50 protein-coding genes (2 of these 50 running past the window's edge) are annotated in these 57,671 nt (G+C 65.6%); 34 read left to right on the top strand and 16 right to left on the bottom strand.

From position 1 onward, the window contains the following. Positions 1-314 carry the 3' portion of a winged helix-turn-helix transcriptional regulator gene (locus tag ACQP1T_RS35330; protein WP_433757314.1) on the top strand. Its footprint begins 43 nt before the window's first position, so only the last 314 of its 357 coding nucleotides appear in the window; its start codon lies beyond the left edge, outside the window; the stop codon is at positions 312-314. Here the strand turns inward: ACQP1T_RS35330 and ACQP1T_RS35325 are convergent, their stop codons facing one another. Both ACQP1T_RS35325 and ACQP1T_RS35320 read right to left on the bottom strand, forming a co-directional pair. Continuing rightward, positions 315-1,340: an SDR family oxidoreductase gene (locus ACQP1T_RS35325; protein ID WP_433757313.1), complete on the bottom strand. Its 1,026-nt coding sequence runs from the start codon at positions 1,338-1,340 to the stop codon at positions 315-317. It abuts the gene before it with no gap. A gap of 73 nt (positions 1,341-1,413) precedes the next feature. Further along, positions 1,414-2,217 (bottom strand): enoyl-CoA hydratase-related protein, encoded by an 804-nt coding sequence (locus ACQP1T_RS35320; RefSeq protein ID WP_433757312.1) that lies wholly within the window; start codon positions 2,215-2,217, stop codon positions 1,414-1,416. A 164-nt stretch (positions 2,218-2,381) separates the two neighbouring features. Here ACQP1T_RS35320 and ACQP1T_RS35315 point away from each other — a divergent pair, with 164 nt between their 5' ends. Further along, on the top strand, positions 2,382-3,623 hold the full coding sequence (locus ACQP1T_RS35315) for a TetR/AcrR family transcriptional regulator (protein ID WP_433757311.1): 1,242 nt from the start codon (positions 2,382-2,384) through the stop codon (positions 3,621-3,623). A gap of 3 nt (positions 3,624-3,626) precedes the next feature. Here the strand turns inward: ACQP1T_RS35315 and ACQP1T_RS35310 are convergent, their stop codons facing one another. Then, on the bottom strand, positions 3,627-5,147 hold the full coding sequence (locus ACQP1T_RS35310; RefSeq protein ID WP_433762487.1) for an aldehyde dehydrogenase family protein: 1,521 nt from the start codon (positions 5,145-5,147) through the stop codon (positions 3,627-3,629). 398 nt (positions 5,148-5,545) lie between these two features. On the opposite strand from ACQP1T_RS35310, the gene ACQP1T_RS35305 reads away from it, so the two are divergent. From ACQP1T_RS35305 to ACQP1T_RS35295, 3 genes are read left to right on the top strand one after another with little or no spacing between them, the layout of a single operon-like run. Further along, on the top strand, positions 5,546-6,550 hold the full coding sequence (locus tag ACQP1T_RS35305; RefSeq protein ID WP_433757310.1) for an ATP-binding cassette domain-containing protein: 1,005 nt from the start codon (positions 5,546-5,548) through the stop codon (positions 6,548-6,550). 35 nt (positions 6,551-6,585) lie between these two features. Continuing rightward, positions 6,586-7,368 (top strand): ABC transporter permease, encoded by a 783-nt coding sequence (locus ACQP1T_RS35300; protein WP_433762486.1) that lies wholly within the window; start codon positions 6,586-6,588, stop codon positions 7,366-7,368. Beyond that, positions 7,365-8,219 (top strand): ABC transporter permease, encoded by an 855-nt coding sequence (locus ACQP1T_RS35295; RefSeq protein WP_433757309.1) that lies wholly within the window; start codon positions 7,365-7,367, stop codon positions 8,217-8,219. Before ACQP1T_RS35300 ends, ACQP1T_RS35295 begins: the two co-directional genes overlap by 4 nt. 6 nt (positions 8,220-8,225) lie before the next feature. Here ACQP1T_RS35295 and ACQP1T_RS35290 read toward each other — a convergent pair whose 3' ends face one another. Next, the gene (locus ACQP1T_RS35290) at positions 8,226-9,419 is read right to left on the bottom strand and encodes a lycopene cyclase family protein (protein ID WP_433757308.1); all 1,194 of its coding nucleotides are present in this window, start codon (positions 9,417-9,419) and stop codon (positions 8,226-8,228) included. Between the two features lie 147 nt (positions 9,420-9,566). Beyond that, positions 9,567-10,043: a hotdog fold domain-containing protein gene (locus ACQP1T_RS35285; protein WP_433757307.1), complete on the bottom strand. Its 477-nt coding sequence runs from the start codon at positions 10,041-10,043 to the stop codon at positions 9,567-9,569. A 683-nt stretch (positions 10,044-10,726) separates the two neighbouring features. Here ACQP1T_RS35285 and rpsJ point away from each other — a divergent pair. The 11 genes from rpsJ to rpsQ are packed head-to-tail and all read left to right on the top strand — an operon-like array spanning position 10,727 to position 15,994. After that, positions 10,727-11,032, top strand: coding sequence for a 30S ribosomal protein S10 (rpsJ, locus tag ACQP1T_RS35280; RefSeq protein ID WP_003938093.1), 306 nt, complete (start codon positions 10,727-10,729; stop codon positions 11,030-11,032). Positions 11,033-11,046: 14 nt separating this feature from the next. Next, complete coding sequence (gene rplC, locus ACQP1T_RS35275) at positions 11,047-11,712, top strand: 50S ribosomal protein L3 (protein ID WP_040686545.1); 666 nt, start codon at positions 11,047-11,049, stop codon at positions 11,710-11,712. Further along, complete coding sequence (gene rplD / locus ACQP1T_RS35270; RefSeq protein ID WP_040686546.1) at positions 11,709-12,383, top strand: 50S ribosomal protein L4; 675 nt, start codon at positions 11,709-11,711, stop codon at positions 12,381-12,383. Before rplC ends, rplD begins: the two co-directional genes overlap by 4 nt. After that, a complete protein-coding gene (rplW, locus tag ACQP1T_RS35265; protein ID WP_040686547.1) occupies positions 12,380-12,685 on the top strand; it encodes a 50S ribosomal protein L23 in 306 nt (101 codons plus the stop codon). The genes rplD and rplW overlap by 4 nt, the downstream gene beginning before the upstream one ends. 33 nt (positions 12,686-12,718) lie before the next feature. Continuing rightward, entirely contained in the window at positions 12,719-13,555 is an 837-nt protein-coding gene (gene rplB / locus ACQP1T_RS35260) for a 50S ribosomal protein L2 (RefSeq protein ID WP_433757306.1), read from the top strand. A 15-nt stretch (positions 13,556-13,570) separates the two neighbouring features. After that, entirely contained in the window at positions 13,571-13,852 is a 282-nt protein-coding gene (gene rpsS / locus ACQP1T_RS35255) for a 30S ribosomal protein S19 (protein ID WP_040686549.1), read from the top strand. Next, positions 13,849-14,247, top strand: coding sequence for a 50S ribosomal protein L22 (gene rplV / locus ACQP1T_RS35250; RefSeq protein ID WP_062983231.1), 399 nt, complete (start codon positions 13,849-13,851; stop codon positions 14,245-14,247). Before rpsS ends, rplV begins: the two co-directional genes overlap by 4 nt. Next, entirely contained in the window at positions 14,248-15,057 is an 810-nt protein-coding gene (gene rpsC, locus ACQP1T_RS35245; protein ID WP_040686551.1) for a 30S ribosomal protein S3, read from the top strand. Between the two features lie 3 nt (positions 15,058-15,060). After that, entirely contained in the window at positions 15,061-15,477 is a 417-nt protein-coding gene (rplP, locus tag ACQP1T_RS35240; RefSeq protein WP_014349059.1) for a 50S ribosomal protein L16, read from the top strand. After that, positions 15,477-15,716, top strand: coding sequence for a 50S ribosomal protein L29 (gene rpmC / locus ACQP1T_RS35235; protein WP_040686552.1), 240 nt, complete (start codon positions 15,477-15,479; stop codon positions 15,714-15,716). The genes rplP and rpmC overlap by 1 nt, the downstream gene beginning before the upstream one ends. Then, on the top strand, positions 15,713-15,994 hold the full coding sequence (gene rpsQ, locus ACQP1T_RS35230) for a 30S ribosomal protein S17 (RefSeq protein WP_040686553.1): 282 nt from the start codon (positions 15,713-15,715) through the stop codon (positions 15,992-15,994). Before rpmC ends, rpsQ begins: the two co-directional genes overlap by 4 nt. A 115-nt stretch (positions 15,995-16,109) precedes the next feature. Here rpsQ and ACQP1T_RS35225 read toward each other — a convergent pair whose 3' ends face one another. Beyond that, positions 16,110-16,583 carry a hypothetical protein gene (locus ACQP1T_RS35225; protein WP_433757305.1) on the bottom strand — a complete coding sequence of 158 codons (474 nt, stop codon included), beginning with the start codon at positions 16,581-16,583 and terminating at the stop codon, positions 16,110-16,112. Positions 16,584-16,713: 130 nt separating this feature from the next. On the opposite strand from ACQP1T_RS35225, the gene ACQP1T_RS35220 reads away from it, so the two are divergent. The 5 genes from ACQP1T_RS35220 to ACQP1T_RS35200 all read left to right on the top strand — a co-directional run bounded on the left by ACQP1T_RS35220 (position 16,714) and on the right by ACQP1T_RS35200 (position 22,079). Then, positions 16,714-17,925 (top strand): helix-turn-helix domain-containing protein, encoded by a 1,212-nt coding sequence (locus ACQP1T_RS35220; protein ID WP_433757304.1) that lies wholly within the window; start codon positions 16,714-16,716, stop codon positions 17,923-17,925. Positions 17,926-17,929: 4 nt separating this feature from the next. Further along, positions 17,930-18,391 carry an NUDIX domain-containing protein gene (locus ACQP1T_RS35215; protein ID WP_433757303.1) on the top strand — a complete coding sequence of 154 codons (462 nt, stop codon included), beginning with the start codon at positions 17,930-17,932 and terminating at the stop codon, positions 18,389-18,391. A gap of 673 nt (positions 18,392-19,064) precedes the next feature. Beyond that, positions 19,065-19,511, top strand: coding sequence for an EXLDI protein (locus ACQP1T_RS35210; RefSeq protein ID WP_433757302.1), 447 nt, complete (start codon positions 19,065-19,067; stop codon positions 19,509-19,511). A gap of 41 nt (positions 19,512-19,552) precedes the next feature. Then, the gene (locus ACQP1T_RS35205; RefSeq protein WP_433757301.1) at positions 19,553-21,724 is read left to right on the top strand and encodes an MMPL family transporter; all 2,172 of its coding nucleotides are present in this window, start codon (positions 19,553-19,555) and stop codon (positions 21,722-21,724) included. A gap of 175 nt (positions 21,725-21,899) precedes the next feature. Further along, positions 21,900-22,079, top strand: a complete 180-nt coding sequence (locus ACQP1T_RS35200) for a hypothetical protein (RefSeq protein ID WP_433757300.1) — start codon at positions 21,900-21,902, stop codon at positions 22,077-22,079. A gap of 787 nt (positions 22,080-22,866) precedes the next feature. Here ACQP1T_RS35200 and ACQP1T_RS35195 read toward each other — a convergent pair. The 6 genes from ACQP1T_RS35195 to ACQP1T_RS35170 form a co-directional block, all read right to left on the bottom strand. Continuing rightward, the gene (locus ACQP1T_RS35195; protein WP_433757299.1) at positions 22,867-23,460 is read right to left on the bottom strand and encodes a hypothetical protein; all 594 of its coding nucleotides are present in this window, start codon (positions 23,458-23,460) and stop codon (positions 22,867-22,869) included. 1,160 nt (positions 23,461-24,620) lie between these two features. Further along, positions 24,621-27,542 carry a hypothetical protein gene (locus ACQP1T_RS35190; RefSeq protein ID WP_433757298.1) on the bottom strand — a complete coding sequence of 974 codons (2,922 nt, stop codon included), beginning with the start codon at positions 27,540-27,542 and terminating at the stop codon, positions 24,621-24,623. A 311-nt stretch (positions 27,543-27,853) separates the two neighbouring features. Further along, complete coding sequence (locus ACQP1T_RS35185) at positions 27,854-28,597, bottom strand: lysostaphin resistance A-like protein (RefSeq protein WP_433757297.1); 744 nt, start codon at positions 28,595-28,597, stop codon at positions 27,854-27,856. A gap of 88 nt (positions 28,598-28,685) precedes the next feature. Next, positions 28,686-29,636, bottom strand: a complete 951-nt coding sequence (locus ACQP1T_RS35180; protein WP_433757296.1) for an RluA family pseudouridine synthase — start codon at positions 29,634-29,636, stop codon at positions 28,686-28,688. 51 nt (positions 29,637-29,687) lie between these two features. After that, a complete protein-coding gene (locus ACQP1T_RS35175) occupies positions 29,688-30,122 on the bottom strand; it encodes a TIGR03667 family PPOX class F420-dependent oxidoreductase (protein ID WP_433757295.1) in 435 nt (144 codons plus the stop codon). A 61-nt stretch (positions 30,123-30,183) separates the two neighbouring features. Continuing rightward, the gene (locus ACQP1T_RS35170; protein ID WP_433757294.1) at positions 30,184-30,378 is read right to left on the bottom strand and encodes a hypothetical protein; all 195 of its coding nucleotides are present in this window, start codon (positions 30,376-30,378) and stop codon (positions 30,184-30,186) included. A 633-nt stretch (positions 30,379-31,011) separates the two neighbouring features. Between ACQP1T_RS35170 and ACQP1T_RS35165 the strand changes: the two genes are divergently transcribed. Next, complete coding sequence (locus ACQP1T_RS35165; RefSeq protein ID WP_433757293.1) at positions 31,012-31,923, top strand: sulfotransferase domain-containing protein; 912 nt, start codon at positions 31,012-31,014, stop codon at positions 31,921-31,923. A 29-nt stretch (positions 31,924-31,952) separates the two neighbouring features. Here ACQP1T_RS35165 and ACQP1T_RS35160 read toward each other — a convergent pair whose 3' ends face one another. From ACQP1T_RS35160 to ACQP1T_RS35150, 3 genes are all read right to left on the bottom strand, one after another. Further along, positions 31,953-32,261: a hypothetical protein gene (locus ACQP1T_RS35160; RefSeq protein ID WP_433757292.1), complete on the bottom strand. Its 309-nt coding sequence runs from the start codon at positions 32,259-32,261 to the stop codon at positions 31,953-31,955. Continuing rightward, complete coding sequence (locus ACQP1T_RS35155) at positions 32,252-32,953, bottom strand: siderophore-interacting protein (RefSeq protein WP_433757291.1); 702 nt, start codon at positions 32,951-32,953, stop codon at positions 32,252-32,254. Before ACQP1T_RS35155 ends, ACQP1T_RS35160 begins: the two co-directional genes overlap by 10 nt. Positions 32,954-33,074: 121 nt before the next feature. Continuing rightward, complete coding sequence (locus ACQP1T_RS35150) at positions 33,075-33,566, bottom strand: hypothetical protein (RefSeq protein WP_433757290.1); 492 nt, start codon at positions 33,564-33,566, stop codon at positions 33,075-33,077. A gap of 141 nt (positions 33,567-33,707) precedes the next feature. Here ACQP1T_RS35150 and ACQP1T_RS35145 point away from each other — a divergent pair, with 141 nt between their 5' ends. The 12 genes from ACQP1T_RS35145 (at position 33,708) to ACQP1T_RS35090 (ending at position 57,460) form a co-directional block, all read left to right on the top strand. Then, positions 33,708-34,994, top strand: a complete 1,287-nt coding sequence (locus ACQP1T_RS35145; protein WP_433757289.1) for a SidA/IucD/PvdA family monooxygenase — start codon at positions 33,708-33,710, stop codon at positions 34,992-34,994. Between the two features lie 41 nt (positions 34,995-35,035). Further along, positions 35,036-35,971, top strand: a complete 936-nt coding sequence (locus ACQP1T_RS35140) for a methionyl-tRNA formyltransferase (RefSeq protein ID WP_433757288.1) — start codon at positions 35,036-35,038, stop codon at positions 35,969-35,971. Between the two features lie 177 nt (positions 35,972-36,148). Then, entirely contained in the window at positions 36,149-36,940 is a 792-nt protein-coding gene (locus tag ACQP1T_RS35135; protein ID WP_433757287.1) for a thioesterase II family protein, read from the top strand. Beyond that, positions 36,937-38,253, top strand: coding sequence for a polyketide synthase (locus tag ACQP1T_RS35130; RefSeq protein ID WP_433757286.1), 1,317 nt, complete (start codon positions 36,937-36,939; stop codon positions 38,251-38,253). Before ACQP1T_RS35135 ends, ACQP1T_RS35130 begins: the two co-directional genes overlap by 4 nt. After that, positions 38,246-41,326, top strand: a complete 3,081-nt coding sequence (nbtC, locus tag ACQP1T_RS35125; protein WP_433757285.1) for a nocobactin polyketide synthase NbtC — start codon at positions 38,246-38,248, stop codon at positions 41,324-41,326. Before ACQP1T_RS35130 ends, nbtC begins: the two co-directional genes overlap by 8 nt. Before the next feature lie 14 nt (positions 41,327-41,340). Then, positions 41,341-47,361: an amino acid adenylation domain-containing protein gene (locus tag ACQP1T_RS35120; protein WP_433757284.1), complete on the top strand. Its 6,021-nt coding sequence runs from the start codon at positions 41,341-41,343 to the stop codon at positions 47,359-47,361. Positions 47,362-47,434: 73 nt separating this feature from the next. Next, positions 47,435-52,027 carry an amino acid adenylation domain-containing protein gene (locus ACQP1T_RS35115; protein ID WP_433757283.1) on the top strand — a complete coding sequence of 1,531 codons (4,593 nt, stop codon included), beginning with the start codon at positions 47,435-47,437 and terminating at the stop codon, positions 52,025-52,027. Then, the gene (locus ACQP1T_RS35110; protein WP_433757282.1) at positions 52,024-52,980 is read left to right on the top strand and encodes an ATP-binding cassette domain-containing protein; all 957 of its coding nucleotides are present in this window, start codon (positions 52,024-52,026) and stop codon (positions 52,978-52,980) included. The genes ACQP1T_RS35115 and ACQP1T_RS35110 overlap by 4 nt, the downstream gene beginning before the upstream one ends. Beyond that, positions 52,977-53,741, top strand: a complete 765-nt coding sequence (locus ACQP1T_RS35105; RefSeq protein WP_433757281.1) for an ABC transporter permease — start codon at positions 52,977-52,979, stop codon at positions 53,739-53,741. The genes ACQP1T_RS35110 and ACQP1T_RS35105 overlap by 4 nt, the downstream gene beginning before the upstream one ends. Then, the gene (locus tag ACQP1T_RS35100) at positions 53,738-54,502 is read left to right on the top strand and encodes an ABC transporter permease (RefSeq protein WP_433757280.1); all 765 of its coding nucleotides are present in this window, start codon (positions 53,738-53,740) and stop codon (positions 54,500-54,502) included. The genes ACQP1T_RS35105 and ACQP1T_RS35100 overlap by 4 nt, the downstream gene beginning before the upstream one ends. An 85-nt stretch (positions 54,503-54,587) precedes the next feature. Next, positions 54,588-56,357 carry an MFS transporter gene (locus tag ACQP1T_RS35095; protein ID WP_433757279.1) on the top strand — a complete coding sequence of 590 codons (1,770 nt, stop codon included), beginning with the start codon at positions 54,588-54,590 and terminating at the stop codon, positions 56,355-56,357. Positions 56,358-56,401: 44 nt separating this feature from the next. After that, on the top strand, positions 56,402-57,460 hold the full coding sequence (locus ACQP1T_RS35090; RefSeq protein ID WP_433757278.1) for an MAB_1171c family putative transporter: 1,059 nt from the start codon (positions 56,402-56,404) through the stop codon (positions 57,458-57,460). A gap of 2 nt (positions 57,461-57,462) precedes the next feature. On the opposite strand, the gene ACQP1T_RS35085 is transcribed toward ACQP1T_RS35090, so the two are convergent. Beyond that, positions 57,463-57,671: the final stretch of an ABC transporter substrate-binding protein gene (locus ACQP1T_RS35085; protein WP_433757277.1), read on the bottom strand. 775 nt of this gene lie beyond the right edge of the window; 209 of the gene's 984 nt are visible here — the last part of the coding sequence; its start codon lies beyond the right edge, outside the window; the stop codon is at positions 57,463-57,465.

The following is a 57,671-nucleotide window of genomic DNA, read 5'->3' as shown; positions in this document are numbered from 1 at the left end:
TCTTCGATCGGCTCGGTGAACGCTGGACCGGGCTCGTGCTGCTGGCCCTGAAGCCGGGAACGCTGCGCTTCTCGGAGCTGCGCAGGCAGGTGCAGGGCATCACGCAGAAGATGCTCACCCAGACGCTGCGCGGTCTGGAACGCGACGGCATGGTGTCGCGCACGGTCTATCCGACCGTGCCGGTCACCGTCGAATACACGCTGACACCGCTCGGTCACAGTCTCAGCGACGCCGTCGATGTGCTGCGGGACTGGGCCATCGAGCACATCGACGAAATCGACGCGGCCAGAGCCGAATACGAGCAGGCGGGCTGATCAGACCCAGTTCTCGATCCAGTACTTCCAGATCAGCGGGGCATAAGCGGCCAGCGGCGGCACCTTGATATCGGTGCCGGCGAGTGCGGCGGTGGCGTTGCGGCAGTCGAACCAGCAGCTGAATTCGCTGTGCTCCAACACATCCTGGGGGACGCCGACGCGGGGGAGCAGCCAGTTCGCGCCGGGGACGCGAAGCATCATCTCGAGGGTGCGCTTGGGCATCACCTCCACCAGATGCGGTGCACCGGCTTCGTCGGCGAACAGATTCAGCGCCTCGGCGGCGCTCTGTCGACGCGGATCGGTCAGGTGGTAGGTGGTGTGATCGGCGTCGGGTTGGTGGGCGATGTGGGCCAGTGCGCGAGCCACGAAATCGACCGGCACCATATTGGTTTCCCCCAGTTTCGGCACCAGCACCGGCAGAATCCTCGGCAGCTGCGCGGCCATCCGCAGCAGCCGGAAGAAGTAGTACGGACCCTCGATTCGATCGATCTCACCGGTGCGCGAATGTCCGATCACGATCGATGGCCGATAGATCCGCCAACCCAACCCGGATTCGCGCACGATCTTCTCGGCCTCGAATTTCGCCCGCTGCATCGGCGAACTCAGCGCCTGACCCTCGTCGAACATGTCCTCGGTGAACAAACCGTCGAACCCGCCCGCCACATCCACCGTCGAGACATGATGCAGCAGAGTGGCTTCCAGCTCCCGCACGACATCGACGACATGTCTGGTGCCGCCGCCGCGTTCGGCGAGGTCATAGCTCGACGCCAGATGGAAGACATGCTCGATCGAGCCCCGATGTTCGGCGATCCAGCCCGGATCGATGCCGAGCCCGGGCGCGCCCATATCCCCGCGCACCGCCCGCACCCGCTCGCCCCCCATCCACTCCCGAGCACAGCAGGCATACCGATCCGCCGAATCAACCCCAGGCCGGACCAGCACATGCACATCTCGTTCCCGTTTCAGCAGCTCGGGAATGAGAAATCGACCGATAAACCCAGTTGCTCCAGTAACCAGGTAAGCCATAGCCGATCAACATAGTCGCTCGTGCGGGCGCACTTGTGTCCGGGATCACGGTGCGCCCGATGCGTCCGCGCGATCAGTCGGCGAAGACCGGCTTGCGCTTGGTGAGCATGGCGGTGGCGCCCTCGAAGAAGTCGGGAGATTGGAGCAGTTCGCTCTGGCCGGACTTTTCGGCGGCGAGGGTGGAGTCAAGTGCCGAGAGGGTTGCGGCGTTGAGTGCCTTCTTGGTGAGTTCGAGGGCGCGGCGCGGGCCCGCGGCGATCTTGGCGGCCGCGGCCTCGACCTTGGCGTCGAGTTCGTCCGCCGGAACCACGGCGGTGAACAGCCCGGCTGCCTTGGCCGCTGGTGCGGGGAGTCGCTCGCCGAGCAGTGCCATTTCCGCGGCCAGCGGGCGTCCGGCCGCGGCGGCGACCATGGATGCGGCGCCGCCGTCGGGCATCAAGCCGATGTTGATGAAGGCGAGCAGCAGGTAGGAATCCTCGGCGGCGTAGACCAGATCGGCGGCCAGCGCGATGCCGACGCCGACACCCGCGGCCGCCCCCTTGACCCGCGCGATGACCGGGATCGGCGCGTCCACAATGGCTTTCACGAGCCGGTTGGCCGCGTCCATCACCATGTCCGAGGTGATCCCGCGCTGCGCCTCGGAGGCGGTTGCGGCAAGATCGGCGCCGGTGCAGAAGTCGCCGCCCTCGCCGGTCAATACGATCACCCGCACCGAACGGTCCTCGGCGGCGGCGAGGAAGGTGTCACCGAGGGCGACCATCGTGTCGTAGTCGATGGCGTTCTTGCGCTTGGGCTTGGTGAGCGTGACCCGGAGCACCTTGCCGTCGCGGACGGCACTGAAACCCGCGGATGTGGTCGCGGCGTCGGGGTTGCTCATTTGGTGCTCCTGGTCTGGAATCCGGCGGGCTGGTTTTTCGAGCCATCTGCAAGCAATCGCTAGTGGGAACCATGAATGGTGGTTAACTTTGCGAATTGTGGTTAACTTAGGATGACTTGTCCGGCGCTGTCAACCAGCAGCGCCGTACCGGAACGGAGAGCTAGATGGTCGCGGATCGCAGCGAGGTCGGTCTCGCTTCCGCGCGGCCTGACACAGGTGCGAGCAGGACGGGTGCCGAGCCTGCCCAGTCGGTGCGGCGTCGCCCGAAGGATCGCAAGGTCCAGATCATCCGGGCCGCCGCGCGCGCGTTCAGCGAACGTGGCTATTACCCGGTCGGCGTCGACGAGATCGCCGCAGAGGTCGGTATCTCGGGGCCCGCGCTGTATCGCCACTTCGCGAACAAGTACGCCCTGCTGGTCGCGGCCGCCGAGGAAGGCGCCTTGCACCTGCTGAAGGTCGCGCGCGCCGCGGACGATCCGAATCTGGCGCCGGAACCCAGGCTCGACGCCCTGATCAAGGCGATCAGCGAACACACCATCGATATCCGTCGCGAGGCTGGACTGTACCGCTGGGAGCGGCGCTATCTCGAGGCCGACGACCGCGCCCGGATCAGAAAGGTCTACGACGCGCTCAACGCGACCCTTGCCGAACCGATCGGACAGCTGCGGCCCACCGCGCCGCCCGCCGACGTGGCAATGCTCGCCGCCGGGGTGCTCAGCGCCATCGCGAGCATCTCCTCGCATCGCACCACGCTCGCCACCGCCCGGCTGATGCCGCTGCTGCGCGAGATGAGCTGGTCGATCCTGCGCGCCGAACTGCCGCCAGCACCGACCGAGCCCGAGCCCGCACCGGCCACCCGCGGCCTGCCGGTCACCTCGAAACGCGAACAGTTGCTCACCGAGGCGATCCGGATCTTCGGCCGCCAGGGCTATCACGAGGCCAGCATCGAGGAAATCGGCGCGGCCGTCGGCATCAATGCCTCCAGCGTCTACCGGTACTTCACCAGCAAGGCCGACCTGCTCGCCGCCGCGTTCCACCGCACCGGCGACCGGGTGGCGATCGCGATCACCGAGGCGCTGGCCGAGGCCACCAGCCGTCCGGACGCGGTCCGGCGCATCGCCTACCGCCAGGCCCGGCTCACCTTCTCGATGCCGGAGATCATGCCGGTCTACTACGCCGAATTCAGCAATCTGCCGCAGACCGAACAGCACAAGCTGCGCGCCATCCAGCGCCAGAACGTGCTGGAGTGGGCCAACCTGCTCGACGGCGATCCGGTGGAAGCGCGCTTCCGCGTGCACGCCGCCATCGCTCAGGTCATCGACGTGGGCCGGTTGACCAAATTCGACCCACGCCCCGAGCAACTGGCCCGAGTCTGCGCCCTGATGGAGGCCGTTCTGCTCGGCTGAGCGTCAGCGACCGTGGCGCATCCGGAAGATGGCCCTGGCGGTGCGCAGATGCCGAGGATGCCGGTCGAAGGTGGACAGGTTCACCGGCGCTCGATACCGCTTGCGCGCGATCGCCAGCGTCCGGCTGAACTCGCGCAGTCCCTGATCGCCGTGATGGTGTCCCTGCCCGTATTCGCCGACCCCGCCGAAGGGCAGGGCCGGAATTCCGGCGTACGTGGTCGAAGAATTGATGGTCACAACGCCGACCCGCAGCTGCTCGGCGAAGGATTCGATGCCGTGCACATCCCGGGTGAACACCGACACCGCGACACCATTGCCGACCGCATTGATCCGCTGCGCCGCCTCGGCCATATTCGCGACCTTGTTGACGATCAGCAGCGGCCCGATGCCCTCGCCGGTGATCGCGACGCTCTCCTCCGGCACGTCGGTCAAGACGATCGGTTCGATATAGGGATCGCGAATCGAATCCAGTCCGCCGACCACCGCGCGCCCGCCCCTGGCCACTGCGTCGCGCACCTGCTTGCGCACCACGTCGACCTGAGATTCCAGAATCATCGGACCGTAGGACGCGCGCTTATCCGCGCCGGGCCGTAGCCGCCGCGCCTGGTCGATCACCAGTTCCAGGAATCGGTCGTAGACGGAGTTGGCGACATAGGCCCGCTGGATGCCGGTGGAGTTCTGGCCGGCATTGCCCATCGCGCCGAATACCGCGGCCTCGGCGGCCTCGTCGAGTTTGGCGTCGACGTGAACGACCATGGTGCCCTTGCCGTTCCGCTCGACCACCACCGGTGTCAAGGTCTGCGCGCACAGCTTGATCACCTCACGCGAGCCCGCATCCGAACCGGCGTAGGCGATTTTGTCCACCTTGGCCCGACACAGTGCCGCGGTGGTGGCGTGATCCCCGGTAACGACCTGCAGCACAGGCTGATTCGGCGCCAGCCTGTTCCAGCTGTCGGCCAGCCATACCCCGACACCGGTGGTGAGCTCATCGGGTTTGAACACCACGGCATTGCCCGCGGCCATCGCGTAGGCGATCGAGCCCATCGGGGTGAACACCGGGTTGTTCCACGGCCCGAGCACGCCGACCACACCGAGCGGCAGATAGCCGACCGAGGCGTGCTGATTGCGGGTCAGCCAGGTGGAACCGAGCTTGCGCCGATCCAGCACGCGCGCGGCATTGCGGGCCGCCCAATCCAGATTCTCGACGGCGAGCATCACCTCGATTGCCGCGTCCGCCTCCGGTTTTCCGGTTTCCTCGCACAGGATTTCCACCAATTCACCTGCGCGCCTGGCGATACTGCGTTTCCAATCCAGTAGCCAGCGTTTACGGGCGCTGAATCCCAGTTCCGCCCACCACTTTTCGGCGGAGCGTGCGGCGCGCACGGTGCGGTTGATTTCGCCCGCGCCCATCACGGCGTAGTTGCCGACGATTTCGCCGGTACGCGGGTCATAGGACGTCAGCACGTTCGGTCGGCCTGATCCTCCCGTATGCGCTGCCAGTCTCGGCTGCGCGGCCTCGGCCATGGTCACCTCTCGCAGGGTCGATCCACCGCAGCCGCTGAACGCTTGGCGAATCAGCGCTGCCGCAAACGAGTGAGTGCGTGTTCCCCCGTCTAGCAGACTATGGTCGCCGCGACGGCCGGACAAGGTGGCGCCACCGCCCCTACGCTGCCCCTAGAGGGCCGCCACCAGCGACGTTCTCCGGTCGGGCGGAGCAGCGGAAAGAAATGTGAGTAAGGACACACTTAGGCCGCAGTCCACTGGGTATGGCTCGGTCTGCCCTGCGGAGTAGCCCCTGCCGGTAACATCACGCTTGGCGGCAGGGATCACCAACCGGGACGAATTCATGCCCGCGCTCTTGGCGACCCGCGGTCGCCGCCCAGGCCCCGCGAACGCCGCCGATCAGACACAGTGGAGAGTTGATGCCGAGCTTGAACCAAGCGGATTCGCATACCAGCGAGCCACCACCCATCGATGGTGGTGACGCCGCGGTCGCGGTTGCGGATGTCCGGAAGTCATTCGGCGATGTGCACGCGCTGCAGGGCATCAGCTTCACCGCCGCGCGGGCCAGCGTGCTCGGCATCCTCGGGCCCAACGGTGCGGGCAAGACCACCATGGTCAAAGTGCTGTCGACCCTGCTGCGCCCGGACTCCGGCACCGCCGTGGTCGCGGGCCACGATGTGCTGAAAGATCCGGCGGGTGTGCGCCGCTCGATCATGATGACCGGCCAGTACGCCGCGCTCGACGAGAACCTCTCCGGCCGGGAGAACCTGGAATTGTTCGGCCGACTGATGGGCCTCGGCAAATCGGCCGCCCGCAAGCGCGCCGACACCCTGCTGGAGGAGTTCGACCTGGTGCACGCGGGCCGTCGCGCGGTACGCCATTATTCCGGCGGTATGCGTCGTCGGGTCGATATCGCGTGTGGGCTGGTGGTGCGTCCGGAGGTGGTATTCCTCGACGAGCCGACCACCGGTCTGGATCCGCGCAGTCGGCAGGGCGTGTGGGATCTGGTGACCGCGCTGAAGAATCAGGGCATCACGGTGCTGCTCACCACGCAGTACCTCGAGGAAGCCGATGTGCTCAGCGACAACATCATCGTTATCGATAAGGGCACGGTAATCGCCGAGGGCACCGCCGACGAACTCAAGGAGAAGACCGGCGGCAGCTACTGCGAGGTAGTGCCACTGGCTCCGGCGCAGCTCGGCAAGGCCGCCACCGCACTCGGTGATCTGGTGCCCGCCGCCGTGCTCGCCGACCTCGACGGCGGCGACCGGATCTCGATCCCCGCACCCGACGGCGCGGCCACGCTGTCGGAGGCATTGCGCAGGCTCGACGCCGCCGGGATCCAATTGGCCGATATCGCGCTGCGCAGGCCCTCGCTCGACGATGTCTTCCTCTCCATCACCGGCCATTCGGGCGGCCACTAGTGAGTTCGACAACCGTTGAGCAGGCCGATTCGGCACTGCTCTTCGCCGAGCTGCCCACGGCCAAGCTCTCTTATTTCGCGCAGTGGCGGGCGCTGGCCGGACGCATTGTGCGGACGATGGCCGTCAAGGGCGAACTGATCGTCGCGATGATCACCCCGCTGGTGTTCACACTTGGCTTCTATCTGCCACTGCGGTTCGTCATGAAGTTCCAGGGCATCGACTACGCCCAGTTCGTCATGCCGATCATCGTGCTGCAGACCATGGCGTTCACGATGATGTCGAATGCGCAGCTGTCCGCATACGAGGCGCTGACCGGTCTGAGCACGCGACTACAGACGATGCCGATCGGCGCGCTGGTGCCATTGAGCGCGCGCATCGGCGCGGGCCTGGTGCGTTCGCTGACCGCGCTGACCGCGGCGATCATCTTCGGCTACATGATCGGCTTCCGGTTCGTCGCCGGACCCGGTCAGGCCGTGCTGTTCTGCGTGTTCTCGATCGCGGTCGGTACCGTGCTCGCGCTCGGCGCGGACGCGCTCGGCAGCCTGACCAAGAGTCCGGAATCGCTGAGTCAGGCATTGACGCTGCCCACCTTGATCTTCGGCATGCTGTCCTGCGGATTCGTCCCGGAACGCAGTTTTCCGATGTGGATCCGACCGTTCGTGCGCAATCAGCCGATCTCCCAGTTCTCCTTCGCGATGCGCGATATGGCCCATGACGGGGTGAGCTGGGATGTGCTGTGGGTGCCGCTGACCTGGCTGGGCGGTATGGCGATCGTCTTCACTCCGTTGGCGATCTGGGCGAGTGTGAGGCGGTCATGAGTTCGGTCGAGACCTTGGAGCGCACCGAGGTGGACGCATTCGACCCGCTGCCGCGGGTGGCCACGCCATCCGAGCGCGCGCTGTCGACCTGGATCGCGCACAGCCTGATCCAGTGCAAGCGGCTGCTGCTGGTGTGGGCGCGCGATCCCGCGACCACCATCCAGACGCTGATCTATCCGGCGCTCACGCTTTTCATGTTCCGCGTGGTGCTCGGCAATTCGATAACCGCGGCGACCGGTAAACCGAGCATCTATGGACAGGTCGCGCTGATCACATTGGTCGCGGCGATGTCCGGTGCGGTGGTCAGCGCGCTCGGCTTCAAGGGCGAGAAGTTCACCGGACTGCTGGGTCGGTTCTGGACTATGCCGGTGCACCGAGCGGCCGGACTGACCGGCAGGCTGTTCGCCGAGGCGGTCCGGGTGCTGGTCACCACGCTGTTCGTGATCGCGGTGGGTATCGCCCTCGGCTTCCGCTTCGGGCAGGGTCCGCTGGCGGCCATCGCGTTGATCGGCATTCCGGTGCTGTTCGGGGTCGGCTTCGCGGTGCTGGTCACGGCGCTGGCGACGATCACCGAGGGCGTCATGCTGGTGAGCATTATCGGCATCGTCAATACCCTGCTGATGTTCTTCAATTCCGGGTTCGTGCCGGTGATCGCCTATCCGACCTGGTTGCAGGGCGTGGTCGCGAATCAGCCGATGAGCTGTGCCATCGACGCGATGAAGGGACTGTCCTACGGCGGTGTCGTCGCCGAACCCCTGCTGAAGACCGTCGCCTGGGTGCTCGGGCTCATCGTCGTGTTCGCGTATCCCGCGATCCGCGGCTACCAGCGCGCCGCCGAAACCGGCGCCTGATCTTCGTCAGCCGATCGGCTTCTCATCGCGCTCGGCTGCGGCGAAATCGAAACCGACCCAGCGGTTTCGATTCGTCCAGCCGACCAGGTCGTAACGCCAGCGGAACGGCCAAGTGCGAGCGACGGTATTGAACAGGACCGCGCCGAGGGCGGTGTAGTCGTCATGGGCGGAGAGCAGGGCGCGCTGACCGCGGGGTGACGCGCTGAAAAATGCGTCGAACATCGAGATGGACTGTTCCGTCGTCAGGCGGCCCATGCCCCAGAGGCCGCGCATGCGCATCCAGTACACCAGGCGGGCTTGCCGCGGCCAGAGTTCGGCAATGGGGTCGCGGCCCTGACGGAGGGCGGCGACGGCGATGTCGACCAGGTTCAACGAGTCGGCGACGCTGTAGCCGGTGCAGGGATGCATCATGCCGCCGCGCGAGCCGAACGGAATCGCTTGGGCGGTGCCCTTTTTCGGCGGTGGCTGGTCCAGTGGGTAGTGCGCGGCCTCGGTGGGCTCGGCGCCGGTGAGCCGAATGCCATGTGCGGCAAGACGGTTCAGGGTGCGCCTGCGCAATTCGTGCTGTGGCATACCGCCACGCAGGCCGAGGCTGGTCTCCTCGAAGATCACCGTGCCGTCGCCGAGCGGGACGGCATAGAGGAACGACGGCGGCGCATCGGGTCCCGCACCGTTCTCCGGCCGCCAATCGAGCAGTAGCCCTTCGCCCTCGGTCACCATGGGCGCGGCGGTTTCGGCGTCGACGAAGATGCCGTGCGCGCTGGCGGCGCGGCGCTGTCCGAGTGTCGGCAGGCCGCGGGTGTCGAAAACCGTTGCGGCCCTGAGGATCGTGCCGTCCGCGAGCTCCACTTCGTTGGCGTCGACGCGAGTTGCCCGCCCGGCGACGACGGTGGCCTCGTCGAGCGAGAGTGCATCGCGCAGTCCGGTCTTCGAGAGCACGCAGTACGGGCGGTCGATCCGATGTTCGACCTTCGTCCAGACCGTCGGCTTCGGAATGCGCGCGGCAATGGCGCTGGATGGCAACCACTCCGGCAGCTCATCGATCCAGCAGGAGAACGTGGGCGGCCACAAGCGGTCTGGCCGCGGATCGACGGCGGCCACGCGGAACCCGGCCCGCATCGCCCGATGCGCCAGCGCCCGACCGGTCGGTCCGAGCCCGACCACGCAGAGGTCGAATTCCCGGACCGCACTGTCACCCATGCTTCGCATTCAAACCGCTCCGTCCGTTCGCCCGCAACATTGCTCCCGGCCGATGCGGCGAACCGCACACCCCCTGCCGGTCGTGTGGTGGGTGTGTACGTCGCTGCGCACGGACCGTCACCTGCCTCGGGACTCTGGCGCGCTCACCTACTTGGGGGTGATCCAGGTGGTGATGTCGGCGTGTACCACCTCGAGGCCGTGCTTGTCGTAGATGGCGACCGGGACGGTCAGCTCCTGCCCCTCGGTGATCTGGCTGAAGTCGGGCACCTCGGCCAGCTTCGCCACCGCGCGCAAACCGGTCTCGGCCTTGGCCAGGTACTGCACATTCATGGCCTTGGGAATCCAGCGGTGGCTATCGGGCACCGTGGCCTCGCTCAGCATGCCCATTGCCACCTCGGCCAGATTGCAGGCCGCGATCGCGTGGAAGGTGCCCAGGTGGTTGTGGATACCGAACCACTTCGGCGAGGTCACCTCGCACAGTCCCGGCTCCAACCGCACGACGCTCGGCAGCACCGTCCCGAAGTAGGGCACCCGGGCCACCATGCCGAGCGAGAACAGAGTGTGCCCCAGCCGGTTGTCCGGCAGCTTGTTCCAGATCCGATGGGTCGCGGTCGGTTTCGTCATGGCCCTATCTTACTCGAAAGTAAGTTCCTCAGTAGTGGGGCATGGCAGGGTTCCGGGCCATGTGGGGGTTCTCTGTGCCCGACGGTGACGCGCGATGAGGAAGTGGGGCGTCGGATTCGGCGTCGTCGTAGTCCTGATCAGCAACCGCCGGTAGTGCGGCGCGCCCGGGATTCGCACCCTGACCTGCTGAGGAAGCGTTGGTAGGGGGCGGATTTGAAGTCGCCAACTCGGTCGGGCATACTGTTCGGGTTGCCTTGCACCGGGTCATGCCGTTCGGCGGTTGTGGCGGGTGGTGAGGCGAGCAACACCCAATCGTGTACCTCGCTGGACATCCAGCGTGGGTGCGTCCGGGACAACGTTCCAGGCCAGGTGAAGTTTCGAACCGGGGCCGAGGAATGAGCGGCTGCGTCGAATTCCGATCGAAGATCGGGGCGACACGCCCGACCGCGTGGACCGGAGAACCATGACAGATGAACAGCGGCGAGGATCGGGCGGTGCCCGGTCGCGGTCTCACTGTGTTGGATCTTGTTCGAGCGGGGCCCTGCGTAATTTCGCAGGCCGCCTGCTCCGGGCCTGATCCACTCGGGCTGGGACGTCTTCGTGTGTTCGGGCTGTGCAATTGAAGGTGGTACGGAAGCCGGCTTCCGGACCACGAACGATAAGCGGAGAAAAGGACACTTAGCGTGGCGGGACAGAAGATCCGCATCAGGCTCAAGGCCTATGACCACGAAGCGATCGACGCGTCCGCGCGCAAGATCGTGGAGACGGTGACCCGCACCGGGGCCCGTGTGGTCGGGCCGGTGCCGTTGCCGACCGAAAAGAACGTGTACTGCGTCATCCGTTCGCCGCACAAGTACAAGGACTCGCGCGAGCACTTCGAGATGCGGACGCACAAGCGGCTGATCGACATCCTCGACCCGACGCCGAAGACGGTTGATGCCCTCATGCGCATCGATCTCCCGGCCAGCGTCGACGTCAACATTCAGTGACGGGGACTCGAATCATGACTGACAACAAGAACAGGCCAGCGGCGGGCATCCTGGGCACCAAGCTCGGTATGACCCAGGTGTTCGACGACAAGAACCGCGTCGTCCCCGTGACCGTCATCAAGGCCGGACCGAACGTCGTTACCCAGATCCGCACCGTGGAGCGCGACGGCTACAGCGCCGTCCAGGTCGCCTTCGGCGCCATCGACCCGCGCAAGGTGAACAAGCCGGTTTCCGGTCAGTTCGCCAAGGCCGGTGTCACTCCGCGCCGCCACGTCGCCGAGATCCGGGTCGCGGACGCCTCCACCTTCGAGGTCGGCCAGGAGATCAACGCCGATGTCTTCGAAGAGGGCGCCTACGTCGACGTCACCGGCACCAGCAAGGGCAAGGGTTTCGCGGGCACCATGAAGCGCCACGGCTTCCGTGGTCAGGGCGCCTCGCACGGCGCCCAGGCGGTGCACCGTCGTCCCGGTTCCATCGGTGGCTGCGCCACCCCCGGCCGCGTGTTCAAGGGCATGCGCATGTCGGGTCGTATGGGTAACGACCGCGTCACCACGCAGAACCTCTCGGTTCACAAGGTGGACGCCGAGAACGGTCTGCTGCTGATCAAGGGCGCGATCCCGGGTCGCAAGGGCAGCGTCGTGACCGTCAAGAGCGCAGTGAAGGGTGGTGCGCACGCATGACCAGCGTCGAGAAGAAGACCAACCTGACCCTCCCGGTCAAGGAACTCGGCGGCAAGACCAACGGCACCGTCGAGCTCCCCGCGGAGATCTTCGATGCCACCGCGAACATCTCGCTGATGCACCAGGTCGTCGTCGCGCAGCTCGCCGCCGCACGCCAGGGCACGCACGCGACGAAGACGCGCGGCGAGGTCTCCGGTGGTGGCAAGAAGCCGTACCGCCAGAAGGGCACCGGCCGCGCCCGCCAGGGTTCGACCCGTGCGCCGCAGTTCACCGGTGGTGGCACCGTGCACGGTCCGCAGCCGCGTGACTACAGCCAGCGCACCCCCAAGAAGATGATCCGCGCCGCGCTGCGTGGCGCCCTCTCGGATCGTGCGCGCAACGAGCGCATCCACGTGATCACCGAACTGGTCTCGGGTCAGACCCCGTCGACCAAGACCGCGAAGTCGTTCCTGTCCGAGCTGTCGGACCGGAAGAAGTTCCTGCTCGTCCTCGGACGTGAGGACATCGCGGGCTGGAAGAGCGTGCAGAACCTGGAGTTCGTGCACCCGATCGCGCCGGATCAGCTCAACACCTACGACGTGCTCGAGAGCGACGAAGTGGTGTTCAGCGTCGAGGCCTTGAACGCCTTCGTGCACGGCCCCGCCGAATCCGCACAGGAGGAGAGCAAGTGACCACGATCGCCGACCCCCGCGACATTCTGCTGGCGCCGGTCATCTCGGAGAAGTCCTACGGACTGATCGAGGAAGGTACCTACACCTTCATCGTGCACCCGGATTCCAACAAGACGCAGATCAAGATCGCCGTCGAGAAGGTCTTCGGTGTGAAGGTGACCAGCGTCAACACCGCCAACCGTCAGGGCAAGCGCAAGCGGACCCGCTTCGGTTACGGCAAGCGCAAGGACACCAAGCGCGCGCTCGTGACCATCTCGGCCGACAGCAAGCCCATCGAGATCTTCGGAGGCCCGGTCGCGTAAGCGCCTGGGAATCCAGAAAGCAGAGAAGAACTCATGGCAATCCGTAAGTACAAGCCGACTACGCCGGGCCGTCGTGGCTCCAGCGTCTCGGACTTCGCTGAGATCACTCGGTCGACTCCCGAGAAGTCGCTGATCCGCCCGCTGCACAGCAAGGGTGGCCGCAACGCCCACGGTCGCATCACCACCCGGCACCGCGGTGGCGGCCACAAGCGTGCCTACCGTCTGATCGACTTCCGTCGCCTGGACAAGGACGGCATCCCGGCCAAGGTCGCGCACATCGAGTACGACCCGAACCGCACCGCCAACATCGCGCTGCTGCACTACCGCGACGGCGAGAAGCGCTACATCATCGCCCCCAAGGGCGTGACGCAGGGCACCCCGATCGAGTCCGGCCCGACGGCCGACATCAAGCCGGGTAACAACCTGCCGCTGCGCAATATCCCGACCGGTACCACCATCCACGCGGTGGAGCTGCGTCCGGGCGGCGGCGCCAAGCTGGCCCGCTCGGCCGGTATGAGCATCCAGCTGCTCGGTAAGGAAGGCCCCTACGCCACGCTGCGTATGCCCTCCGGTGAAATCCGTCGCGTCGACGTGCGCTGCCGCGCCACCGTCGGCGAGGTCGGCAACGCCGAACAGTCGAACATCAACTGGGGTAAGGCCGGGCGCATGCGCTGGAAGGGTCGCCGCCCCACGGTCCGTGGTGTCGTGATGAACCCGGTCGACCACCCGCATGGTGGTGGTGAAGGCAAGACCTCCGGTGGTCGCCACCCGGTCTCGCCGTGGGGTCAGCCGGAAGGCCGCACCCGCAAGCCCAACCGTCCGAGCGACAAGCTCATCGTCCGCCGTCGCAAGACCGGCAAGAAGCGCTGAAGGAGGAGGTAAGAAATGCCACGCAGCCTCAAGAAGGGCCCGTTCGTCGACGACCACCTCCTCGCGAAGGTGGACGTACAGAACGAAAAGGGCAGCAAGCAGGTCATCAAGACCTGGTCCCGCCGTTCGACCATCATCCCCGATTTCATCGGTCACACCTTCGCCGTCCACGACGGCCGCAAGCATGTGCCGGTGTTCGTCTCGGAGTCCATGGTCGGCCACAAGCTGGGTGAGTTCGCGCCCACCCGGACGTTCAAGAGCCACGTCAAGGAAGATCGGAAGAGCAAGCGGCGATGACCACTGAGACTCAGAATCCGACTGCGCGCGCGACCGCCAAGCACGTTCGCGTCACCCCGATGAAGGCTCGCCGTGTCGTGGACCTGGTCCGCGGCAAGCGGGTCGAGGACGCCCTCGCGATCCTGAAGTTCGCGCCACAGGCCGCGAGCGAGCCGGTCGCCAAGGTCGTCGCCAGTGCCGCGGCCAACGCCGAGAACAACCTCGGCCTGAACCCGGCCACACTGGTCATCTCGACCGCCTACGTCGACGAGGGCGCGACCATGAAGCGTTTCCAGCCGCGGGCCCAGGGCCGCGCGTTCCGGATTCGCAAGCGCACCAGCCACATCACCATCGAGGTCGAGAGCGTGCCCACCGCCGGTGCTGCTCGCAGCCGCCGGAAGGGAGGGGCAAAGTAAATGGGACAGAAAATCAATCCCCATGGCTTCCGCCTCGGTATCACCACCGACTGGAAGTCGCGTTGGTACGCGGACAAGCAGTACGCGGACTACGTGAAGGAAGACGTCGCCATCCGCAAGCTCCTCGCCACCGGCATGGAGCGGGCGGGCATCTCCAAGGTGGAGATCGAGCGCACCCGTGACCGGGTTCGCGTCGACATCCACACCGCGCGTCCCGGCATCGTCATCGGTCGCCGCGGCGCCGAAGCCGATCGCATTCGCGCCGAACTGGAGAAGCTCACCAAGAAGCAGGTGCAGCTGAACATCCTCGAGGTCAAGAACCCCGAGTCGGATGCGCAGCTCGTTGCCCAGGGTGTCGCCGAGCAGCTGTCCAACCGTGTGGCGTTCCGTCGCGCGATGCGCAAGGCCATCCAGTCGGCCATGCGTTCGCCGAACGTCAAGGGCATCCGGGTGCAGTGCTCGGGCCGCCTCGGCGGCGCCGAAATGTCGCGCTCGGAGTTCTACCGTGAGGGTCGCGTCCCGCTGCACACGCTGCGCGCGGACATCGACTACGGCCTCTACGAGGCCAAGACCACCTTCGGTCGCATCGGCGTGAAGGTCTGGATCTACAAGGGCGACATCGTCGGTGGCAAGCGTGAGGTCACGGCCGCGGCCGCGCCCGCAGCTGGTGACCGCCGCGAGCGCCGGGAGCGGCCGAGCCGCCCGCGTCGGTCCGGTTCCGCAGGCACCACCGCGACCAGCACCGAGGCCGGACGCGCCGGCGCTGCTACCGCGGTTGCCGACGCCCCGGCAGAAACACAGGAGGGCTGACGCATGTTGATGCCACGGAAGGTCAAGCACCGGAAGCAGCATCACCCGAGCCGCAGCGGCATGGCCAAGGGCGGCACTTCGGTCGCGTTCGGTGAATTCGGCATCCAGGCTCTCGAGCCCGCCTACGTCACCAACCGGCAGATCGAGTCCGCGCGTATCGCGATGACCCGCCACATCAAGCGTGGCGGCAAGATCTGGATCAACATCTACCCGGATCGCCCGCTCACCAAGAAGCCCGCCGAAACCCGCATGGGTTCCGGTAAGGGTTCGCCGGAGTGGTGGGTCGCGAACGTCAAGCCCGGACGCGTGATGTTCGAAATGAGTTACCCCAACGAGGAGATCGCTCGTGAGGCGCTGCGCCGCGCGATGCACAAGCTCCCCATGAAGTGCAGGATCGTGACCAGGGAGGAGCAGTTCTGATGGCTACCGGTACACCGGCCGCAGAGCTCCGCGAGCTCAACGAAGAGGAGCTCGTCGCCCGCCTGCGCGAGTCGAAGGAAGAGCTGTTCAATCTGCGCTTCCAGATGGCGACGGGTCAGTTGGACAACAACCGTCGCCTGCGCGTCGTGCGTCACGAGATCGCGCGCATCTACACGGTCATGCGCGAGCGTGAGCTCGGCCTGGCCTCGGCACCCGCTGGTAAGGGAGATGCGGCATGAGTGAAGAGAAAGTGACCCCCGAGGTCAAGCGCGGCACCCGTAAGGTCCGCATCGGTTACGTGGTCTCGGACAAGATGAACAAGACCATCGTGGTCGAGCTGGAAGACCGCACGCGGCACAAGCTCTACGGCAAGATCATTCGCTCCACCACCAAGGTGAAGGCGCATGACGAGAACGAGATCGCCGGTGTCGGCGACCGCGTCCAGCTGATGGAGACCCGCCCGCTGTCGGCCACCAAGCACTGGCGCCTCGTCGAGGTGCTGGAGAAGGCCAAGTAACCGTAGCGACTGCTTGCAGGTCGCTCGAAACGGTCAGCTTTATCCGGCTGTAAAGCAAAGGCCCGCTTCCCATTTGGGAAGCGGGCCCTTTTCATTTCGGCAAGAATCGGATTATTTACCCGGCCCGCGGTGGAACCGGTCGATAACTTCGATCGGATATCGATGCCAGCGTGGCGCTGATGACAGTCGACAGCATCGGCAGCAGTTGATCGCGGTTCGGTGGATTGATCCAGTGCGCGCCTTCGCGGGTCCAGCGCCCGAGGCCGGTCGGGATCATCAGCGCGCTGCCTACTACCGGCACACAAATGTTTTTGCGCGCCAACAGTTCCCGGACTTGATTGCCGGGGGAGTAGTCCACGGCCGCGAGGAAGGTCCAGCGAATCTGCCGCGCCAGCAATGGACCGAGTGTGCCCTGCTGTACCAAGGAAACCCGGACCTTTTCCGCCAATAGCTTGGGCATGTGGATGATGCCCAAATGGTTCGTCACCGGCAGCATGACGTAACCGCCACGTTCCTCGGCTGGGAGATGAAACTGTCGGCGGTAGTAGTCCGCCCAATCGACGACGCTCTCGAGTTCCTCGGTGTCCACGGTGGCCTTGTCCCGTTCAGCACTGATGTCGTTGGTTTTGCAAGTAGCCTGAGGCCGAATCAGATGTATGCCCGGAATATCTTTCCGGGATCGTTGCCCAGCCGAGTCGGAAGATTGTGTTGTGCGCGGAATGACCCAGAACCTCACCATCGGTGAGCGGGTGTCTTGGTATCGACGGCGTCGCGGTATGTCCCAAGACGTGCTAGCCGGACTTGTCGGGCGGACAGACGATTGGATGAGCAAGGTCGAGAACAATCGGATTCCGCTGGACCGTTTATCGGCGATCCGCCTACTCGCAGACGCATTGGATGTTTCACTGGGGGATTTGATCGGTGATCCGAGTCTGTTGGAATGGACCACCGACAGCGGGACTTCGACCATTCCGGCACTCCGGGCCGCGTTGATGGACTACAGCCATTTGATGCCCGCGCCGGTGCCGCCCGCTCGTGATCCGGACACGTTTCGACTCCCGGCACTCGAACGGGAGCTGTCTGGTGTCTTCGATGCCTATCAGGGCGCCAGGTTCGGATTTGTCGCGGGTCGATTGCCCGGCCTGTTGTCCGCCGCGCTGGCGGTCGCCCAGCGCGATGCGGACGAATCCGGGTATCGGCTGTTGGCGCTGTGCTATCAGGTGGCGGCCTCGGTGTTGACCAAACTCGGTGAAACCGATTTGGCTTGGAATGCCGCGGAACGAGGTCTCGCTGCGGCTCAGCGGACCGATGACCTCGCGATTGTCGGTTCCCTGATGCGATCCGTCGCTTTCACGGTGATGTCGACCGGCCGTGTGCAACCCGCTGTCGACCTGGTCGAAGCCGGGGCGGCCTACCTGCAGCCGTACCTGCGTGAGGGCAGGGACGACATGTTGTCGGTGTACGGAACATTGCTGCTGGTCGGCTCGATGGCGGCCGCGCGTAGCAATCGTCGTGACACCGTGCAGGAGTTTCTGGCCGAGGCGGAGTCGGCCGCGACGAAGTTGGGCGGTGATCGGAACTGCCTGTGGACGGCGTTCGGACCCACCAATGTCGCGATCCATCGAGTCAATACCGCGATGGAACTCGGAGATGTGCAGATCGCGCTGCGATTGGGTCCTGGTCTTGATACCTCCGCCCTCCCGGTGGAGCGGCGGATTCGGCACCAACTCGAGCTTGCTCGCGCATTCAATCTGGCGGGCCGCCAACAGGATTCGGTATCGGCGCTGCTCGACGCCGAGCAGGCGGCCCCAGAACAAGTTCGCCACCATTACCTCAGCCGACAACTCGTACTCACCTGGATGCGCAACGCGCACGGCAGTCCTTCGTTCGTCTTGCAAGCCTTGGCCCGACGAATGCAGGTCGTGAGGTGAATCAATGACCGACGAGGACAATCTGTTTGCGCGCGCACGTCTGGCGGCGGGAGCGCTTTTCGTGCGCGGCGACGAGATTTTATTGGTGCACAAGATTTACGGCAATGGTTGGGATATTCCCGGCGGTTATGTCGAGCCCGGGGAGTCGCCGGGTGCGGCCTGCCGTCGCGAGATCAGTGAAGAGCTCGGAATCGACCGTGCGCCAAAGCAATTGCTTGTTCACGATTGGGCGCCGAGCGAAACCGATGGCGACAAAATTCTCTATGTTTTCGATTGCGGCGATCTCGGATCCGATGAGCCGGCAATCACTCTTCAGGAGGCCGAACTCGACCGTTGGGCCTGGGTTCCCTTGGCAAAACTCGATGACTATTTGATTCCGCGACTCGCTCGCCGACTACGTCAAGCGCATATCGCGCGCTCCGTGAGCCGCACCGTCTACCTCGAACACGGTGAGCCCGCGCCGTAGTGACCGATGTGATCCGGCCGCTTGGTTGCGCGCTGGTATCGGCGAGAGTTTTTGTGTAGGTGCGCAATTCGCGAGTTCGGTGCGCAGGGGTGGCTCGGCGTGGTCGTTTGGCGTGGCGGGCTCGTCTACGGCGCGCTGCGGCGGTCCATTCGACGTATGTGCTGCCCCGTACTGGGCGCTGTCACCATAGCGATGCGCTTCGGCGTCGGTCCGCTCTCGCTGGGCGTGAGTGGGCGCATTGCTGGAGGCTTTGTGCCCCAATACTTGTCGCATCCGTCGGCCTGTTGAGCCGGATCGTTCCTGTGCGATGAGGCGATCGGCTGGCACGGCATCGCAATGAAGCTCGGCATCGGCAGGTTCCGCTGCGGTGTCGCTATCGACGCGAGCGGATCTCGAAAGGCTTCGTGGCGGCAACGGTGCTCGGAGTCCGGCTGTCGCTGCTGGTCGAGGCGATGCAGCGCGCCGACCGGGAGGGGTAGCTCGCGAGGTTGATCCGAAGCCGCTCGACGCAGGTCTTGCGTTATACGTATACATCTACTTATAGTGATTTCCGACGGTCGCCGGCGGGTCAGGTGACCGGAAGCAACAGATCAACTCGCCGCGGCGGACCGAATCGGGTCCGCTGGCGTCGATCCCATGCTGTATTGCATATCTATTTATGAGACGGGGAATCATGAACGCTGATTCACAAACACCGGCCGACAGCGCTTCGGAGGTGGTCACGATCAATATCGACAAGAGCGCATCGGAGATGCGCGACGTGCTGCTCAAGACCGGGCCCGGTGGCCTGCACAGGCAGCGCTTCGTCGGGCGCAAGCTCGGTGCGGCGCGGGAATTCACCAAGTCGGGAATCGCGGTGATCCGGGTCTACCTGAGCCGCAAGGGCAAATACGTTGTGCACAGGCAGCAAGCCGACTGGATGGACTTCGCATTCACGAACTGGACCAGGGATCTGAAGGACTGGCGCGAGATGTTCGACGTCGACGACCAGACCTGGGGCGACTACACGGTGGACATCGTCGACTCGGTCGAGGAACTCGCCGGACGGATTCCGGCCCGCATCTACCGCGAACTCGTCGACATCGAGGCGAGTCCGAAGATCGACGAACTCGACATCTGAGACCGGTCCGCTCGCTCGGACCTCGAAAGGAACTCTCCCACATGTTCGCTCGACTGGGCGCGCTCGTTGTGCACAACCCGTGGAAGGTGATCGGTCTCTGGCTGTTCATCGTGATCGCGGTGGTTGCCTCGGCGCCGCAACTGAAATCGACCACCGACCAATCCGAATTCCTGCCATCGCATTACGAGTCGATTCAGGCAATGCAATTGCAGCAGAAGGCATTTCCGCAGCAGCAGGCGCCCGCCGCGCTACTGGTCTTCGTCCGGTCGGACGGCGCACCGCTATCCGAGGCCGATTCGGCGAGCGTGACGGCGATCGCGTCGAAGCTCGATGACGCGAGAATCAAAGACGTCATCGGCATCCAGGCCGTTCCAGCGTCGGAGAACCGCTTGGTGCAGATCGCCGCCGTGCAGATGACGAAGGTGACCAATGCGGGCGACACCATGCAGAGCGATGCGGTCAAGAAACTGCGGACTGCATTGCGAGATCAGGTGCAGGGCACGGATCTGAAGGCGGGCGTCACCGGTCAGGCGGCGCAGATGCTGGATCAGACCGAATCCGGCGAAAAGGGTATGGCCATAATCGGTATCGCGACGGTGGTGCTGATTCTGGTTCTGCTGCTGATCATCTTCCGCAGTCCGGTGATCGCGCTGCTGCCGATCGTCGTGATCGGTGCGATCTCGGGCACCGTCGGCGGTCTGATCGCGATGGTCAGCAAGGCCTTCGATCTGAAGGTCGACAGTTCGGTGAATTCCATTCTGCTGGTTGTGCTGTTCGGTGTCGGCACCGACTACATCCTGTTCCTGATGTTCCGGTACCGGGAGCGCCTGCGCGCCGGTGAGGATCCGAAGACCGCGATGGTCAGTGCGGTCACCAAGGTCGGCGAGGCGATCACCTCGGCGGCGGGTGCGGTGATCATCGCATTCATGGCGCTGGTCCTGTCGACACTCGGCATGTTCCGTGCGCTCGGTCCGGCGCTGGCGATCGCGGTCGCGGTGGCGCTGGTGGCCGGACTCACGCTGGTGCCCGCCGTGGTTTCGCTGTTGGGCACCAAAGTGTTCTGGCCGTCCAAGGCGTGGCAGCAGGAGCCGAAGGGTGCGCGCTTCGGTGCGATCGGCGCGGCGATGGGGCGGCGGCCCGGTGCGTTCGCGGCCGTGTCCGGCGGTGTGCTGGTCGCCCTCGGCGTGTTGGCGTTCGGCTTCCACCCGACATTCGATCTGAGTTCGGGCTCGACCTCGGATTCCTCCGAATCGACGGTCTACAACAAGGAATTGCTCAAGGGCATGCCCGCCGGTTCGACCCAGCCGTCCGAGGTGCTGTTGCGTTCGGATACCGGCGCACCGCTCGACGATGACCAGCTCACCGCCTACCGTGCCGTGCTCGCCGCGGTGCCGGGCGTGAATCAGGTTGGGACGCCGACGGTATCGAGTGATCGACTGGCCGCCGACTTCCAGGTGACCCTCGATGGTGCACCCGAATCGGATGCCGCGCTCGATACGGTTCGCGGTCCGCTGCGCGATGCCGCGCATTCGGCGGCACCCGCGGGCACTACCGCTGCGGTGGGTGGCATCTCGTCGGTGTACGTCGACTTCCAGGATGCGATGGTGCACGACTACAAGATCGTGTTCCCGGTGGCGGCGATCCTCATCATGATCGTGCTCGCGCTGCTGCTGCGCAGTCTGGTAGCGCCGTGGTATCTGATGGCCTCGGTCTTCCTCGGCTTCGCCGCGACGCTCGGTGCAGCGGTGCTGGTTTTCCAGCACTTCCAGGGCAATTCCGGACTGATCTTCACCCTGCCGGTGATCATGTACCTGTTCGTGGTGGCACTCGGCACCGACTACAACATTCTGATGGTCGCTCGCCTACGTGAGGAGGCGCGAGCCGGAAACGAGCCGAAACAGGCCGCGGCCCTCGCGGTCCGCCACACCGGCCCGACCGTCGCCGCTGCCGGTGTGATCCTGGCGGGCACCTTCGCCTCGATGATGCTGGCAGGCAACAATGTCCTGTCGCAGATGGGCTTCGCGATCTCGGTCGGCATCGCCATCGCCGCATTCGTCATGGCCATGTTCTTCACCCCAGCCGCAACGGCGTTGATCGGGCACCGCGCCTGGTGGCCAGGACACGGAGACCGCGATTCGAAGGGTGAACCCGGAAGGAAGTCCCAGGATGCGCGCCCGGATCAGTACGCCTACTCGGATACGTACTACAACTAAGGGCAGCGACTTCCAGAGAACGCCGGTAAGCCCAGCCACTGTGTGACAAGGCTGTCCGACTTGGAATATCCAAGTCGGACAGCCTTTCTCGTTGCCCTCAACGCTCGTGTCGCATACCTAGTGACTACCTCGCACATGGTGCAACCTATGTGAGGTAGTCACTGGGTTTGCGTGAGTGGGGTACGTCGAACGCCGCGCCGCGTCCGCGCGGTCGCTGCTGCCGCTGCCGCGTGGCGTTGCTGGCGCGCCCGTGCTGATGCTGCCGCCGCGCCGGGATCAGGATGCCTATTCGGATGCGTACAACAACTACGGGCAGCGGCTTCCGAGGAACGCCGGTAGCCCACCCGTCGAGTGACAAGAGCCGCCTGACTTGGAATTTCCAAGTCGGGCGGCCTTTCTCGTTGCCTTCGATGCTCGTGTCGCATACTTAGTGACTACCTCGCACATGGTGCAACCTATGTGAGGCAGTCACTAGGTATGCGTGAGCGGGGATCACCGAACGCCGCCCCGCGCTGTCGTTGCCCGCCGCCGTGCTACTGCTTCCGCCACGTCGCGTTGCTTCCCCGCCGTGCTGCTGCCACGCCGTGCTGCTGCCACGCCGTGCTGCTGCCACGCCGTGCTGCTGCCACGCCGTGCTGCTGCCACGCCGCGCTGCTGCCACGCCGCGCTGCTGCCACGCCGCGCTGCTGTTTCTGCCACGCGGCGTCGCGCTGCTTACGGCCGCAGCGGCAAGGTCTGGCTAGCCGCTGGTTGTAGGGCGGCGGACACGCCTGGCGAATTCCAGGACCTGGGTTTGCGGTGAGCGGGATCACCGAACGCTGCGCCGTGTCTGTCTGCTGCCAGGAGAATAGGACCACTTCGGAGCCGGTTTTGCCATGAGGATGGGATCACCCGTTTGGCACTGATGGGACCATCTGACTAGCGGTTTTGCCAGTTATGGGACCACCGGGCGTGGCTTGCGGGTTTCCGGTTGTCATCGATCAGGCGGGACGAACTCGACAGGTATCGGAATTGACTGCTCATTGACGGTCTCCATATTTCGCTCGCGCCGACAGCACCGGCACCGGACTGGAGATTCCGGCATCACGCAGCACATTGCCGTCGTAAATCAAATCGACCGTCGCTGGTGCTAGTGGACATACTCACGAATGGACCAATACGCGGCTTGCAGGCATCGGCACTCGATAGGCGGCCACCGGCACCCAAAGCAGCAGGAGGACACCCGAAACGTATGCGGCGGCAGCCAAAGGCTGATACATCGCTAGATAGCCGACCCCGGACACTGCCAGCGCAGCCGCGAGAACCATGCCTAGATACGCGACAACATCGCGACGCCGCAGCGACGCGCCTGCTGCCAACGCAGCCAGCGCAAACATCTTCAACCCATCCAGTCGGGTGGTCAGCTCGAACAACACCGGAGTCGCTGTGGCCGACAGCGCCACCTCGACTCCGAACTGCGTCAAAGAGGCGCCCACTGCTGCCAAACCTCCCGTTGTGGCAATGGCTTTGGCGACGCCTGTCAATCGACCACGCAGCCCGATAACGACGACCGCCAGCAGCACGCCCGCGAGTCCATGCACGAAGAACGACTGCATTGCGAACCCGCCAGGCTGAGCCTCGTAAGCGGCCGCGATCTCGGTGTTCGTCGCACTTACCGGAACGCTAGCCGGACCGAACGTCAGCCCGATGACCCACGCTGCCGAGTAGCAGATTGCGGCGATGAATGTAAAACGCACGATACCTCCGTGAGCATTGATCCCATTTGAGAGCATCGCTCTCAAATGGGATCATCTACCAAGATTTGCCTCGCCGCAACAGGGGCGCTGGTCCGCAGCGAGGCCTGTTGACCATGAACGTTGGTAACAGCGTGTCGAACCGACAAGGCGAACTGAATCGTCGGGATTGGGGCCGCTTGCAGTCTTGTGGACGATGGTCTCCATCCTGTCGAAGCGTTACCCGGCCCGAGGTTCGGGAGAAGGCTGTGCGTCTGGCCCTCGAGCGCCCTGGATGAGTACGGATCCCCGTATGCCGCAGCTCGAGCGATCGCCCCGATGGTTGATGTTCATTGCGAGACCTTGGTGCGCCGTGAGGCGCTGGTATCGGAGGAGGTGTGAGACCTTCTCGCTGGGCTGTCGCAGCAGTCGGTAGGTGTCGTGCTGTCGCTGCCGCCCTCGTGCTATTGCTTCCACCGCATCGCATCGCATCGCATCGCATCGCACCGCACCGCACCGTGCCGCGCTGTGCTGCTGCCGCAGCGGCGAGGTCTGGCTAATTCTGGTTGTGTCGGGTCGGCGGATTCGCCTGGCGAGCTTCAGGTCTGGGTGCGTGGTGAGTGGGATCACCGAAAGCCGCGCTGCCGCTGCTGCTGCCGCCCCGTGCTGCTGCTGCCGCCCTCGTGCTATTGCTTCCACCGCGCGCGCCGCGCCGCGCTGCGCTGCTGCCGCAGCGGCGAGGTCTGGCTAATTCTGGTTGCGTCGGGTCGGCGGATTCGCCTGGCGAGCTTCAGGTCTGGGTATGTGGTGAGTGGGATCACTGAATGCCGCGCTCCGCGCTGCTGCTGCGCCATACTCGAACAGCTGCAGCGTGTCCTCGAGCCGCCGAGCAGATACTCGACCGACTGCGCACTTCCGCTCACGGTGAGCGAAAAGCGGCACGTCAGTTGAGCTTTCACCGGTACATAGTCCCAGGCATCCGGATAGTCGTCGACGGTGAAGGGCTCCGCGCTGCCGCTGCTGCCCCGCGCTGCCGCTGCTGCCCCGCGCTGCCGCTGCTGCCCCGCGCTGCCGCTGCTGGGTGGCGTTGCTGGCGCGCCCGCGCCGCTGCTGCTGCCCCGTGCCGCTGATGTTCCGTGCTGCTGATGTTCCGTGCTGCTGACGGCTGCGGCGGCGGGGTCTGGCTAGCTGCTGATTGCGTAGGGGCGGCGGACTCGGCGGGCGAATTCCAGGACTTGGGCGATGGCGGTGCGGGACAGGCCGACCTCCGCGCCGATGCTGGTGGGCGTCCAGGATTGGTCGGCGAGCATGAGGATTTCGGCGAGTTGCTCTACGGGGATGACCGAGAGGCCGCGGCCTGCGATCGCGCGAGCGACCGACCACACTTCGATGTCATCGCTTTCGGATCCGAGGTTCTCGGTCAGCAGGTTCTCGGCCGAAAGTGATTGCACGACTTCGCTGATCACCTCACTGGTGGTGCGACGGGGCGCATCGTCCGGAACAAGTTGCTCGACCTCGGCATCGGATTCCGTGGTCTGATCCGCGTAATCGGTTGTGGAATTGTCGGTGCTCGAAGTGCGGTGCACCTCCATTGCCCGCGTGACTCGTTCAGCAGGAGTCGGTGTCGCGGAACCGCGGGTAGCACGCTGGGGCTCGATGGGTGAGCTTGCGCGCATGGGGGTTTCGGCACGAGTGTTCGACCCCGCTGTATGCGCAGCGTCGGCTGCTGCGCTTGTGCGCGAAGAGGTTTCGGTACGGGTGCTGGAATTCGCTGGGTGGCGAGCGTCAGCTGGCGTGCCCGTGCCCGCCGCGGCGCGGGATGCCGTCGAGCGACTCGTGTCGGCCATTGCCCGGTCCGCAGTTGCGTCGACGGCGCCGTTACTCGCTTCGACGATCGCGGTATCGAAGATGCTCAGCTGCGACTGTGCCGCGGGGCGGGTGCCGATGCTCTGCGACTCGGCCGGTCCTGCAACTGAAGTCGCGCCCGCATCGCGTGCGGAGCGCACGTGGCGAGCGGAAGCCGCGGTTGTGGCATCAGTCGCGAGGGCGGTCGTGCGCTCGTCCCGGGTATCGGACGCAATGCGTGTGGCAGGAGAAGTCGCACCATCGCCCGCAGCTGAGGCGGCGACCGCAGGTGTCGTGCGGGTCCCGCCGCTGTTGTCGCCAGCGACCCCGGCCTGAGCGGAAGCAGCAGTCCCGGACGTAGTACCGATGGCGGCGCCAGAAGTGCGCTCGTCGGTAGCAGTCACCGAGATCTGGGGATCGAATTCTGTTGCGGCAGTGGTCGTCTGCTCATCGCGAGTGGTGACAGTCTGCGGTCCAGCTGCCTGGGACTCGAAACCTGCGGCCGTGCGCTCATCACCAGCGGTCTGGGGATCGAATCCGGCGGCGACTGGCGCGTGCTCGTCGCGGGTGCTTGCGGTAGTGGGCGCTGCGGTCCGAGGTGCGAAGCCCGTGTCAGCGAATGTCGTGCGCTCATCGGTAGCGGTCCCTGACGCGTCCTGCGAGGCGAATCCGGCGGCGAATGTCGTGTGCTCGTCACGGGTGTCGGCGGCATTCGGCGCTGCCGTCCCATGCTGGACCCCCGTGTCAGCGAAAGCTATGCGCTCTTCGGCAGCGGTCTGGGGCTCGAAGCCGGTCGCAGCAAGAGTCGAGTGCTCATCGGCAGTCCTCGATATGGTCTGGGGTGCGGGGTCGGCGATGTGCCCGGCGGCAGTGTTGGCGGCACGCTGCGCTGCGGCGCGGGGCTCGAAGCCTGGGGCGGCAAGAGGCGGGCGGGCGGTATCGGGCTCGAATCCATTGGTGGCGGTAGGCGTGTGCCCGACGTGAGTGCCCCGCGGTGCCGGGTGCGCGGTGGCGTGCGGCGTGCTCCCACTGGCGCTCGCGGTGCGGTGGTCGAATTCGGAGGCGTGAAAGGCCTTTTCGCCGACGGCATTCGTGGCCGAAGGATGGGCAGGCCGCGCGCCGTTGGCGTCGGCCAAGGTCCGCGCGGTGTTATCGATCGGACCCGACGTACGCGCCGCGTGACCAGAGTGGAAGGTCTCGCTCGGGATCTGTTGGGTGAGACGGCCGTTGGTCGAGCGGGTGCTCTGCGCGTGATACACCAGGGTTTCCGTGCAATCGAGGCGGGAGACGGGAACCGCGTCGGGTTGTGTGGCGCGCATCGCCGCCTCGGCGACGTGGGTGTCCATATCGACCGGGAAGCGAACTCCGGCCTGGTCGAGCAGGGGATCGAAACCCTTGGCGGCGAGCAATTCTCGACGGTCGGTGGGTTCGTCGTGGAAGGTGTCGATGGGTGCGCCTCGTTCGGTGGTGACTCGATGCCGGGGCGGCAGTTCGGGTTCGTCCTCGACCATCGGAACGCTATCGATGAGCAGGGCATATCGCGCGGAAACCCAGGCGTGCAACCAGATAACGACGCCGACCATGACCGGTGCGATCGCGTATTCGGCGGCCTGTCCGAACGCTCCGGCGGCCAGATGCGGGCCCGCGTTGAGCGCGACGGTGGTGCCGAGCAACGCCGTTTCGAAGAACACGACCTTGCCTCGGTCGAGTTCGCGGCCCCAGCGCGCGGCCGTCGTCGCGGCCACCATGATCGTGATGATCGGGATCGAGATCATCGCCTCGATCCCATAGCTCAACCAGTACAGCGGATCCGCCATATTCCCGCTGGGCACCAGATTGTGCTGCACATTGACCCCGGCCCACACCATGCCGAGCACCACAACGGCGATCAACGCACGCGAGGACCATTCGGCCCGCCGGTACAACTGGGCAAGGCGCGCATCCTGATTCGAGACGCGCCGCCGCGCCGCCAAAGCGCGCCGATGCCAGCGCGCATCCGCGTCATCGGCGCGCTGAATGGCGGAAATGGTCCGCCGGTTGCGCTTCTCGGCTGCCAGTTCGTCCTGGACGGCCCGCTTGCGTTGCCCCCGTCGCTGCGCCCGAACCCATTGCGCGAGTTCACGTTCCGCATCGATCTCGGCATCCGACAACGCCTGCACCAGTGCCGCGTCATCCTGCAGCGGCAACCGACCCCGCGCGTTCGCGACCCGCTCGGCCAATGCGGCAATCTCGGACCTACCGGTCGACTGTTTGTCGCGCATCGCGAGCCTTCCCAGGAGCAGGTGTCATACCGACGCAGACCTACATGCTCGAACATATGTGTGATCGCACCGAGATTAAACCGCTACCCGCCCGAGGTCAATGCTCCGCCCCCCGAAAACTCGAACAAATGCGCGAATCGCAGGCCAGTGCCGTATCGCTGCTCGGGCCCGGGGACCCCGTCGAACGTAGTCGAATGGTGGTCACCCGCGGCGAATTCGACCGCCCTATCCCTACGCTCGGCGAGCTACCGGACGCGGATAGCGCAGCAAGCAATCTGGACGCGGCACTAGTGGGCTTGTGCGGATTCAGCTCAGGTAAGGGTGGTGTGCCAGACGATGGCGGCGGCCAATGCGCCCGCGCCGTTCACCGACCAGTGCAGGGCGATGGGGGCCAGCAGGCTGCCGCTGCGGCGGCGCAGCCAGGTGAAGACGAAGCCCGCGGCGGCCGTGGCGACGACGGCGAGCAGGATGCCGATGATCTGACCAGCCGGGCCGCCGCCGACGAAGCCGCTCAGGCCGCGGTTGCTGGTGGTCAGGCCGAGGGAAGAGGCGATATGCCAGAGGCCGAAGAGTAGCGAGCCTGCCGCGAAGACGCCGCGGACGCCGTAGACGCGGTCGAGCGTGCCGTGCAGGACACCGCGGAAGGCCAACTCCTCCGGAATCGCGGTCTGCAGCGGGATGACGATCATCGATGCGATGAGTGCGCCGGAGATGGTGGCGTAGCGGTCGGCGAGGAAGAACGGCCGGGTGATCGGCAACAGCGCCCCGATCGCGACCACCGCGAGCACCAGGCCGACAGCACCGACCGCCCAGAGTGTGCTGCGCCGCCAGTGTCGGGGCGAGAGTCCGAGCTCGGACCAGCCGAGTCCGCGTCGGCGCATGAGCGCGAGCAGTACCACCGCGGCGATCGGAACGGTGAGGATGCTCGCCCATGCGGTGGTGAAGTGGGCGATCAGATTGGTGCAGGCCAGGACGATCACCACAACGGCCACGTCGAGATAGGCGTGCAGTTTGTGGCGGGGCGGTGCCGCTTCGTCGAGGTCCTGGTGAAGCACCCGGCCCAGTCTACGGATGCCCGCAACTGGCGCGCGGGGGTCGGCTACGGGGGTTTGCGTCATCAACATGGTCGTACCCTGTTTCGCGCTACGCACCGGAGGCGTTGACGCCGCTCCGCCAGCCGTGCGGATCCGCCCATGCCTGCAGCGTCCGAGCGCTGTCGAACCGGCGCGGCGCGCCGCTGATCGGGTCGGTGAATTCGAGTGATGCGGCCAGCAATTGCAAGGGCCGAGTGAAGTCGTGCACAGATTTGTCGGTGAGTACCGGATAGAAGTCGTCGCCGAGAATCGGGATGCCCAGCCCATTCATATGTAATCGCAGCTGATGGGTGCGACCGGTCACCGGCCGCAGCCGATAGCGACCTAGTCCGTCGCGCTGCTCCAGCAATTCGATCCAGGTCTCCGCATTCGGCTCACCCGCGACCTCCTGTGCGGCGAGTATCTGTTTCTCCTTGATGATCCGGCTGCGCACCGTCCGCGGCAGCGTCAGCTTCGGATCGAAGGGGGCGATGGCCTCGTACTCTTTGCGCACTGTGCGCTTGTGGAACATCGTCTGATAGGCACCGCGCCGGGCCGGATTGATCACGAAAAGCACCAGTCCGGCCGTGACGCGGTCGAGCCGGTGCGCCGGAATCAGATCGGGTAGGTCCAGTTCGCGACGTAGCCGCACCAACGCCGTTTGCAGAATGTGCTGGCCGCGCGGAATCGTCGCCAGGAAATGCGGCTTGTCCACGACGAGCAGATCGTCGTCGCGGTGGACGATCGGGATATCGAACGGTACTTCGGTCTCGTCGGGTAGGTCGCGATGGAACCAGACCGCGCCGCCCGGCACATACGGCGCGTCCGCCGCGATCGGACCGGATAGGTCGACGATTCCGCCCGCATCCAGCAGTTCATCGATCCGCGCGGCGGGGACGCGAGGCAGCCGGTCCACCAGATGGTCCCGAATGGTCGGCCAATCGCCCTGCTCCGGCAGGCGGAGCCGGGCCGGATCCAGGCCGTGCCGCTTGGGCAACGGCGGCTGCTGCCTTCTTCTCATCACCGATGACCTTAGTCGGCGACGAATCCCCAGCTCACGGCCGGGTCGGGCTCAGAATCCGCGCAGTCGGTCCGGTGTGACGCGCACCGCGACCGAGTATTCGGCGTGGAACTGTTCCTCGGTCATCGGAATCGAGGCGAGTCCCTCGGTGTATTTCTCGGTGAATGCGGCGACTTCCGCCGGTGTGGGCCCGGATTCGTCGATTCGCGCGGTGCCGGTGAGAATCACCACGTCGCCGCCGGTCGCGGTGCTGTTGAGATGCAGCGACACCCGTGGATTGCGGGCGATATTGCGCAACTTCGACTTATCGGCCTGGCTGAAGACAAGGAATTCACCGTCGCGCCATTGGAACCACACCGGATTCGGCTGTGGCGTCCCGCTGCGGCCGACCGTGGTCAGCCAGATGACATTCTCGCGTTCCAGGCGTTCGGCGACCCTGGCACCGAATGCGGTGCCGGTGTCGACGACGGGCGTGACTGTGCTCATGATCGTGCCAACGCAGCGACGGTGTAGTCGATTCCGCATGGGCGCAGTTTCGCCGTAACTACTACGGCTCGGCGCGTTCGTCCAGCACCATCCGGCGAGATTCGACGAGCGTCTGTCTGGCGCGGCGGCGGACCTTGCAGCTGTCGACACTGCAATACAGGTGCACCTGCATCGCCCGGTGCGCCTGCTCCTCGGTCAAGGTGCCGGGGTCACGGCGGCAGTCGCCGATATGCGAAATAATTGTCGTGACAAACATTTTCACCTCTCCAACGGCAGTAGCAATCTGTGTAGCTCGATAAGCTAGTAATGCTTGGGTGCGAAAGTTGCTGGGATAGTCGGCCGTTCACGCAACCTTCCCCAGCAAGTCGGAGATGTGTTGCCAAGTGCGTTGAGAGAACCGGCCATTCGGTATTCAGCGGCGCGATCGTGGTCTCGCGCAGCACTTGATCGGTGGTGAGATCCCACGGTGCGAGCCTCGCATCGAGTTCCTCGGCAAGTGTTCTGTCCTGTGCGGGATTTCGGTCGGTGTACGGCGGTCCATCCCTGGTTGGCGGCTCATGTGAAGTTGCCCAGATCGGATGCATCGTCGTCTGTGTATCGACAGCCGGGATTTCGGTATCGCCGGGACGAACTCGGCGCTACCGTGATCCGCGAATCGATTCCCGCAGGGCAGCGGGATGTAGCGACATGTGTTTCGGCGAATTGCGTGTCAGTAGTCGGGCGAACCATTCCTAGCGGTTGGTTCGGAAAGAAGATCGCCGCGTGCTGTGCGGTGAAGATCATTGTGCGAGGGGAAGTTCCAATGGCAACAGGGGTGGCGCCGTCGAGCGCGCAAGACTATGTCTCCGATAGATACACGAAAGGGCTCGCAGTATTCGAAGAATGGCAAATGCACCGCTACAACCGAGACAGTTATCTCGGGCATCCGTTGCGCAGCGCAAAGCTGGGAATGCGCTATCTGACGCTGCCGCATTATTTCGGCAGAGTGCCACCGGTTCGGCTGTGGTTGCGGCGGTTCGGCGGGCCTCGGGTATTGCCGGATTTCGCCTGCGTCGGCGCGCTGAAGAGCGGAACCACCGACCTGGCCAGCTATCTCATGCAGCATCCGAGCATCCTGGCTCCGCTCACCAAGGAGATCGGCCACGGCTATACACAGTTGTGGGGGCCGTTCTTCCCGACGGAGCGGGAGAAGGCCGAGGTGCTGCGATGTACCGGCCAGGCGCTGGCGGGCCACTTCGACCCAGCGCTGCACGATCTTCTGTTGATCGACAACTACCGCGCGGCCCGACCGGAGGCCAAGATCGTGATGATGTTGCGCGATCCGGTGGATCGCGCGTACTCGCATTACAAATGGGATCTGTTCCTCAGTAGCAAGGACGGCCTGTGCGTCATGCCGTATGGCAAGACCTTCGCCGACTACGTCGGGTACGCGCTGGAGATGTTCCCCATGTCGCCACCGACCACACTGCCCTCCATGCCGGTGCTCGGCACCGGTGTCTACGTCAATGCGGTAGCCCGCTGGCTCAAAGCATTCGACAGGGACAACGTCTACATCGTCACCGCCGAGGACTTCTTCGCCGATATCTCGAAGACGGTGTGCGGCATCCACGAATTTCTCGGATTGCCCGCCGTAGAGCCGGTCCGGCATCACATCTTGAACCGCAATCCGCTCGAATTCCCGGAGCCCGACGAGGATTCGCTGGCCCGGTTACGCGAGTTCTATCGCCCGTGGAATGAGAAGTTGTTCGCGGTGATCGGGCGCGACCTCGGCTGGAACGACCGGTCGGCACCGTCGTGCTGATCGTCGCGGCTTGCCGGGAAACCTGGCACTCAATCGGCGCGAGTCCCTGAGGCGAGAAAAATCGGGACGGCGAGGAACAGCCGATCGTTGCGTGCCCTGGTGGCTTGGTCGTCGAGCCAGGTGTCTTCGGCTGCGATGTTCGCGAGCACCGGCAGCGCCGTGGCGTCGGTCCACACGATCGTGTGGACCTCGACGGCAACGTCGACGAACCCGTTGTCCAGCAGGAGATTTCGGTATCGGCGGGCGGCCCCCGAGTTCCCAGATACCGTCTGAGGGACGGGGCCGCCGTGGATATCCGGGTGACCAACCGCCGCCGCCTGGAGGATGACTATTTCCAATAGGCCCGGGACTTGATAGCGGTTTTCGGCAGCCCGTGGGTGGTCTTGAGCGCCTTGACGATCGATCGCGTGGTGTGGCCGTCACACGCGACCCAGGCGAAAGCGTCCTTCGGGCACTGGATTTCATCGGCCTGTTCGCGCAGCAACCGACCGTTGTCGATTCGCTGCACCCATTTCACCTGGTGGTGTGGCTTATTGCGGACCGGGAGCCCGGTGTCGGATTCGTATTGCCACTCCAGCCAGACCCGGGCGGGCACATCACCGATCGCGTCGAGCAGTGAATTGATAGCGGGCAGCGATGCGGTATCGCCGAAGATGACGAACTCGCTCGGGAGTGGTTCGGGCAGTTGGAAATCCGAGCCGAGCACGGAAACATTGATCTGGTCCCCGGCGGCCGCCTGCTGTGCCCACCTCGAGGCGGGCCCGTGGTGTACCGCGAACTCGATCGAGAATTTGTTTCCGTTCGGATCGGGATCGACCAGCGTGTAGCCGCGCTGATGTTCGCGCTCGCCATTCGGAATCCACAGCCGCACCCATTGCGTCGGGTGCACCGGATGATCGGCGAGCAGTCCGCCCGCATCGAAGCCGAGCCGCAGGTATTTGTCGCTGATGTATTCGGTCGAGGTCACCGTGAGCCGGTAATCCTCGGCGCGCCACGCCTTCAGCATCAACCCTTCGAAACCTCTACCCATGGAGATAAGGTTAGCCTAAACATACTCTCATGTCGTGGTGTCCGCTGCTGTGATTCCGAATTGCCGTGTGGCCCCGAGGTAGCTAGCTATCTCGGAGCCAACGCGCCTATGGCGCAGGCGATTACAGGTTGCAGGGCAGCATCGCGACGCTCGCGATGGTGCATTCGGCCTCGCGGGTCAGCTTCCAGGTGCCATCGATCTGCTTCCAGGACAGGTCGAAGTACCAGGGGTCCCAACCGTCGATGGCGGTGGTCAGCTGGGTGGTGAGCAGATCGCCGGAGACATCGACCGGGCCGAGGACATCCCAGCGGAAGCTCGGCGGGGCCGAGGCCATGACGCCGCCGACCTGGTCGACCAGGCTCAGCCCGGCCTCGCCCGCCTCCAGCTCGGCCGCGCGGGCAGCGCGGGAAGCGCCGGTGTTCAGTACCAGTTGCAGTTTGACCTTCAACTCGCCGAGGCCGGGGGTGGCGGTCCGCATCGGCGCGCCGATCGGCGCGGCGCTGGCCGGGGCCACGGTGGCGACGGTGCCGAATGCGCCGATCACGGCGGCCGCGGTGAGCGAGAACGCCGCGGTGGCAAGGCGCGCCACCGGCCTATTTCTGGTGCTGAGCATCGGTTCATCCAATCGTTCGTTTGCCGGGAGTGTGCCGATCCGAGACTGGCACTACAGTGCAATATAAGGTAAGCCTATGCAAAGCTGAAAGCCGGAAGTTAGGTGACCCTGGCTCCGCCCCAGATCGAACGCAGGAGAACCGTGGACACACTATTGGTGGTCGGAGCAGGGCCCAAAGCCCTTGCGGTGGCGGCAAAAGCGCACGTCCTGCGGAAATTGGGGCTCGCGGCCCCGCGGGTGATCGTCGTCGAGTCGCATGCCGTCGGCGGCAATTGGCTGCCGAGCGGTGGCTGGACCGACGGGCAGCACCGGCTCGGTACCAGCCCGGAGAAGGACATCGGATTCCCGTACCACTCGACCTGGGCGCGCGGGCACAACCGGGCCATCGACGAGGCGATGATGGCCTACAGCTGGACCTCGTTCCTGGTCGAGCACGGCACCTACGCCGAATGGATCGACCGTGGCCGCCCGAGCCCGCACCATCACGTCTGGGCCAAATATCTGCAGTGGGTGGCTCGCGCGATCGATCTCGAATTGGTCCTCGCAAGAGTGGATTCGGTCGCGGCGGCGGCCGACGGCTGGCTGGTTTCGGTGACCGACGCCGACGGCGTGACCACCCAAATCGACACGGACGCACTGATGATCACCGGCCCTGGCCACAGCGGGCGGGCCCTGGCCGAACACCCCAGGGTGCTCAGCATCGCCGAATTCTGGGATCTGGCAGGCAAACGCGCGCTGCCGGTTTCCTCGCGCGTCGCGGTGATCGGCGGCGGCGAGACCGCGGGTTCGGCGCTGGACGAGCTGGTCCGCCACGACATGCTGACCATCTCGGTGATCACCCCCAAAGCCACCATCTATACCCGCGGCGAAAGCTATTTCGAGAATGCGCTTTTCAGCGATCCCACCAAGTGGAACGCGCTGAGCATGGACGAACGCCGCGATGTCATCCGGCGCACCGACCGCGGCGTGTTCTCGGTTCGCGTGCAGGAGAGCGTGATCGGCGACAATCGCGTGCATCATCTGCAGGGGCGAGTCGTGCGGGTCGCCGAACAGGGTGACGGCGTGGCGGTGACGCTGCGCAACGACCGCCGTCCGGATCAAGCGCACAACTTCGATCTGGTGGTCGACGCGACCGGTGGGCAGCCGCTGTGGTTCCTGGAGCTCTTCGATTCCGATGCCGCCGATCTGCTCGAACTCGCCGTCGGCGGTCCGTTGACGCAGGCCAGGCTCGAGGCCGCGATCGGCTACGACCTGGCGGTCTCCGGACTGGACGCGAAGCTCTATCTGCCGAATATGGCGGCCATCGCGCAGGGGCCCGGTTTCCCGAATCTCAGCTGCCTCGGGGAACTTTCGGATCGGATATTGCGAACGGCCCCGACGCGTCAGGTCGTCGGTGCGCGGCGAGGCGCGGCCGCCCGACTCGGCTGATTCGGCCCCGGCATCTTCAGATACATCTACGTGAGGTTTTCATGCGCATCGTTTCGTTCGGCTTCCAGACCTGGGGCCGCAAAACCCTGCAGGCACTGATCGATTCGGAACACCAGGTCGTGCTCGCGGTCACCCATCCGGCCAGTGCGGATTCCTACAAGGGGATCTGGTCGGATTCGGTCGAGGACCTCGCCCGCGAACACGGCATCCCGGTGCATCTGACCGAACGGGCCGATGCCGAAACCATCGACTTGGTGAAGCGGGCCGAACCGGACGTCATCGTGGTGAACAGCTGGTACACCTGGATGCCCGCCGAGCTCTACAACCTGCCCCCGCACGGCACCCTGAACCTGCACGATTCGCTGCTGCCCAAGTTCACCGGTTTCTCGCCGGTGCTGTGGGCGCTGATCAGCGGTGAGTCCGAGACGGGTCTGACGGTGCATCGGATGGACCAGGGGCTGGACACCGGTGACATCCTGGTGCAGCGCTCGTTGCCCATCGGGCCGACCGATACCGGCGCCGAATTGGTGCTGCGCGGTATGGAACTCATTCCCGGCGCACTGCGGGAAGCGCTGCACGCCCTGGAATCCGGTACCGCGCAATGGCAGCCGCAGCGCAAATCCGAGCGGACCTACTTCCACAAGCGTTCCGAGCGCGACAGCCGGATCGACTGGACCTGGTCCGCCGTCGATCTGGAGCGTTTCGTGCGCGCTCTGTCCGAGCCGTATCCGCGCGCATTCACCTACTACCGCGGCGAGCGAATCGAAGTGTTCGAGGCGGCGGTTTCGGAGGCGCGCTACGGCGGCACGCCAGGTCGGGTGATCGTGCAGGAGGGTGGTGGCGCGGTGGTGTGCGGTTCGGAGGCGCATCGCGGACGCAATCGCGGCCTGGTGGTCACCCGGATTCGCACCGAGGACGGCACCGAGCATTCGGCCGCGGAATTCTTCACGCGCGGTGGCTATCTCACCGATCAGTGACACAGCGGGAGTCGACCTAGACTTGTTAGGGTAGGCTACGCTAATATCGGGCGACCGTTCAGAAGTAACCACAGATCAGTGCAGCGAGCCGGGGGGTGTTGTACGCCGCCGATTGAATGACGCTGCCTGGCGCGAGCATTGCGCCGGGACGTCCGGCGGAAGCGCAGGAGTCAAGAAATGCCAGCAAATCTCGGATGGATCCGGCAATTCCACCAGCCCCGCTCCGCCGCCAGCGACTGCTCGCAGGTCGCTCGAACCGGCACAGCACGCCCGCCATTGTTGATCTGCCCGCACGCTGGTAGCGGTGCGTCCACGTATCGAGCGTTCTCGAAGGTGCTCAGCGAACACTTCGACGTCCTGATCTTCCAGTACCCGGGTCGCCAGGACCGCGCCCGCGAGGCGGCACTGGCCACGCTCCCCGAACTCGCCGCCGGTGCGTTCGCGGAATTCCGTACCTCCGAACACAATCGGGGTCTGCCGCTGACGGTCTTCGGCCACAGCATGGGGGCGATGGTGGCCTTCGAATTGGTTCGCCGGGCCGAGGCGGCCGGACTCGAGGTGCGACTACTCGCGCCGTCCGCCGCGGTCTCGCCGGGCCGGGCCATCGACCTGCCACCGCATCCGACCGAGGACGAGCAGATCCTCGACCACCTCGGCGCGCTGGAGGGCACCGGTGCCGATGTGCTCGGCAGCCGAGAGGTCATGCGGATGGCGCTGCCGGTGGTGAAGGCCGACTACCGGGCCTTCGATGCCTATACCTGCCCGGTGGATGTCAAGGTGCAGGCCAAGATTCACGTGCTCGGCGGTGCCGAGGACACCATCATCACGCCGCGTGAGCTGTACGGCTGGTCCAACCACAGCGCACAGGAAATCGACGTCACCATCTTCGACGGCGGGCATTTCTATCTGAACGACAATGCCGCCGGGATCGCGGAACTGCTCGCACCCGAACTGGATCGCGTCGGATGAGTGCGGAAACGGATCCGATCGTCATCTCCGGTATGGCCGTCGAGGCGCCGGGCGGTATCGAGACGCTGCCCGACTTCTGGTCGGTGCTTACCGAATCACGCGAACTCATCGGCCCGTTCCCGCGCAATCGGGAGTGGCCGATCGGGGAGTTGCTTTCGCTGCACCGCACCGAAGGCTGGAGTCGGGTCGCGGATGCCGGTGGATTCCTCTCGGAGGCAACCGAATTCGATCCGATGTTCTTCGGTATTACGCCGCGCGAGGCCATTTCGATGGATCCGCAGCAGCGGGTCGCGCTTCGAGTGGCCTGGCGGGCGCTGGAGAATGCGGGCATCAACCCGGGTGCGCTGGACGGCGCCGAGGTCGGTTGCTTCATGGGCGCGTCCATCAATGAATACGGGCCGCAGTCCGGTGTGGTCACCGAGTACTCCGGATACCGGGCCACCGGGACTGCCCTCGGCGCGGTGGCGGGTCGGATTTCGCACAGCCTCGGACTGATCGGGCCGTCGCTGACCACCGACACCGCATGCGCGTCATCGCTGACCGCATTGCATTTGGCCGCCAATGCCGTGCGTGCCGGTGAATGCGAGTGGGCACTGGCCGGTGGCGTCTGTGTCATGGGCTCGCCCGCGGCATTTTTCGAGTTCGCCAAGAACAACGCACTCGCCGACGACGGCCACTGTCGCTCCTATGCCGCCGACGCGACCGGCACGCTGTGGGGCGAGGGCGCGGGTGTGGTCGTCGTCGAACACGAGTCGCGCGCCCGCGAACTCGGCCATCGGATCTACGGCCGCGTGCTCGCCGCCCGGGTCAACCACAACGGCAAGGGCGCACCGCTCGCGGTACCCAGCGCGACGGCACAGCGGCGACTGATCGAGAAGACTCTGGCCGCGGCCGGAATTCGACCGGATGACATCGGCCTGATCGAGGGACACGGCACCGGAACGCCGGTCGGCGACCCGCTCGAGCTGACCGCCCTCGCACAGTCCTATGGCGGCCTCGACCGCGGCACCGACGGACCGCGCCTCGGCTCGGTGAAGTCGAATATGGGCCACGCGCAGGCCGCCTCCGGGGTGCTCGGCCTGATCAAGGTGCTGCTGAGCGGCGCGAACGGTCAGATCGCGCCGAGCCTCTACGCGGACAACCCGACCACCGAAGTGGATTGGGAAGCCACCAGCCTGCGGTTGGCCAAGACGCTCGAACCCTGGGATCCGATCGACGGCGTCCGCTACGGCGCCGTCTCTTCGTTCGGCGTCGCTGGCACCAACGCACACGCGATCTTGGCCATGCCCGTGCTGGAGGATATCGATGCCTGATTACCGACTTCCCGACGGAACCGTCCCGGTACTGCTGTCCTCCGATACGGCCGACGGACTGCGTGGCGAGGCGGCGGCGATCCTGGGATACCTCGAGCGGCATCCCGGCGTGACCCCGGATCGCGTGGCGGACATGCTGTTTCGCACAAGGGTGGCCCGCCGACGGCGCGCGTTGGCGATGGTCGACGACCGCGACGGCCTGCTCGATGCGTTGCGAGCGATCGTCGCAGGTGCCGAACATCCCGCGGTGACAGTTGGCCTCGCTACCGCGCGCGGCATCGGATTCGTCTTCCCCGGCCAGGGCAGCCAGCGGCCGGGCATGGGCAAACTCTTCTACGAGATCTCCCCGACCTTCCGTCGCGCGGTCGATGAGTGCACCGCGATCTTCGAGGAGCGCTTCGGTCATCGGGAGCCGCTGCACTATCTGCTCGGCGGCGAAGGGCAGTTCGAGGACCACGTGCGGGTGCTCCAGCCTGCGTTGATGTTCCAGATGTACGCCTTGGCGGCCATGTGGCGGGCGGCCGGTGTGGAACCCGCCGCGACCATCGGCCACAGTCAGGGTGAACTGGCCGCCGGTGCGGTATCGGGAGTGATGACGCTGCGGGATTCGGTGCTCGCGGTGACGCATCGGGCCTTGGCCGTCGACCAGCTTTCGCCGCGCGGCTATTCGATGGCCGTGCTCGGCATGGACCGCGATCAGTGTGAGGCGCTACTGGCCAGGCACTCCGGCTGGGCCGAGCTGTCGGTGGTCAATTCGGCACATATCCTGGCCATTTCGGGTGATCGCGAGACCATTGTCGAGATGGTGGCGAACGCGACCGCGCGTGGTCAGTTCGCCAAGGAGATCCGCGTCGCGTATCCGGCGCATACCTCGGTGGTCAGCGAGTACCGGGAGGGGCTGGAGGCCGCGCTCGGCGACGAAATGAGCGGGCCGAACTTCATCGCGACCGAAATCCCTTGCTACGGTGCGACACTCGGCACGACCATTACGCCCGACCTGCGGCACGACCAGTACTGGTATTGGAATCTGCGCAACCGCGTCCGGTTCGATCGGGCGATCACGGCGGCAACCGCCGACGTCGACACCTTTGTAGAGATGTCGGAACATCCGATGCTGCAGTTGGCCATTCAGGAGAACCTCGGCACGGTGCGTCCGGACCCGGCCCGGCCGCAGCGGGAATTCCGCGTGATCGGCACCTCGCTGCGCACTGCGGCGGGGCTCGGCGAATTCACTCGCAATCTGGCGTCCGTCGCGGTACATGACCTGAACTATCGATGGGATGCATTGCGGGTCGAATCCGATTCGGACACAGTGCGTTTGCCGCTGCGAGATTTCCCCAACACCGTGTTGAATCCGCAGCGACTGTGGGCTCCCTACCGGACGACGACGCCGGTCGCCCCCGAGCACCCCGCGACCCGGCTTGCGGAGCATTGGGTGCGGCTCGAGCGTCGTTCGCTGGTTTCGCCGCGGACAATGCTCGTCGTCGATCACACCGGTCAGTGCGCCGAACTCGCCGCGGCGCTGTGCACCGCGGCGCACAACCACGGCGGCGGCGGGACCATTTACGATCCCGATCGGCCCGCCGACACCGCCGACTACGACTCGGTCATTGTGCTGCTGCCGGAGTTGCCCGATCTGGACGGGCCCGCCGCGATCGCCGAACTGGCGCGCTTCTACGCCGCGCGTTGGCTGCCGGCTTTGGACGCCACCGTCGCCGACTGCTGGCTGGTGACCGTGCGCGGTGAAGCCGCCGTCGCCGACGATCCGGCACCGCATCTGTTCCACGGCGCGGTATCCGCCGGATTCCGCTGCATCGGACTGGAAAATATCGGCACCGCTTTCCGACACCTCGACCTCGACGCCACTGACGCGGCGCAGGCCGCGAAGATCGTGCGCGCACTGCATGCCAAGGACGAACCGCAGCTGGCACTGCGCGCGGGCGGGCTCTATGCCAAACGGCTCGAGGTGGAACCCGAACCGGCCGCCGGAGCTCCGGATGACGTTGAGCTCGAACACGTCGTCATCGTCGGCGGGACCGGCACCCTCGGACTGAAGTTCGCCGAGCACTTCGCCGGTCGTGGCGCGCGGCGGATTACGCTACTCAGTCGGTCCGGTGAAACCGATGCCGTGACCGGCCGCTTGCGGGTCGTCCGACAGGTAGGCACCTCCGAGATCACGGTTGTCGCATGCGATGTCAGCGACGAATCGAGTGTGCGTGAGCTCGCAACCGCGCTGACGGACACCCCGGTGACCATGCTGGTACACGCCGCAGTGAACTATGTGCGGGCCGAACTCGCCGATGTGACCACCGACAAACTGTTCGAAATGGCGGCATCGAAGATCATCGGCACCGACCATCTGCTGCGGCTGCTGCCACTTGCCCCGGATGCCCGGATCGTCATCTGCTCGTCCGCGGCGGCGACCTTCGGCGGGCGCGGGCAGATTCTCTACGCCACCGTCAACCGCATGCTCGACGTGTTGGCCATGCGCCTGCGTGCGGCGGGCACGAATGCCGTTGCGATGCAATGGGGCATCTGGGATCTGGAAGGGCCGCTGCATGCGGTCGGCGTGGATCGGATCGCCGCCGCTGGCGGCCAGTCCATGGATCCGCGCGACGCGCTCGCCGTCGGTTTCACCGAGTACGCCGAAATCGGGCGGCCCGGCAATCGCATTGTGATGGCCGCCGATTGGTCGCAGTTGAACGACATCATCTCGGCGGTCGGCTGGGGTCCGCTGCTCGCCGATGTGCTCGTGCGAGTGGATACGGCCCCGCCGCAGATCGAGGCCACAGCCGCGCCTGCCGCCGTGGTCCTGCCGGAGGCGGTCGTGCCGTCCGCCGGTTCACTGTCGGATCAAGTGCGCGTCGAACTGGGCAAGGTCATGGGCGCCGACGGGCTCGACGCCATCGACAGTTCGGTGCCGCTGGTGGCACTCGGCCTGGATTCGCTGCAGGCATTGGACTTCCGCACGCGGGTGCGGGCCGAACTGAACCGCGATCTTCCGGTGGCGGCCATTCTGGGCGGTGCGTCGCTGGACGACGTCGTGCGCCTGATGGCCGACAGCAACGTCTAGGCGAGGGATTGACGATGTCGAACAACGAACCAGCCAGCGTCCTCGACCGCCGGAAGGCGCTACTGCGCCAGCGTTTAGCCGAAAGTGGGTTGACCGCACCTACTTCGCAGAGCGCGCCGATCCGAAGATCGAAACCGGGTGTGCGTCATCCACTTTCGGCGGGACAGCGGCGGATGTGGTTTCTGCAGACCCGCGATCCGGAGGACACCACCCTCAATATCTGTGTGGCCTATCGGCTGACGGGTGCGCTCGACGAGGCGCGGCTGCGTGATGCCGTCGCGGCCGTCGTGCACGGCCACGACATTCTGCGCACCACCTACGGTCTCGACGAGAACGGCGAGCCGTACCAGATCGTGCGCGCCGATCTCGAATTGTCCTGGCAGACACACGATCTGACCGACCTGCCCGATTCCGGCCGGTCGCGCAGGCTGGAAGTGTTGGCCCGCCGGGAGTTCGGTCGCCCGTTCGATCTCGCTTCCGAGTCGCCGTTGCGCGTCAGCCTGGTGCGCACGGGCGTCGATGAATTCGCCCTGCTGTTGGTCGCGCATCACATCAGCTGGGACGACGACTCGTGGGCCGTCTTCTTCACCGAGCTCAATGCCGCCTACCGCGCCGAGTCCGTCGCGATTGACCGTGCGCAGTTCGTCGATGTCGCGGTCTTCGGCGATATCACCGCCGACAACGACAGCGCCGACATCGACTACTGGCGCGCGACTCTGCGCCCACTGCCGGAATCCTTGGAACTGCCTGGTCCGGCCCCGGTCGCCACGGTTGCGGCCAAGCAGTCCGATCGGTGCACCTTGCCGCTGCCCGCGGAGCTCGTCGCTCGCGTCGAGGCCTTCGCGCGTGCGCGCGGCGCCACCCCGTTCATGGTGTGGCTGGCCGCCTATGACGCGGTGGTCCATCGCTACACCGCGGCGACGGATTTCCTGGTATCGGTCCCGGTGACCGTGCGCCGCGATGCGGCCGCCGAATCGTTGATCGGCTACTTCGGCAATACGCTGCTGCTGCGCGCCACCATCGGCGCCGAGGACAGCTTCGCCCGGTTCACCGAAACCGTCCGCGATACCTGCGTCGGTGCCTTCGCGCACCAGAATGTCGGTATCGATCGCGTTGTGCGCGAGGCTAATCCGGATCGCGTCGGCGGCCGGGACGGGTTGGAGCAGCTGGTCCGACTCGGCTTCGGGGTGCGCAGGAGCGCACAGGGTTTCGACCTCGCGGGTGTCGAGGCGACGCTGCTGGAACTCGGCAGCGCGGTGGCCCAGGTTCCGCTGGGGCTGACCGTGGTCATGGAAGCCGATGGCGCTCGTCTCGAGGCCGAGTACCGGATCGCCGAGCTGGACCGCGCCCTGGTGGAGCAGCTGCTCGGCCACTACCTGCAGTTGCTGGACAGTGCGCTGACGGATCCCGATCGCAGGCTCGGTGATATCGATATGCTCGGCGCGGCCGACCGCGCCGCGATCCTCGCACTGTCGCACGGCCCGATTGTGGAGGCCGGACCGACCACCATAGTCGCGCTCTTCGAAAACCAGGTCGCGGCAATGCCCGACGCCCTCGCCATTGTCGCCCCTGCCGAACGCGGCACCCCCGACACCGAACTCAGCTACGCCGGACTGAATCGCCGTGCCAATCGGTTGGCGCACTGGCTGATCGGGCAGGGACTCGGTACCGAGGACATCGTCGGGCTGCGGCTGTCGAATTCGGTGGAGTTCGTGGTCGCGGTGCTGGGTGTGCTCAAATCCGGTGCGGCGTATCTACCTATAGATCCGGCCTACCCGGACGATCGCATCGACTACCTGGTCGAGGATGCCGCACCCCGGCTGGTGCTCGGGCGGATCGAGCTGGACGCCGCCGAATCCGCCGCTGCCGAACTCCCCGAAACCGATCCCGGCGACACCGACCGGGTACGGCCACTGCTGCCCGGCCATCTCGCGTACGTCATCTACACCTCCGGGTCCACCGGAAAGCCCAAGGGCGTCCTGGTATCCCATGCCGCGATCGCCGAACATCTCGCGGGCTTCGTCGCGGAATGGAGCATGACCGCCGAGGACCGGCTGCTGCAGTCCTCTTCGGTGAGCTTCGATGCGTCCCTGCTCGATATCTTCGTGACGCTGACGCTCGGCGCTCGGCTGGTCATCCCGAAACCCGATGCCTTCCGTGATATTCCGTATGTCGCCGAGTTGATCACCCGCTGCGGGGTCACCGTGCTGCATATGGTGCCGTCGATGTTGAGCACCTTCCTGCTGCTGCCGGAGGTGAGTGAATGGCGTGCGCTGCGGCATGTTCCGGTTGGTGGTGAGGCGCTGCCCGGTGAGGTGGCCGATAGGTTCGCCGGTGTCTTCGATGCCGAACTGCGCAATCACTACGGTCCGACCGAGGCCGTGGTGTGTGCGACGCATATGGATGTGGAAGGTCCGCAGGGCACGCGGATCGTGCCGATCGGTGTGCCGAATCAGAACGTCACGGTGTACCTGCTCGACGACGCGCTGCAACTGGTGCCATCGGGGGTGGTCGGTGAGATCTATGTGGGTGGAGCGCAATTGGCGCGCGGCTACCTCGATCGGCGTGGGCTGACGGCGGCGCGGTTCGTCGCCGATCCGTTCGCGCCGGGCGCTCGGCTGTATCGGACCGGCGATCTCGCGCGACGCAATGCCGATGGCGAGATCGAATTCGTCGGCCGGGCCGATGAGCAGGTCAAGGTGCGTGGGTTCCGGATCGAACTCGGCGAGGTCGAGGCGGCCATCGCCTCGTATCCGGGTGTCGGGCACTGTGTCGTCATCGCGGTCGAGGATGCCGCCGTCGGTGCGATGCTGGCGGCGTATGTGGTTCCGGCCAATGGTCTTTCGGAGTCGACGCTCGATATCGACGAGGTGCGCGGGCACGCCGCAGCGACGCTGCCGGAGCACATGGTGCCCAGCACTTTCGCGGTGATAGATGAGATTCCGTTGACCGTGCACGGCAAACTCGACCGTCGCGCGCTGCCGGATCCGGAACGCGCCACCACGCGCCGCTACCGGGAGCCGAGCACCGCCACCGAAATCCGGTTGGCTGGACTGTTCGCGCAGATCTTCGGCCGCGAGCAAATCGGCGCGGACGATTCCTTCTTCGAACTCGGCGGGCATTCACTGCTGGCCACCCGACTGGTCGTGCGGATTCGCACCGAATTCGGCGTCGAGATCGATGTGCGGGCACCGTTCGATACCCCGACCGTCGCGGGACTTGCCGCACTCATCGAGGCCACACCGGCGCGTGCCACGGCCGCGGTGCCCGCCCTAATGAAACGTGAACGGCCCGAGCATATTCCGCTGTCCTATTCGCAACTCGCATTGTGGTTCCAGCGCAAGCTGGAGGGGCCGAGTGCGATCGGCAATATTCCGTTCGCGGTGCGGGTGGACGGTCCGCTGGATCTGGACGCGCTGACCGCCGCGCTCGCCGATGTCGTCGCTCGCCACGAGGTACTGCGCACCGTCTTCCCCGAGAACGGCGGTGTGCCATATCAATTGGTCCTGCCCGCTGGGCCGATAGCGGTGCCGGTGACGGAACTGGACGATCCGAAGAAACTGCGCGCCGAACTGGCCGCAGCGGGTCGTCACTGCTTCGCCGTTGATGCCGAGCTGTTGATCCGGCCACGAATCTTTGTTCTGGACAACAGGACCCACGTACTGTCGCTGCTCGTACACCATCTGGTGGCGGATCACTGGTCGTTCCGGACGATTCTGGACGATCTCGGCACCGCCTACCGTGCGCGCACCGCGGGCGCCGCGCCGGACTGGACTCCGCCGCATGTGCAGTACGCCGACTATGCACTGTGGCAGCGCGAGGTGGTCGATTCGCTCGGTCCCCAGGTGGACTACTGGCGCGAAGCGCTCGCCGGTCTGCCGGACGAGATCAATGTCGCGCTGGACCGTCCGCGCCCCGCCATACTCGGCAAGAACGGCCATGTGGTGCCGTTCGCGGTGCCCGCTGAATTGCGCGGCAGGCTGAAGGCCATCGCTGAGGCCAGTGGGGGCAGCGAATTCATGCTCTACCAGGCCGCGGTCGCGACACTGCTGCACAAACTCGGTGCGGGCGTGGATATTCCGCTCGGCACCCCGATCGCGTGCCGGGTCGATCCGGCCACCGCCGAGTTGGTCGGCTTGCTCGCCAATATGGTGGTGCTGCGCAATGACCTGTCCGGTGATCCGACGCTGCGGACCGTACTGGAGCGCTCCCGCGATACCGCGCTCGGTGCGTACAGCAATCAGGACATTCCGATGGAACGCTTGGTCGACGCGCTGAATCCGGCCCGGTCCAGGTCCAGGAACCCGCTGTTCCAGGCCATGATGCACTTCCGCGAGGAGAACTGGGACGGCGCGGGTCATGGTTTGGACGCGCACACCGCGCTGACGGTTCTGCCAGTGGATTTCGACACCTCGCTGCTCGATCTCAGCATCAATTTCTTCGCCGGTTCCGATGGCGGCTTCGATGCCAGCGTCATCGTCAATACCGATCTCTACGAGCCCGCCACCGGAGAATTGTTCGCGCAGCGCATGGTTCGCGTATTGACGGCCTTCGCCGAAACTCCCGACAGCACGGTCGGTGAACTCGACATCATGCCCGCCGTCGAGCGGCAACGGGTGCTCGGTGAATGGGCCACCGGTGTGGAGCTGTCCAGGGTGCCCGGCCTTGCCGAGCTGATCCGGCGTGGCCGCGGTGTTCCGGCCGATCGGATCGCGCTGCGCTGCGGTACCGAGACACTCACCTACGGCGAGCTGTTCGAACAGCTCGATCGAGGCGTGCCGCAGCTGTCCGAAGGTGCATCGGCGGCCGGAGTGGTGCGACGGCTCGCCGCACTGGACGCGGCAGCGAATACCGGTGGGACCATTGCGGTTTCGCACCTTGTGCTCGACAGTGCGGCCGTGGCCGCCGCGGTAGCCGATCGACGGGCCATTGCCGCCGACCGCCGCGGCGAATCACTGGACCGGGCACTGGGTTCCGCGGATGTGCGACTTGTCGCCGGATCGTGGCCGGGATCCGAGATCGAGGTCGAGCTGCTTGCCGCACTCGCCGACGGTGCGACGCTGATCCTCACCACCGAACAGCAACGCGAAGATCCGGTCGCGCTGGTCGAGTTGATCGGGTCGCATTCGGTCACCCATGTCGTTGCCGAGCCCGTCACGCTGTCGCGCTTCGTGCAGACCGGCGTCTCCATGCTGCCGTCGGTGCGCAGCTGGGAGGTCATCGGAACCGATTGGCCCGCAGCCCTTCCCGATCTGCTGCCCGCGCTGGCGGCCGGTTCGGTCGCGACCTTCGACTTCCGGATTCCGGAGTACGCGGGCGCGGTGGCGCGCGGTGCGGTCGATGGCAGCGGACGTGCGCGTCCCATTCCTGGTGCTCGGGTGTTGGTGCTGGATGAAGCCCTTCGACCGGTTGCGCCCGGCGTCGACGGCGATGTGTATGTCGGCGGGGCGGGACTCGCCGACAGATACGTCGACGATTCGGCGAACGCATTCATCGATGACCCATACCTGCCTGGAGCCCGATTGTTCCGCACGCGGCAGCGGGCGCGCTGGGATACCGCGGGACGACTCGCGTTCAGGACCGATAACGCTGGTGAAACCATCAGGAGCACAACATCTTCCGATGGCCCGCACACCGAAACCGAACAGCAGCTCATCGCCGTCCTCGAGGAACTGCTGGAAATCGAGGATGTCACCGCCGATGACAACTTCTTCGCACTCGGCGGCGACAGCGTGATCTCCATCCAGTGGTCGGCGCGCGCGAATCAACTCGCCCTTCCGCTGTCCCCGCAGTTGGTATTCGAGCACCTCACCATCGCCGAACTCGCGGCCGCGGTCGACGAGGCGGTGGCGGCGGGGATGACCACGACCATCGGTGACACCTTCGGTACGGCAGTCGACCACGCGGACAGCGATGGCGGACAAGCTGCTCAGCCATCCGAACCCGACCAGCACCGGCATGCCGTCATGAGTGTGTCCGGCCTCAGCGACGACACGCTGGCCGCATTGGGCGCGGCGTGGAAGCAGTCGCAATGAGGGGCGACTACTTCCTCGCGGCTGGCCGGACAGGTGGCCATGACGCGATGACCATCGGTCGAAAGGCGTTGCGATGACCGTGGACCGGAGCATCCCGGCCGAAATCGAGGATGTGCTCGCGCTCAGCCCACTACAGGAGGGGCTGTTCTCGTTGGCGCGGTTGGCCGCCGACGGGGTCGATCTGTACACGATGCAGTTCGTCATCGATATCAGCGGTCCGATCGACGTGCCGATGCTGCGCCGCAGCGCCGAGGCAATCCTGCAGCGGCACGCCAATCTGCGGGCCGCGTTCTGGGATAAGGATCTACCCAAGCCGGTGCAGATCGTGCCGACCTGGGTGGATCTGCCCTGGCTCGAAATCTCGGCCCTGCCAGCGGAATTCGATGCCATTGCCGAGGCGGACCGGCAGCAGCGGTTCGATCTGTCTCGCGGTCCTGCCCTGCGCATTACGCTGGTCACGCTGCCCGAGGAGCGGCACCGGGGGATGGCAGCCGACGGAGCTTGCGGAGTCGGCGGGGCGGGTAGACGCAGGGGGATGGCAGCCGACGGAGCTTGCGGAGTCGGCGGGGCGGGTAGACGCAGGATGATCGTGACCGCACATCACATCCTGATGGACGGCTGGGCGGTCGCGGTGTTCTTCCGTGAGCTCATCGCGGTGTACGAGGCCGGGGGACAGGCGGATTCGCTGCCACCGGCGCGGCCGTACCGCGACTACATCGGCTGGCTGGCCGCGCAGGACACCGCCGCCAGCATCCGCAGCTGGACCGAATACCTCGCGCCGCTGAGCGGTCCGCTCATGCTGGCCGCTGGTACCGCGACCGAAGTCGGCGCGGCGATCCCGCGCCGCACCCGATTCAGCCTGGACAATGCCGAAACCGCGCGGCTGGTGCAATGGGCGCGCACGAACGGTCTGACCATGAGCACCGTCGTCCAATTCGCCTGGGCGATAGTCCTGGGCAGACTCACCGATCGACGCGATGTCGTGTTCGGCACCACCATTTCCGGCCGTCCGGATGCGCTGCCCGGCGTCGAGACGATGATCGGACTGTTCATCAATACCGTGCCCGCGCGCGTCCTCATCGACCGGAACCGCACCGTCGCTGAGCAATGCGCGCAGCTACAGCGCGAATCGGCGACCATGCGCGATGCGGGATATGTGAGCCTGTCGACCATTCAGCGCGCGGCCGGGCATGGCGCGCTGTTCGACGTGCTGTTCGTCTTCGAGAACGCACCCATCGGCGCGGCCACCGATCCGATCGTCACCGCGGGCGGCACCCGCTTTCTGCCGGTGGCAATGGAAAGCCTGGTGCACTACCCGCTTTCGGCGGTGTCGCATCTGACCGACGGCACACTCGTCGTCATGCTCGAGGCGATTGCCGAAGCGCTGCCGCACTTCCCGATCGGCGATATCGGCGAGCGGATCCTGTCGGTGCTGCGTCAGTTGCCCGATCTCGGCGATTCGAGTCCTGATGCGCTGGATCTGCTGTTGGCCGATGAGAAAGTCGTCGTTGCCGAGTCGCGGGATTCCGCGAATGGGACGGCCTACGAGCTCTTCCTGAACCAGGTGGCCAGCACCCCGGACGCGATTGCGCTGAGCACCGGTTCGGACCGCTACACCTACCGCGAATTGCGCACGGCCGCAGGTCAACTGGCGAATGAGCTGATCGCCGCCGGTATCGGTCCGGAAGCCGTTGTCGCCCTCGCGCTGCCGCGATCGGCTCGGTCCATCGTCGCGATCCTGGCTGTGCTGGAAGCAGGCGGAGCCTATGTGCCGGTCGATATCTCGGCACCCGTCGCACGCATCGAATCCATCTTGCGCCAGGCGCACCCGAAACTGATTCTGACGGTTGGGGAGTCCGCCAACATGCTCGGCGAGACCACGCGCCCGGTCCTGGTACTCGACGATCCCGATGTTGCGGAACGAATCGCAAACCACCCCATCACGCCCTACCGCCCGGTTTCCCCCCAGACCGCCGCCTACCTCATCTTCACCTCCGGCTCGACCGGCGAACCCAAGGGCGTCATCGGCACTCACGCCGCTCTGACCAGCTACTTCACCGATCACCGCGACCGTGTCTACCGCCCGGCGGTGGCCCGGCTCGGCCGCCGACTGCGCATTGCGCACGCCTGGTCGCTGAGCTTCGACGCCTCATGGCAGCCCATGATCGGCCTGTTCGACGGCCACGCCGTCCACCTGTTCGACGAGTCCGAAATGCGCGATGCGCAGGGCCTCGTCGACGGTATCGTTCGGCACGAGATCGACATGATCGATACGTCGCCGTCCATGTTCACCCAGCTCTCGGCCGCCGGTCTGGTGGACGGTGAACGACTGACCGTGCTCGCCCTCGGTGGCGAGGCCATCGGTGCGCCCATGTGGGAGCAACTGCGCGCACTGCCGGGCACCTCGGTCTACAACTGCTACGGCCCCACCGAGACCACGGTCGAGGCGGTGGTCGCGACGGTGAATACCGGTAGCAATGAGCCGGGCAATGCCAAGCCCACCATCGGTGGACCGGTGGATCGGATGTCCGCGTATGTCTTCGATGCCATGCTGCGGCGGGTGCCGCGCGGCGTCGCCGGTGAGCTGTATTTGTCCGGCGCTCAGGTGGCGCGCGGCTATATCGGCAAGTCCGCCAGCACCGCGGACCGCTTCGTCGCCGACCCTTTTCGCCCCGGTTCGCGCATGTACCGCACCGGTGATCTGGTGCGGCAGTTGCCGAATGGCGATCTCGCCTATCTCGGCCGCGCCGACGATCAGGTCAAGATTCGCGGCTACCGGATCGAAATCGGTGATATCGAAACGGCTTTGCTGCAGCTGCCGCAGGTGCGCGCGGGCGCTATTCTGGTGGTGCAGCGGCCGACTGGCCCGAGTCTCGTCGCTTTCGCCGTCGGTGCTGATCCTGCCGACTTGCGTGCCGGACTTGCAGCGCGCCTGCCTGCGTATATGGTTCCGGCACGGGTTATTTCGCTGCCCGATTTACCGGTCACCCCTAACGGCAAGCTCGATGTGCGCGCTCTGCACGCTCTAGGGCTGGCGGCGCTGCGGGGTTCCGGCCAGCGCACCCTGCCGAGCACCGATACCGAGCGAATCCTGTGCCGCGCTCTCTCCGAGGCACTGGGCGGGACCACTCCCGGTATCGATGACGATTTCATCGAACTCGGCATGGACAGCATTGTCGCCATTTCCCTGGTGAACGCCGTGCGCCGTGCGGGACTCTCGGTCAGCCCCGCCATCGTCATGACCAACCCCACCGTCCGCGATCTGGCCGCCGCTATCGATTCCCGTGCGGCACAGCGGGAGAGCCGCCCTGCCGAGATCGGCGAGGTAGTCCCGACACCGATCATGTCCTGGATGTACGAGTACGGCGGCTTCCGCAGACTCGCACTCTCCACACTGATATCGCTACCTCCCGAAGCGGATCGGGCCGGGGTGGAAGCGGTGCTGCAGGCACTCGTCGATGGTCACGACATGCTGCGCGGTCAACTGTCGACAACCGGTTTCCAAACCAGAGCGCAGGGCAGCGTGCGCGCCGCCGATATCCTGCACGAGGTTCGGGTATCCGGTGACTTCGGCGCAGTACTCGAGGAGCATGCGCGAGCGGCGATCGATCGCATCGATCCGAAGACGGGCACCATGATTCAGGCCGTCCGCTTCGCAGGCCCCGATGTGCTGCTGCTATCGATCCACCACCTCGCGGTGGATCCCGTCTCCTTGCACATCATCCTCGCGGATCTGGCCGACGCGTGGTCGCAACTCGCCCGAGGTCAAACCGCCACTGTCGCACCAGAATCGACCGGATATCGAAGCTGGGCCGAACTACTCGACAAGCGCCGCACCGCACCGGAAGTGTCAGCCCAACGCGACTTCTGGACCGAGCAACTGACCGGCCCCGATCCGGAACTCGGCCTGCGCCACCCGGATCCGACCCGCGACACCTGGTCCTCCTACCGCCTCACGCCGTCGTTCACGCCGACCGACACCACCCGAGGCATCCTCGACGGCCTCGGCATGCACGAATTACTGCTCACCGCATTGACAATCGCGCTGACGACCTGGCGAACCCGACGCAATCAGGACGGCTCGACGGGCGCACTGGTCGCGCTCGAGGGCCACGGTCGCGAGGATGCCACCGTCGGCGACGTCGACACCTCGCGCACGGTCGGCTGGTTCACCACGGTGTACCCACTGCGCGTCGGCACCGGCTCGACACTCGACATCACCCGCGCCGAGTCCGATCCGGCCGAAACGGCGTCGCTGCTGAAAGCCGTCGCAGCACAGCTCGACAGCGTCCCGAACAAGGGCTTGGACTACGGCCTGTTGCGCTATGGCGAAAACGAGCCGCAAGCCGACCCACAGGTGGTGCTCGACTACCTGGGTCGCATGGACCTCACCGCGGGCACATCGGGTCCATGGACCGCCATCACCGATCTCAGCCTGCACCAACGGCTTCCGGTCGCACCCGAACCGGATATGCCGCTGCGCTATGCGCTCGACCTCGTCGTCGCCGTCTATCCGAGCACCGACGGACCCCAGCTGGCCACCCTGTTCCGCTGGAGCGAGGCACTTTTCGACAGCACCGAGATCGACCGTTTCGCCACCCTCTGGCAGCGCTGCGTCACCGCAGTGGCCGCCGCCATACCGAGCCCAACTTCGGGAGAACGATGAACGCGATCGAAAACACCATCGTGGTCGAGGACGTCCGCAAGTCCTTCGGCGACGTCCACGCCGTGCGCGGCCTGACCTTCTCGGCGCCCGCCGGAAGTGTGCTGGGCGTACTGGGCCCGAACGGCGCGGGCAAGACGACCACGGTCTCCATCCTGTCCACGCTTACCAAACCCGACGCCGGCCGCGCCTTGGTCGCGGGCCACGACGTCGTGCGCGAAGCCGCGGCCGTGCGGGCATCGATCATGCTCACCGGCCAGTACGCGGCGCTCGACGAGGTGCTGACCGGCCGGGAGAATCTTGTGCTGTTCGGTCGTCTGATGGGTCTGCGCCGGAAACAAGCCAGGGTGCGCGCCACCGAACTGCTCGAACAGTTCGATCTGGTCGAGGCCGCCGATCGCCGCGTCGGCGGCTACTCCGGCGGTATGCGCAGACGCATCGATATCGCCTGCGGCTTGGTGCGCCCGCCCAAGGTCGTCTTCCTCGACGAACCCACCACCGGCCTGGATCCGGTGAGCAGACAGGGCGTTTGGTCGCTGGTTCGTTCGCTGAAGGAACAGGGGGTGACGATCCTGCTCACCACTCAGTATCTGGAAGAGGCGGATGCGTTGAGCGACAACATCATCGTCATCGATAAGGGCCGGGTGATCGCCGAAGGCACCGCGGACCAACTCAAGGCCCGCTCGGGCTCCAGCTACTGCGAGGTCGTCCTGGTCGATTCGGGTGACCTGCCCGCCGTGATAACCGCGCTCGACGGCCTCGGCACGGTCACCGTCGCCGAATCCAAGGACCGGGTTTCGCTTCCGGCTCCCGACGGTGCCACCACGCTGGCCGAAGCGCTGCGCCGGATAACCGATGCCGATATCGAACTCATCGATATCGCCCTGCGCAGACCGTCACTGGACGAGGTCTTCATCAAGCTCACCACCGACGAACCGGGCTTGGTGACCGCATGACCGAATCAATCACGGTGCCCGCCGGACTGCAGTGGACCGCATTGAGCGGCCGCACCGTGCGCGCGGCGGTGCGCGAGGGTGATCTGCCCTTCGGCTTCGTCGCGCCGATGATCTTCTTCGTCTGTTTCTATGTCCCGCTGCGCAAGTCGATGGAGCAGACCGATGCGGACTACGCCCAGTACCTGCTGCCGGTAATCGTGCTGCAGGCGATGTTCTTCACCGCGATGTCGGCGGGCGATCGCGCCGCCCGAGACACTTTCAGCGGCATGGGAACTCGTATGCGGTCCATGCCGGTCAAATCCTGGGTCCCGCTGGCCGCCCGGATGTCCGCGAATCTGGTTCGCGCGCTGGCCGGGGTCACCGGAGCGCTGGTGATCGGCACGGCCTTCGGTTTCCGATTCCACAGTGGGGCAGCGGCTCTCGGCTTCGTCGCGCTCTCCCTGGCCTTCGCCGTGGCGCTGGTGATCGGTGCTGACACACTCGGCGTCGCAACCGGTAAGCCGGAAATCGGCGCGTCCGCGCTGCTCGCACCGCAACTGCTGTTGATCATGATGTCCACGGGTTTCGTTCCGGCCGAAGGCTTTCCAGGTTGGATCCAGCCCTTCGTGCGCAATCAGCCGGTTTCCCAGGCCGCTGCCGCCCTGCGCGATCTCGCCAGTGGCGAATACAGCTCGGCCGTCGCGGTCGCGGCGGTCTGGATTCTCGGTCTGATCGTGGCTTTCACCGCGATCTCGGTCTGGGTGGAAAGGCGGCGGCCGTGAAAACACTGATCGACCAGAGCTTCGTCGAAATGGGCCGACTGCTGCGCCGCTGGCCGCGCGAGCAGGAGGTATTGACCTCGACGCTGATCCTGCCGGTGCTATTGCTGTTGATGTACCAACTGGTGTTGCACAAATTCCTCAGCGCGTCCTCCGGCGTGGACGCCATCTACGGTTTCGTCCCGATGATCGCGGTCACCGGCGCGATGTACGGCGCCATGGGCACCGGCCTTTCGCTCTACGCGGAGCGGGAAAGCGGTCTGCTGCGGCGCATCTGGGTGCTGCCGGTGCACCGCGCGGCCGGACTGATCGGCAGACTGCTCGCCGAATGCGGACGGACGCTGATCGCGACGATCATCGTGGTCGTCCTCGGCGTGGCCCTCGGATTGCGCTTCGAGCAGGGCTGGCCCGGCGTGCTCGGTGCGCTCGCCGTTCCGGTGCTGCTGATTCCCGGCTTCGCCACCATGGTGATCACGGTCGGCGTCAGCAAGGCGGGCGACAAGGTCGTGCAGTTGTTCGCGGCACTCGTGCTGCTCGGGATGTTCTTCAATTCCGGATTCGTACCTGTGCGGAACTATCCGGATCGGCTGCAGCCCGTGGTGCGCGTCCAGCCGATGAGCTGCGCGATCGAGGCAATGCGTGGCTGCACGATCGGCGGCCCCATCGCCACCCCGCTGCTGCAGACCATTGCCTGGTCGGCTGGGCTCGCCCTGGTCTTCGGAGCCTTCGCGGTACGTGGCTACCGCAAGGCCGCGGAGGGCTGAGCAGCCCACTGAGCGGGGTATCTGGTTGATAGTTACATCGGCTAACTATATAGTTTCCTGAGGTAACAATCAGCAAGGGGCTACCGTGACGATTCCATCCGCCGATCTCGACCTGGATGATGTCCAGACCATTCGCCGTCGCCTGCGCTACGACCGGGACCATCCGAACTACAAATGGATCGCCCTGACCAACACCACGCTCGGTGTGCTGCTGAGCGCGGTCAACGCCTCGATCGTGCTGATCTCGCTGCCCGCGATCTTTCGCGGTATCGGACTGAATCCGCTGGAAGCGGGCAATGTCGGCTATCTGCTGTGGATGCTGATGGGCTATCTGCTCGTGACCGCGGTGCTCGTGGTGATGTTCGGTCGGCTCGGCGATATCTTCGGCCGCGTCCGGATCTACAACCTCGGGTTCGCGGTCTTCGCGGTGACCTCGGTCGCGCTGTCCTTCGATCCGTTCCACGGTGGTTCGGGCGCGATGTGGATCATCGTCTGGCGCGTGCTGCAGGGCATCGGCGGCGCCATGCTGACGGCCAATTCGACGGCCATCCTCACCGACGCCTTCCCGGCCAAACAGCGCGGTACCGCGCTGGGCATCAATATGGTCGCCGCGGTCGCGGGGTCCTTCCTCGGCCTGATCATCGGCGGCGTGCTGTCGGAATGGGATTGGCGCGCGGTGTTCTGGGTCAGCGTGCCGATCGCCGTGGTCGGCTCGATCTGGTCCTATCGCTCGCTGCACGAGGTGGGCACGCGCACCAAGGGCAAGGTCGACTGGGCGGGCACCATCACCTTCGGCCTCGGCCTGACCGCACTGCTCACCGGCATCACCTACGGCATCCAGCCCTACGGCGGCCACCCCACCGGCTGGTCCAACCCCTGGGTGCTCGGTGCGGTGCTCGGCGGCATCGCCATGCTCGCGGCGTTCTGCGTGGTGGAGACCAAGGTCGCCGAGCCGATGTTCCACCTCTCGCTGTTCGGCAACCGCGCATTCGGCCTCGGCAACTTCGCCAATCTGATGGTCTCGATCGGCCGCGGCGGCATGCAGTTCATGCTGATCATCTGGCTGCAGGGCATCTGGTTGCCGCTGCACGGCTACGACTACGAATCGACGCCGCTGTGGGCCGGTATCTACCTGCTGCCGCTGACCGTGGGATTCCTTGCCGCCGGACCGGTTTCGGGTTGGCTGTCGGACCGCTACGGATCGCGCCGGTTCACCACCGGCGGTGCGACGCTGGCCGGGCTCACCTTCCTGCTGCTGCTGGTCATCCCGGTCGACTTCAATTATTGGGTGTTCGCCGCGATCGTGCTGCTCAACGGCATCGGCTGCGGACTGTTCTTCTCGCCGAATACCGCCGCCATCATGTCGAGCGTGCCCGCATCCCAGCGCGGTGCGGCATCCGGTATGCGCGGCACCCTCTTCAACGGCGGCAACGCGCTGTCGATGGGAATCTTCTTCTCGCTCATGGTCGTCGGCCTCGCCGCCAGCCTGCCCTCGGCCCTCGACAGCGGTCTGCGCGCCCAGGGCGTATCCGCGGGCGCCGCATCCCAGCTCGCCGACCTGCCGCCCGTCGCCAGCATGTTCGCCGCCTTCCTCGGCTACAACCCGATCCAGGAATTGCTCGGCCCCAGTGGCGAATTGGCCAAGCCGGGGGTCAATGCGGACACCCTCACCGGTCAGGAGTTCTTCCCGCATCTGCTCACCGGCCCGTTCCACACGGGTCTGATCGTGGTGTTCGTGTCGGCCGCCCTGATGATGTTCCTGGCCGCCGCGGCCTCGTACTTCGCGGGCGATAAGTACGTCGAGGAGGAATTGGCCGAACTCGCCGAGACCGACGAACTCGTCGCCGCGCGCTGAATCACGGCTGGTGCGTGCCGCGCTCGGACTCTACTGTCTGGGCCATGAACTCGCTGCCCGTCGCGACGATGGTGGTGATCTTCGGATTCGTCGCGGCGATCACCATCGGCCGGTGGTTCCTGGTCGCCGAGACCCTCAGTGACCGGCTCATCAATCGCGCACTGGCCTGGGATCTGGTCGGCCTGCTCGTCTTCGTGTGCGTCGGTCGATTCGGTTTCGCTGAGGTCGCGTTCGGTCTGTTCACGATCTTCGGAGCGCTGGCGGTGGCGAATGTCTTCGGGTTCGCCCGACTGCTCGACGGCGCGGACGCGCGCACCGCGGCGCGGCGGCAGCGCGCCTACGACCGGATTGCCGTGGCCGCCGGATGTGTTGTGCTGGTAGGCATTCTGACCGGACACGCGGATTGGGTGCCGATGGTCTGGTCGCTGACCACGGTGCCGGCTGCCGGATCCGGTCTGCTGATCACGCGGGCCTGCGTGCGGGAGTTACGCACCGCCGGTATCGCCGCCAGGGAACGGCTGACCTTCGGCACACTGCTGTTTGTCGGCGGGTACGCCGCGGTCGCCACGCTGGTCTCGGTCGTGCGGACGGCCAACGGCACCCGACCCGATGAGCCCGGGCTGCTCTGGGTTATCGGAGCGTATGCGACCTTGGTTCTGCTCACCGGCCTGATCGGGATCCCACTGTGGAATGCGGTGCTGGCTCGGGCGGAATTGGACCGGGCCGGTCGGCGCTGTCGCCGACTGCGTCCGCTGTGGCGGGCGCTCACCGATGCCGTACCCGAGGTGGTGCTGGCGCGGCCGAGTAGTGGTTCCGCCTCGCGCCTTTATCGGATGACAGTCGAAATCCGGGACGCCCTTGTGCGATTGCGGCCATACGCACCGGATGCCGACGCGCACACCGATATCCGCGAATACGCGCGAAGTATCGCGCATGCCGTGCAGGCCAAGGCTGCTGGCGAGTCGCCCGCGATATCCTCCGGCCGCACCACTCCCGCCCTACGCGACCGAACCGATGAACTCAGATACCTGCTCGACCTGGCCGCGGAATGGCCGAAGGCCCGCGCGCAGATGCGTGCGGGTCTCGAATCTTCTGCGCGCTGAACCTATTTCGCCGCGTTGGCGAAGGCGGGCTCGAGCTTGTTCAGCAGGTAGGGCACCGACAGAGCGGTCGGCTGGTTGACGGCGCTGATCTCCTGCACCGTGAGGAATACCACCGAGCCCTTCCGCGCCGCGGGCAGATCGGCGTAGCCGGGCAGCTGCCGGTACTTGTCATCCATACCGGGGGAGTAGCCCGCGAGCAGCAGATCGGCGG

Source organism: Nocardia sp. CA-135398, from assembly GCF_050955845.1.
In the GTDB taxonomy this organism is placed as follows: Bacteria; Actinomycetota; Actinomycetes; order Mycobacteriales; family Mycobacteriaceae; genus Nocardia.
The sequence above is the reverse complement of the archived record's forward strand: the minus strand, read 5'-3'. Positions and strand labels throughout refer to the sequence as shown.

Coding starts and splice junctions, on each gene's coding strand:
- ACQP1T_RS35325 (WP_433757313.1), bottom strand. CDS start 1,340: ATGGCTTACCTGGTTACTGGAGCAACTGGGTTTATCGGTCGATTTCTC.
- ACQP1T_RS35320 (WP_433757312.1), bottom strand. CDS start 2,217: ATGAGCAACCCCGACGCCGCGACCACATCCGCGGGTTTCAGTGCCGTC.
- ACQP1T_RS35315 (WP_433757311.1), top strand. CDS start 2,382: ATGGTCGCGGATCGCAGCGAGGTCGGTCTCGCTTCCGCGCGGCCTGAC.
- ACQP1T_RS35310 (WP_433762487.1), bottom strand. CDS start 5,147: ATGGCCGAGGCCGCGCAGCCGAGACTGGCAGCGCATACGGGAGGATCA.
- ACQP1T_RS35305 (WP_433757310.1), top strand. CDS start 5,546: ATGCCGAGCTTGAACCAAGCGGATTCGCATACCAGCGAGCCACCACCC.
- ACQP1T_RS35295 (WP_433757309.1), top strand. CDS start 7,365: ATGAGTTCGGTCGAGACCTTGGAGCGCACCGAGGTGGACGCATTCGAC.
- ACQP1T_RS35290 (WP_433757308.1), bottom strand. CDS start 9,419: ATGGGTGACAGTGCGGTCCGGGAATTCGACCTCTGCGTGGTCGGGCTC.
- ACQP1T_RS35285 (WP_433757307.1), bottom strand. CDS start 10,043: ATGACGAAACCGACCGCGACCCATCGGATCTGGAACAAGCTGCCGGAC.
- rplC (WP_040686545.1), top strand. CDS start 11,047: ATGACTGACAACAAGAACAGGCCAGCGGCGGGCATCCTGGGCACCAAG.
- rplD (WP_040686546.1), top strand. CDS start 11,709: ATGACCAGCGTCGAGAAGAAGACCAACCTGACCCTCCCGGTCAAGGAA.
- rplB (WP_433757306.1), top strand. CDS start 12,719: ATGGCAATCCGTAAGTACAAGCCGACTACGCCGGGCCGTCGTGGCTCC.
- rpsS (WP_040686549.1), top strand. CDS start 13,571: ATGCCACGCAGCCTCAAGAAGGGCCCGTTCGTCGACGACCACCTCCTC.
- rplV (WP_062983231.1), top strand. CDS start 13,849: ATGACCACTGAGACTCAGAATCCGACTGCGCGCGCGACCGCCAAGCAC.
- rpsC (WP_040686551.1), top strand. CDS start 14,248: ATGGGACAGAAAATCAATCCCCATGGCTTCCGCCTCGGTATCACCACC.
- rplP (WP_014349059.1), top strand. CDS start 15,061: ATGTTGATGCCACGGAAGGTCAAGCACCGGAAGCAGCATCACCCGAGC.
- rpmC (WP_040686552.1), top strand. CDS start 15,477: ATGGCTACCGGTACACCGGCCGCAGAGCTCCGCGAGCTCAACGAAGAG.
- rpsQ (WP_040686553.1), top strand. CDS start 15,713: ATGAGTGAAGAGAAAGTGACCCCCGAGGTCAAGCGCGGCACCCGTAAG.
- ACQP1T_RS35220 (WP_433757304.1), top strand. CDS start 16,714: ATGACCCAGAACCTCACCATCGGTGAGCGGGTGTCTTGGTATCGACGG.
- ACQP1T_RS35215 (WP_433757303.1), top strand. CDS start 17,930: ATGACCGACGAGGACAATCTGTTTGCGCGCGCACGTCTGGCGGCGGGA.
- ACQP1T_RS35210 (WP_433757302.1), top strand. CDS start 19,065: ATGAACGCTGATTCACAAACACCGGCCGACAGCGCTTCGGAGGTGGTC.
- ACQP1T_RS35205 (WP_433757301.1), top strand. CDS start 19,553: ATGTTCGCTCGACTGGGCGCGCTCGTTGTGCACAACCCGTGGAAGGTG.
- ACQP1T_RS35190 (WP_433757298.1), bottom strand. CDS start 27,542: ATGCGCGACAAACAGTCGACCGGTAGGTCCGAGATTGCCGCATTGGCC.
- ACQP1T_RS35180 (WP_433757296.1), bottom strand. CDS start 29,636: ATGAGAAGAAGGCAGCAGCCGCCGTTGCCCAAGCGGCACGGCCTGGAT.
- ACQP1T_RS35175 (WP_433757295.1), bottom strand. CDS start 30,122: ATGAGCACAGTCACGCCCGTCGTCGACACCGGCACCGCATTCGGTGCC.
- ACQP1T_RS35170 (WP_433757294.1), bottom strand. CDS start 30,378: ATGTTTGTCACGACAATTATTTCGCATATCGGCGACTGCCGCCGTGAC.
- ACQP1T_RS35165 (WP_433757293.1), top strand. CDS start 31,012: ATGCACCGCTACAACCGAGACAGTTATCTCGGGCATCCGTTGCGCAGC.
- ACQP1T_RS35155 (WP_433757291.1), bottom strand. CDS start 32,953: ATGGGTAGAGGTTTCGAAGGGTTGATGCTGAAGGCGTGGCGCGCCGAG.
- ACQP1T_RS35150 (WP_433757290.1), bottom strand. CDS start 33,566: ATGCTCAGCACCAGAAATAGGCCGGTGGCGCGCCTTGCCACCGCGGCG.
- ACQP1T_RS35140 (WP_433757288.1), top strand. CDS start 35,036: ATGCGCATCGTTTCGTTCGGCTTCCAGACCTGGGGCCGCAAAACCCTG.
- ACQP1T_RS35135 (WP_433757287.1), top strand. CDS start 36,149: ATGCCAGCAAATCTCGGATGGATCCGGCAATTCCACCAGCCCCGCTCC.
- ACQP1T_RS35130 (WP_433757286.1), top strand. CDS start 36,937: ATGAGTGCGGAAACGGATCCGATCGTCATCTCCGGTATGGCCGTCGAG.
- nbtC (WP_433757285.1), top strand. CDS start 38,246: ATGCCTGATTACCGACTTCCCGACGGAACCGTCCCGGTACTGCTGTCC.
- ACQP1T_RS35120 (WP_433757284.1), top strand. CDS start 41,341: ATGTCGAACAACGAACCAGCCAGCGTCCTCGACCGCCGGAAGGCGCTA.
- ACQP1T_RS35115 (WP_433757283.1), top strand. CDS start 47,435: ATGACCGTGGACCGGAGCATCCCGGCCGAAATCGAGGATGTGCTCGCG.
- ACQP1T_RS35110 (WP_433757282.1), top strand. CDS start 52,024: ATGAACGCGATCGAAAACACCATCGTGGTCGAGGACGTCCGCAAGTCC.
- ACQP1T_RS35105 (WP_433757281.1), top strand. CDS start 52,977: ATGACCGAATCAATCACGGTGCCCGCCGGACTGCAGTGGACCGCATTG.
- ACQP1T_RS35090 (WP_433757278.1), top strand. CDS start 56,402: ATGAACTCGCTGCCCGTCGCGACGATGGTGGTGATCTTCGGATTCGTC.